47 protein-coding genes (1 of these 47 cut by a window edge) are annotated in these 57671 nt (G+C 69.1%); 27 read left to right on the forward strand and 20 right to left on the reverse strand.

Annotated features, from left to right (window positions below; genetic code table 11):
- Both NM961_RS07405 and NM961_RS07410 read right to left on the reverse strand, forming a co-directional pair.
- Positions 1-465, reverse strand: partial view of an HlyD family secretion protein gene (locus NM961_RS07405; protein ID WP_255913319.1) — the start only. The gene continues 528 nt to the left of window position 1, outside the view; only the first 465 of its 993 coding nucleotides appear in the window; its start codon is at positions 463-465; its stop codon lies beyond the left edge, outside the window.
- A gap of 41 nt (positions 466-506) precedes the next feature.
- Positions 507-1187, reverse strand: coding sequence for a TetR/AcrR family transcriptional regulator (locus NM961_RS07410; RefSeq protein ID WP_255913322.1), 681 nt, complete (start codon positions 1185-1187; stop codon positions 507-509).
- A gap of 609 nt (positions 1188-1796) precedes the next feature.
- On the opposite strand from NM961_RS07410, the gene NM961_RS07415 reads away from it, so the two are divergent.
- From NM961_RS07415 to NM961_RS07435, 5 genes are all read left to right on the forward strand, one after another.
- Positions 1797-2654: an alpha/beta fold hydrolase gene (locus tag NM961_RS07415; RefSeq protein WP_255913323.1), complete on the forward strand. Its 858-nt coding sequence runs from the start codon at positions 1797-1799 to the stop codon at positions 2652-2654.
- Positions 2655-2720: 66 nt separating this feature from the next.
- Positions 2721-3806: a GGDEF domain-containing protein gene (locus NM961_RS07420; RefSeq protein WP_305119071.1), complete on the forward strand. Its 1086-nt coding sequence runs from the start codon at positions 2721-2723 to the stop codon at positions 3804-3806.
- A 165-nt stretch (positions 3807-3971) separates the two neighbouring features.
- Positions 3972-5579, forward strand: a complete 1608-nt coding sequence (locus NM961_RS07425) for a hypothetical protein (protein WP_255913325.1) — start codon at positions 3972-3974, stop codon at positions 5577-5579.
- A complete protein-coding gene (locus tag NM961_RS07430) occupies positions 5566-6198 on the forward strand; it encodes a hypothetical protein (RefSeq protein ID WP_255913326.1) in 633 nt (210 codons plus the stop codon). Before NM961_RS07425 ends, NM961_RS07430 begins: the two co-directional genes overlap by 14 nt.
- Positions 6199-6241: 43 nt before the next feature.
- Positions 6242-6898: a DUF2959 family protein gene (locus tag NM961_RS07435; protein ID WP_255913331.1), complete on the forward strand. Its 657-nt coding sequence runs from the start codon at positions 6242-6244 to the stop codon at positions 6896-6898.
- A gap of 75 nt (positions 6899-6973) precedes the next feature.
- Here NM961_RS07435 and NM961_RS07440 read toward each other — a convergent pair whose 3' ends face one another.
- Positions 6974-8191, reverse strand: a complete 1218-nt coding sequence (locus tag NM961_RS07440) for an RtcB family protein (protein ID WP_255913333.1) — start codon at positions 8189-8191, stop codon at positions 6974-6976.
- Positions 8192-8628: 437 nt separating this feature from the next.
- Positions 8629-10173: a vWA domain-containing protein gene (locus NM961_RS07445; RefSeq protein WP_255913335.1), complete on the reverse strand. Its 1545-nt coding sequence runs from the start codon at positions 10171-10173 to the stop codon at positions 8629-8631.
- A gap of 285 nt (positions 10174-10458) precedes the next feature.
- Here NM961_RS07445 and NM961_RS07450 point away from each other — a divergent pair, with 285 nt between their 5' ends.
- The 3 genes from NM961_RS07450 (at position 10459) to NM961_RS07460 (ending at position 14297) form a co-directional block, all read left to right on the forward strand.
- Complete coding sequence (locus tag NM961_RS07450; RefSeq protein WP_255913337.1) at positions 10459-11808, forward strand: hypothetical protein; 1350 nt, start codon at positions 10459-10461, stop codon at positions 11806-11808.
- 6 nt (positions 11809-11814) lie between these two features.
- Complete coding sequence (locus NM961_RS07455; RefSeq protein ID WP_255913339.1) at positions 11815-13152, forward strand: hypothetical protein; 1338 nt, start codon at positions 11815-11817, stop codon at positions 13150-13152.
- A gap of 134 nt (positions 13153-13286) precedes the next feature.
- Positions 13287-14297, forward strand: coding sequence for a class I fructose-bisphosphate aldolase (locus NM961_RS07460; RefSeq protein WP_255913345.1), 1011 nt, complete (start codon positions 13287-13289; stop codon positions 14295-14297).
- A gap of 170 nt (positions 14298-14467) precedes the next feature.
- Here NM961_RS07460 and NM961_RS07465 read toward each other — a convergent pair whose 3' ends face one another.
- Together NM961_RS07465 and NM961_RS07470 are read right to left on the reverse strand one after the other, a co-directional pair.
- Positions 14468-16228: a peptide-N4-asparagine amidase gene (locus NM961_RS07465; RefSeq protein WP_255913347.1), complete on the reverse strand. Its 1761-nt coding sequence runs from the start codon at positions 16226-16228 to the stop codon at positions 14468-14470.
- A gap of 307 nt (positions 16229-16535) precedes the next feature.
- A complete protein-coding gene (locus tag NM961_RS07470; RefSeq protein WP_255913348.1) occupies positions 16536-17063 on the reverse strand; it encodes an O-acetyl-ADP-ribose deacetylase in 528 nt (175 codons plus the stop codon).
- A gap of 206 nt (positions 17064-17269) precedes the next feature.
- Here NM961_RS07470 and NM961_RS07475 point away from each other — a divergent pair, with 206 nt between their 5' ends.
- From NM961_RS07475 to NM961_RS07505, 7 genes are all read left to right on the forward strand, one after another.
- Positions 17270-17728: a MarR family winged helix-turn-helix transcriptional regulator gene (locus NM961_RS07475; RefSeq protein ID WP_255913349.1), complete on the forward strand. Its 459-nt coding sequence runs from the start codon at positions 17270-17272 to the stop codon at positions 17726-17728.
- 15 nt (positions 17729-17743) lie between these two features.
- A complete protein-coding gene (locus NM961_RS07480; RefSeq protein WP_255913351.1) occupies positions 17744-18844 on the forward strand; it encodes an HlyD family secretion protein in 1101 nt (366 codons plus the stop codon).
- A 10-nt stretch (positions 18845-18854) separates the two neighbouring features.
- A complete protein-coding gene (locus tag NM961_RS07485) occupies positions 18855-20393 on the forward strand; it encodes a DHA2 family efflux MFS transporter permease subunit (protein ID WP_255913352.1) in 1539 nt (512 codons plus the stop codon).
- Between the two features lie 138 nt (positions 20394-20531).
- Complete coding sequence (locus tag NM961_RS07490; RefSeq protein ID WP_255913353.1) at positions 20532-21599, forward strand: efflux RND transporter periplasmic adaptor subunit; 1068 nt, start codon at positions 20532-20534, stop codon at positions 21597-21599.
- Positions 21600-21610: 11 nt separating this feature from the next.
- Entirely contained in the window at positions 21611-24727 is a 3117-nt protein-coding gene (locus tag NM961_RS07495; RefSeq protein WP_255913355.1) for an efflux RND transporter permease subunit, read from the forward strand.
- Between the two features lie 61 nt (positions 24728-24788).
- On the forward strand, positions 24789-25790 hold the full coding sequence (locus NM961_RS07500; protein ID WP_255913356.1) for a TrmH family RNA methyltransferase: 1002 nt from the start codon (positions 24789-24791) through the stop codon (positions 25788-25790).
- Positions 25787-26176, forward strand: a complete 390-nt coding sequence (locus tag NM961_RS07505; RefSeq protein WP_255913357.1) for a VOC family protein — start codon at positions 25787-25789, stop codon at positions 26174-26176. Before NM961_RS07500 ends, NM961_RS07505 begins: the two co-directional genes overlap by 4 nt.
- A gap of 3 nt (positions 26177-26179) precedes the next feature.
- On the opposite strand, the gene NM961_RS07510 is transcribed toward NM961_RS07505, so the two are convergent.
- Positions 26180-26878 (reverse strand): DUF4386 family protein, encoded by a 699-nt coding sequence (locus NM961_RS07510; RefSeq protein ID WP_255913358.1) that lies wholly within the window; start codon positions 26876-26878, stop codon positions 26180-26182.
- A gap of 266 nt (positions 26879-27144) precedes the next feature.
- Between NM961_RS07510 and NM961_RS07515 the strand changes: the two genes are divergently transcribed.
- Entirely contained in the window at positions 27145-27429 is a 285-nt protein-coding gene (locus NM961_RS07515; protein WP_255913359.1) for a hypothetical protein, read from the forward strand.
- 157 nt (positions 27430-27586) lie between these two features.
- On the opposite strand, the gene NM961_RS07520 is transcribed toward NM961_RS07515, so the two are convergent.
- Positions 27587-28273 (reverse strand): Hpt domain-containing protein, encoded by a 687-nt coding sequence (locus tag NM961_RS07520; RefSeq protein ID WP_255913361.1) that lies wholly within the window; start codon positions 28271-28273, stop codon positions 27587-27589.
- Between the two features lie 235 nt (positions 28274-28508).
- Between NM961_RS07520 and NM961_RS07525 the strand changes: the two genes are divergently transcribed.
- Together NM961_RS07525 and NM961_RS07530 are read left to right on the forward strand one after the other, a co-directional pair.
- The gene (locus NM961_RS07525; protein ID WP_255913362.1) at positions 28509-28952 is read left to right on the forward strand and encodes a hypothetical protein; all 444 of its coding nucleotides are present in this window, start codon (positions 28509-28511) and stop codon (positions 28950-28952) included.
- A 152-nt stretch (positions 28953-29104) separates the two neighbouring features.
- The gene (locus NM961_RS07530) at positions 29105-30586 is read left to right on the forward strand and encodes a tyrosinase family protein (RefSeq protein ID WP_255913365.1); all 1482 of its coding nucleotides are present in this window, start codon (positions 29105-29107) and stop codon (positions 30584-30586) included.
- A gap of 89 nt (positions 30587-30675) precedes the next feature.
- On the opposite strand, the gene NM961_RS07535 is transcribed toward NM961_RS07530, so the two are convergent.
- Positions 30676-31260: a Yip1 family protein gene (locus NM961_RS07535; protein WP_255913367.1), complete on the reverse strand. Its 585-nt coding sequence runs from the start codon at positions 31258-31260 to the stop codon at positions 30676-30678.
- 200 nt (positions 31261-31460) lie between these two features.
- Here NM961_RS07535 and NM961_RS07540 point away from each other — a divergent pair, with 200 nt between their 5' ends.
- From NM961_RS07540 to NM961_RS07555, 4 genes are all read left to right on the forward strand, one after another.
- Positions 31461-31670, forward strand: a complete 210-nt coding sequence (locus NM961_RS07540) for a zinc-finger domain-containing protein (protein ID WP_255913369.1) — start codon at positions 31461-31463, stop codon at positions 31668-31670.
- Positions 31671-31701: 31 nt separating this feature from the next.
- The gene (locus tag NM961_RS07545; RefSeq protein ID WP_255913370.1) at positions 31702-32826 is read left to right on the forward strand and encodes a glycosyltransferase; all 1125 of its coding nucleotides are present in this window, start codon (positions 31702-31704) and stop codon (positions 32824-32826) included.
- Positions 32827-32937: 111 nt separating this feature from the next.
- Positions 32938-34536, forward strand: coding sequence for an O-antigen ligase family protein (locus NM961_RS07550; RefSeq protein WP_255913372.1), 1599 nt, complete (start codon positions 32938-32940; stop codon positions 34534-34536).
- Positions 34529-35293, forward strand: a complete 765-nt coding sequence (locus NM961_RS07555) for a glycosyltransferase family 2 protein (protein WP_255913373.1) — start codon at positions 34529-34531, stop codon at positions 35291-35293. Before NM961_RS07550 ends, NM961_RS07555 begins: the two co-directional genes overlap by 8 nt.
- Positions 35294-35334: 41 nt before the next feature.
- Here the strand turns inward: NM961_RS07555 and NM961_RS07560 are convergent, their stop codons facing one another.
- The 5 genes from NM961_RS07560 to NM961_RS07580 form a co-directional block, all read right to left on the reverse strand.
- Positions 35335-36720, reverse strand: coding sequence for a DUF3999 domain-containing protein (locus tag NM961_RS07560; RefSeq protein WP_255913374.1), 1386 nt, complete (start codon positions 36718-36720; stop codon positions 35335-35337).
- Positions 36717-39752: a DUF2339 domain-containing protein gene (locus tag NM961_RS07565; RefSeq protein ID WP_255913376.1), complete on the reverse strand. Its 3036-nt coding sequence runs from the start codon at positions 39750-39752 to the stop codon at positions 36717-36719. Before NM961_RS07565 ends, NM961_RS07560 begins: the two co-directional genes overlap by 4 nt.
- A gap of 68 nt (positions 39753-39820) precedes the next feature.
- Positions 39821-40741: an LpxL/LpxP family Kdo(2)-lipid IV(A) lauroyl/palmitoleoyl acyltransferase gene (lpxL, locus tag NM961_RS07570; protein ID WP_255913377.1), complete on the reverse strand. Its 921-nt coding sequence runs from the start codon at positions 40739-40741 to the stop codon at positions 39821-39823.
- A 79-nt stretch (positions 40742-40820) separates the two neighbouring features.
- Positions 40821-41378: a hypothetical protein gene (locus NM961_RS07575; RefSeq protein WP_255913378.1), complete on the reverse strand. Its 558-nt coding sequence runs from the start codon at positions 41376-41378 to the stop codon at positions 40821-40823.
- Entirely contained in the window at positions 41365-41841 is a 477-nt protein-coding gene (locus NM961_RS07580) for an RNA polymerase sigma factor (RefSeq protein ID WP_255913379.1), read from the reverse strand. The genes NM961_RS07575 and NM961_RS07580 overlap by 14 nt, the downstream gene beginning before the upstream one ends.
- A gap of 186 nt (positions 41842-42027) precedes the next feature.
- On the opposite strand from NM961_RS07580, the gene NM961_RS07585 reads away from it, so the two are divergent.
- Positions 42028-42306 (forward strand): hypothetical protein, encoded by a 279-nt coding sequence (locus tag NM961_RS07585; protein ID WP_255913381.1) that lies wholly within the window; start codon positions 42028-42030, stop codon positions 42304-42306.
- A gap of 84 nt (positions 42307-42390) precedes the next feature.
- Here the strand turns inward: NM961_RS07585 and NM961_RS07590 are convergent, their stop codons facing one another.
- Positions 42391-43773, reverse strand: a complete 1383-nt coding sequence (locus NM961_RS07590) for a DUF2867 domain-containing protein (RefSeq protein ID WP_255913383.1) — start codon at positions 43771-43773, stop codon at positions 42391-42393.
- A gap of 26 nt (positions 43774-43799) precedes the next feature.
- Positions 43800-44108 carry a metalloregulator ArsR/SmtB family transcription factor gene (locus NM961_RS07595; protein WP_255913387.1) on the reverse strand — a complete coding sequence of 103 codons (309 nt, stop codon included), beginning with the start codon at positions 44106-44108 and terminating at the stop codon, positions 43800-43802.
- Positions 44109-44346: 238 nt separating this feature from the next.
- On the opposite strand from NM961_RS07595, the gene NM961_RS07600 reads away from it, so the two are divergent.
- A complete protein-coding gene (locus NM961_RS07600) occupies positions 44347-45507 on the forward strand; it encodes an alanine racemase (protein WP_255913388.1) in 1161 nt (386 codons plus the stop codon).
- A gap of 75 nt (positions 45508-45582) precedes the next feature.
- On the opposite strand, the gene NM961_RS07605 is transcribed toward NM961_RS07600, so the two are convergent.
- The 3 genes from NM961_RS07605 to NM961_RS07615 form a co-directional block, all read right to left on the reverse strand.
- The gene (locus NM961_RS07605; RefSeq protein WP_255913396.1) at positions 45583-46053 is read right to left on the reverse strand and encodes a DUF1203 domain-containing protein; all 471 of its coding nucleotides are present in this window, start codon (positions 46051-46053) and stop codon (positions 45583-45585) included.
- A gap of 81 nt (positions 46054-46134) precedes the next feature.
- Positions 46135-46368 carry a hypothetical protein gene (locus NM961_RS07610; RefSeq protein WP_255913398.1) on the reverse strand — a complete coding sequence of 78 codons (234 nt, stop codon included), beginning with the start codon at positions 46366-46368 and terminating at the stop codon, positions 46135-46137.
- A 310-nt stretch (positions 46369-46678) separates the two neighbouring features.
- Complete coding sequence (locus NM961_RS07615) at positions 46679-48283, reverse strand: GMC family oxidoreductase (RefSeq protein ID WP_255913407.1); 1605 nt, start codon at positions 48281-48283, stop codon at positions 46679-46681.
- Between the two features lie 425 nt (positions 48284-48708).
- Here NM961_RS07615 and NM961_RS07620 point away from each other — a divergent pair, with 425 nt between their 5' ends.
- Complete coding sequence (locus NM961_RS07620) at positions 48709-50979, forward strand: hypothetical protein (protein ID WP_255913409.1); 2271 nt, start codon at positions 48709-48711, stop codon at positions 50977-50979.
- A 195-nt stretch (positions 50980-51174) separates the two neighbouring features.
- Here the strand turns inward: NM961_RS07620 and NM961_RS07625 are convergent, their stop codons facing one another.
- Entirely contained in the window at positions 51175-51978 is an 804-nt protein-coding gene (locus tag NM961_RS07625; RefSeq protein ID WP_255913411.1) for an MOSC domain-containing protein, read from the reverse strand.
- A 137-nt stretch (positions 51979-52115) separates the two neighbouring features.
- Here NM961_RS07625 and NM961_RS07630 point away from each other — a divergent pair, with 137 nt between their 5' ends.
- Together NM961_RS07630 and NM961_RS07635 are read left to right on the forward strand one after the other, a co-directional pair.
- A complete protein-coding gene (locus tag NM961_RS07630) occupies positions 52116-53402 on the forward strand; it encodes an NTP/NDP exchange transporter (RefSeq protein WP_343231905.1) in 1287 nt (428 codons plus the stop codon).
- 83 nt (positions 53403-53485) lie between these two features.
- Positions 53486-57664 carry a hypothetical protein gene (locus tag NM961_RS07635; RefSeq protein WP_255913413.1) on the forward strand — a complete coding sequence of 1393 codons (4179 nt, stop codon included), beginning with the start codon at positions 53486-53488 and terminating at the stop codon, positions 57662-57664.
- Positions 57665-57671 lie beyond the last annotated feature (7 nt).

Genomic DNA, 57671 nt, shown 5'->3' on the forward strand with positions numbered 1-57671 from the left:
CGCGTTGACTTCGGCGCGGGCGGATTTCAGCGCGGTATCGCGCCGGTCGAGTTCGGCCTGGGCGACCAGACCCTGGCGGCGCAGTTCGGCGGCGCGTTCGCGTTCGCGCTGGGCGTCGTTGCGGCCGGCTTCGGCCCGGGCCAGTTCGGCGCGGGCCGCGGCCAGGGTTTCGCTGCGCGCGCCGTGCTGCAGTTCCGCCTGGCTGGCGCCGGCCCGTGCCAGTTCGGCCTGGGCCTGGGCCAACTGCGCATCGGCGCGGCGCGGATCCAGCTGCAACAGCAGCTGGCCGGCGGCGACGCTGTCGCCTTCCCTCACCGCGATGGCGACGATGGGTTCGGCGGCTTCGGCCTGGATGGCGATGCGGTCCCATTCCAGGGTGCCCAGCAGCGGCGGCGGTGCTTTGCCGGCGCAGGCGGCGAGCAATGCGGCAAAAGCGAGAATCACGAGGATGCGAGAAATGGACATGGCGGTGGGCCGGGTCGGAGTGGATGCGGGGCGATGGCGGTTCAGCCGGGCGGCACGGGCGGCGGTTCCAGGCCGTGCAGGAGCAGGGAGAGCACGTGCTGTTTCATCACGTCGGGAGTGATGTCCTCGGCCGGGAAGATGCTGCGCCACACCGGCTGGGCGGCGAACGGAAACACGCTGAGGCCGACCAGCGTGACCATGAACAGGCGGGGTTCCAGCTGCGGGTTGATCTCGCCGCGCGCCTGCGCGGCGGCAACCAGGTCGCGCACCTTGTGCGCCAGCACCGGCGCCAGGCGGCCGACCAGGTAATCGCGCAGCTGGCCGCCTTCCTGCAGCACTTCGCGCAGCCATAGCTGGGGAAACCACGGATTGGCGGCGAGCAGGTCCATCAGGTCGCCGACCAGGTGTTGCAGGGTTTCGCGCAGGTCCCGGGGTGAGGGCTTCAGGGTCTGGCCGAGTTGCCGGGTCAGGGGAAGCAGGCGTTCTTCGACCAGGGATTCGACGAGGTTTTCCTTGCTGCCGAAGTAGTAGTGGAGCAGGGCGGGAGTGACTTCGGCCTTGCGCGCGATCTGGGACAGCGGAGTGGCGGTTATGCCCTGGGTGGCGAAGAGGTGGAGGGCGGTATCGAGCAGGTGGAGGCGGATGTCGGCGGCTTCGCCCGGGATGGTTTTGGCGGGTGGGCGGCCGCGGCGGCGGGGGGCGGGTTTTCGAGGGATGCTCATGGCGGTGAAATTTAATTGTCGATCAATTTAATTTCAAGCTCGGGAGACTGGTCGGGCAGCGCCTGCTTGCGGTGGATGGGGTTGTGGGGGGCTTGTGTGTTGGGGTTTACGCTTAGATTTTTGATTTAGAAGCGGTTTCGTCCGCCTTTCGGTGCCGGCCCACTTTCTTTTGCTCGTGCAAAAGAAAGTGGGCAAAGAAAACACACCCCAGAAGCCACGGCCTACGGGCATCCTGCCCTTCGGCTTCGCAAGGCGGCTCTGGGTCCGCTGAAGGGCCATCCTGGCCCTTCAGCGGAGCCGCGCGGTGCGCGGGCTCATCCTGCGCCGCCTCGTCGCGGCTCATGGGGCCCCGGCAAGGCGGCGCACATCCGTGTGCGCAGAAGCAACAGCAACAGCAACGGCAACGGCAACAGCAGGAGCACTGCAAGAGCCGCGGCCACAGCCAAAGTCACTGCAGTGCAAGGGCCCGAGCCCAAGCACGAGCAACGGCAACAGCAACGGCAATGCCCTGGTGTGCTGGTTGCGATGGCGGAGGTGGTGGCGGTGTGTCTGGCTTGCGCTGGTGGTGTTGACCTGAGGACTCTGTGGGAGGAGCCAACGGAAAGATTCGTGGTGCAGCGCGGTTGCGTTTCAGGCGTTTTTGCGGGCAGGAATCGGCGGCGGGCAGCAGCCGTGTTGCCGGCGCGGTCTGCGGTGGGTCGTCGCAGTTTGCGCGCGGCGCGGCGGTGCGCGGCACAATCCGATGCAATTAATCGGGATCTGCCGATGCCGCGATTCCTGTTGTTGCCAGGCCTGGATGGCACGGGCGATCTGTTGCGCGATTTCGCCGCGCAACTGGAAGTGCTGGGGCCGGTCGAGGTGCTGTGTTATCCGGGCGCGGGGGCGCAGGACTACGCAACGCTGCTGCGCGGGCTGCAGGCGCGGGTGCGGATCGATGCGGATTGCGTGATTCTGGCGGAATCCTTTGCCGGGCCGCTGGGCATGGCGTTGGCCGCGCAGGCCGCAGTCGTGCCGCGGGCGTTGGTCCTGTGCGCCACGTTCGCTGCCTCGCCGCAGCCCTGGCTGCGGCCGCTGGCGCCGTTGCTGGACTGGCTGCCGCTGCAGGCTTTGCCCGACTGGGCCAAAGCGTTGCCCAACCTGGGCACCTGGATCACGCGCGCTCGTTCGCGGCAGCTGGGCGCGGCCTTGCGTCCGCTGCCGCAGCCTGTATTGCGCCAGCGTCTGCGCAGCGCGCTGCTGGCTGACGGGCAGGCTGCGCTCGCGGCCACGCGCTGTCCGCTGCTGTACCTGCAGGCCAGCGCCGATTGCGTGGTGCCGCCGTGGGCGCTGCGCCGCGTTGCCGCGCTGCGGCCGGACGTGCGCTGCGTGCGTATCCGCGCGCCGCACTTTCTGTTGCAGGCAGCGCCGGCCCAGGCCGTCGCGGCGATACGCACTTTTCTGGCGCAGCTGCCGCCGCCGGCCGGCTAGAACGGCAGGGACATTCCCGTCCCGGCGGCGATCTGCCAAGCTGCGCGTTCTCTGTCGACGTCGCCTATGACCTCGCTCTATTTCGCGCCCTTTCTCTGTGCACTGGTGCTGGCCCTGGCGCTGGCGTTCCGCCGCCATCGCGCGGCCATGCTGCTGGCGGCCATCGCCCTGGCGGTGGCGGCACTGTCGCTGCCGCCGGCGCAGACGGTCGGACTGCGCGCGAGCGCAGCCTGCGCCATGTTCCTGCCCTGGCTGTGGCTGCTGGCGCTGCTGCTGCCGGAGCCGCCGTTGCGTTCGCGCCGCATGCTGGTGTTCGCGGCTGCGCTGGGGCTGTCGGCCTGGCTGGTGGCCGCGGCGCCGGAGCATGTCTGGAATGGTCTGCAGGATCTGCTGCCGCTGGGCCTGTCCAGCGCGCGGCCTTCGCGTGTTGCGCTGACCCTGGCGCTGCTCGCGGCGGCGATCGCCGCCGGCTACTGGCTGTGGCAGCGGCGTCCGCTGGATGCGGCGCTGGCCTTCGCGCTGCTGGCCGGCGCCCTCGGCTGGATCCAGCTCGGCGGGCTGGAGCTGCGCAGCTGGCTGCTGGCCGCCGCGGCGGTGATCGGCCTGGGTGTGGTGTACGCATCCTGGCGCCTGGCCTTCCTCGATGCACTGACCGGGCTGCCCAACCGCCGTGCGCTGGATGAAACCCTGGCGCGCCTGTCCGGCGACTACGCACTCGCCATGGTCGACGTGGATCACTTCAAGCAGTTCAACGACAAGCACGGCCACGATGCCGGCGACCGCGTGCTGGCCGCGGTCGCGCGCAGCCTGGGCCGTACGCGCGCGGCGACGGCGTTCCGTTTCGGCGGCGAGGAATTCTGTCTGCTGTTCCGCCGGCCCGAGCTGGCCAGGGACGCCTGCGAGGAAGCACGCCAGGCCATAGAAGCCTTGCGCGTGGCCCTGCCGCGCAAGCCGGCGGCGAAGAGCGGCGCCAAGGGCGGCGGCAAATCCGCCGAGAAAAAACGCGAAGCCACCGTGCAAGTCACCGCGAGCATCGGCGTGGCCGCCCGCGGCGGCACGCGGCGCGCGGCGCCGGAGGTGCTCAAGGCCGCGGATCAGTGTCTGTACAAGGCCAAGGACAAGGGGCGCAACCAGGTGGTCGCGCTGGCCTGAGCCGCATCTTCCAGAATCCGGCTGTGAACATGCCGGCGAGAAGCAACCCGGCAGCCGCACCGGCATGGACCACGCGGCTGGCGCCGTCCTCGTGATCAGGCTTGCCGCGCCGCTGCGATTTGATAGCGAGGACCGCTGGGCTATCCTCGGTCAGCGACATTGATCGTGCTGGACGACCTGCGCCGCGGCGACGTGGTGCGCCTGCGCTACAGCGTGGCCGGGCGCAATCCCATCATGGCCGGGCTGGACGGCGAAGGTGCGGTGTTCGCCTGGTCCGGGCCGCTGCTGCGACGCCAGCTGCGTGTGCTGTTCGATTCCGATGTGCCAGTGCAGGAGCTGCGCGATCCGCGCGTGGCCGCGGCGCGCGTGCGGCGCCAGGGCGAATGGCAGGAGTGGCGTTACCTGGCCGAAAACGTGGCGCCGATTGTTGCAGAGGACCGCGAGCCAGCCGGCTTCCAGCGCTATCCGCAGGTTTATGTCAGCGAGAAACGCAGCTGGGCCCAGGTGGCCGACTGGGCGCGCACGCTGTATCCGCCGCCGGCGCCGCTGCCGGCGGATCTGCGCGAACGCATCGCGCAGTGGCGCCGGCTGCCGGATGCGGATGCCCGCATCGCTGCGGCCCTGCTCGCGGTGCAGGAAGACGTGCGCTATTTCGGCCTGGAAATCGGCGAGAACACACACAGGCCGGTCGAGCCGGCGCTGGTCTGGGAACAGCGCCGCGGCGACTGCAAGGACAAGACGCGCCTGCTGGTGACGATTCTCGCGGCGCTGGATATCGCGGCGAATCCTGCCCTGGTCAGCCTGGAAGACGGCAGGCACATCGCCGGCCTGCCGCCGTCGGCCAGCGCCTTCGACCACGTCATCGTGCAAGTGCGCCGCGACGGCGGATCGCTATGGCTGGACCCGACCAGCACCGGCCAGCGCGGCGCGGCCGCGGCGCAGGAGATCAGCGATTTCGGCTACGCCCTGCCGGTGGCGCCGGGCAGTGCCGATCTGGTCGCGGTGGCGCGCAATCCGGCCAGCCTGAACCGCATGCGCATTGTCGAGCGCTACGAGCCGCAGCAGCAGGGCGCCCAGCTCACGTTGCAGGTACGCGCGGAATATTCCGGCGACGCCGCCAACTTCATGCGGCGCAACCTGCGCTACCGCGGCGCCGAGGCGCTGAGCCGCAGCTACGCCGACTTCTACCGCCGCCGCCACGCCGAAGTGGAAGTGCTGCAGCCGCTGCAGGTGGAAGACGATGCCGCCGCCAACCGCCTTGTGCTGACCGAGCAGTACCGCCTGGACCGGCCCTGGGCGCAGGAAACGCCCGGCCAGCGCGCGCTGGATGTGTCGGCCGACAGCGTCGCCGGCATGCTCAGCCTGCCCGAAACGCTCAAGCGCAAGTCGCCGCTAGCGGTGCCCTTTCCCAGCGACGTGGAGCACCGCATCGAATTGCAGCTGCCCGCCGGCTGGAGCTGGAGCAACGGCGCCGCCCAGCGCGACCTGGACGACGCGGCGGCGAGCTACCGCTACCGTTCGGGCCTTGAAGACAACGTTGTATTTTCAGAGGAGCGCGTGGTTGCGCGGCAGGCCAGCGTCGAGCCTGCGCGTATGGGCGAACACCTGAACTGGCGCCGCAGTGCGCGGGAACAGAATCTGCAGCGCTGGGTGCTGGCCCTGCCGGCCGACAAGGCCGATCAGGTGCGCAAGCAGCGCCTGAACAACCTGCTGCGCGAAGTGATGGACGACAACCGCAAGGCTGCAACCGGGAAGAACAATGATGCGGACTGAAAACGGCCGGCGTCTGGGCTGGCTGGCCGCCTGCCTGCTTGCCGCTGCGCCGGCGGCCTGGGCTGGCGATGATGTCGCCGCGGACTGGAGCGAACTGCTCGGCAAGGGCGGCGTAAACGCGCTTGAGACGTACGCACTGGTGAATGCGCTGCGCACCGAAAATGGTGCGCTCGATACGGCGCTGTGCCATGAAAAGGCTGCCGAGATCGAAGCGGCGCTGCAGATCAATCGCGTCGGCCTGGGCTTGTGGCTGGTGGCGCAGGAATGCGCCAGCGCCGATGGCAACGAGGTCCTCGCCGAACAGCGCCGGCAGCGTTTCGAGGCATTGCTCGGGCACGCGCTGAAAAACCGTGCCGTACTGCAAGGGCAGGTGCCGATCAAGGTGCTGGCAGTGCAGGATGCCGAAGCCGTGGTGCTGGCAACCGGTCAGGAGCTTCTTTATCGCAGCTATGAGCCCTATGACGGCGGACGCTACCTGACCCTCACCCTGACCCTGTGGGACAAGGACGATCAGCGCGAGACCGTACTCGAATTCGACTATCTCGACGCGGCCTTCGGCGGCAACTTTTTGCAAGACCTTCTGCAGGAGGCCGCTCCGCCCGCTGCAGCCACACCCTGAGGCTGCTACTCTGGCCAGGTTCTCTCCATTGGAATCTGCGCGCATGAATCCTGGCCGCCGGCGCTGGCTTGCACTGCTGGGTGTCTTCGCTTTCGGTCTCACTGCCTGCCAGTCCGCCTACTACGGCGCACTGGAGAAAGTCGGCATCGCCAAGCGCGACCTGTTGCTGGATCGCGTCGACGCGGCGCGTAACTCCCAGGGCAAGGCCGAGCAGGCCTACGTCGATGCGCTGACCCAGTTCCGCGCCGTGGTCAGCGTGGATGCGGGCGAACTGGAATCGGTCTACGAACGTCTCAAGGCCAGCCACGACGAAGCCCAGGCCCGCGCGCAGGCCTTCGGCAAGCGCATCGCCGCCGTGGAGTCGGTGGCCGAGGCGCTGTTCAAGGAATGGGAAGGCGAGCTGGCCCAGTACAGCGACGCCGGCCTGCGCGCCAAGTCCAAGGCCCAGCTGGAGCGCACGCGCAGCCGCTATCGTACGCTGGACCAGGCCATGCGCCGGGCCGAGGCCAGCTTCACCCCGGCGCTGAAAGTGCTGGGCGACCAGGTGCTGTATCTCAAGCACAACCTCAACGCTGCGGCCATCGGCGCGATCAAGGACGAACTGCCGCGCATGCAGAGCGATGCGGCCAATCTGCAGCGCGATGTGCAGCGGGCCACGGCGGAGGCGGAGCGGTTCATCAAGGAGTTTCGCGGCGGATAACGCAGCGCTCAAGCGGCAACGGGGATAAAAAAGCGCGCCGGGAAATCCGGCGCGCTTTTTATTTTCAAGGGGTGGTCAGCCCTTCACGCAAACCACCTGCCGCAGCGTATGCACGATCTCCACCAGATCGGACTGCGCCGCCATCACCGCGTCTATGGGCTTGTACGCGGCCGGCGATTCGTCGACCACATCGGCGTCCTTGCGGCATTCCACGTGCGCGGTGGCCTTGCGGTGGTCTTCCAGGCTGATGCGGCGCTTGGCTTCGGTACGGCTCATCACGCGGCCGGCGCCGTGGCTGCAGGAATGGAAGCTTTCCGCATGGCCAAGGCCGCGCACGATGAAGCTCTTGGCGCCCATGCTGCCCGGGATGATGCCCATTTCGCCCTGGCGCGCGCTTACCGCGCCCTTGCGCGTCACCAGCACGTCCTTTCCGTAGTGGTGTTCGCGGTTGACGTAGTTGTGGTGGCAATTCACTGCTTCGGTCGCCACCTCGAACGGCTTGGCGATGACCTTGCGCGCCGCCTGTACCACGTGTTCCATCATGATGGCGCGGTTGGTGCGGGCGAACTGCTGCGCCCACTCGACCGCGTGCACGTAGTCGGCGAAGTGCTCGCTGCCTTCCGGCAGGTAGGCCAGGTCCTGGTCGGGCAGGTTGATCATCCAGCGGCGCATGTCCTGCTTGGCCAGCTCGATGAAGTGCGTACCTATGGCATTGCCGACGCCGCGCGAACCCGAGTGCAGCATGAACCACACGCGCTGTTCCTCGTCCAGGCAGACCTCGACGAAATGGTTGCCGGTTCCCAGCGTACCCAGATGGTTGAGGTTATTGCTGCGGGCGAGCTTGGGGTGTTTTTCCACGATGCGCCTGAAGCCCTCGGCCAGCGTGCTCCAGCCCTCGACGGCGCGCGTCGGCGGATTGGCCCAGGCGCCCTTGTCGCGCGGGCCTACGGTGCGGCCGTGCGGCACGGCCTTCTCGATGGCGCTGCGCAGCGGGGCCAGGTCGTCGGGCAGGTCGCTGGCGACCAGGCTGGTGCGCGCGGCGATCATGCCGCAGCCGATGTCCACGCCGACCGCGGCCGGCACGATGGCGCCTACGGTGGGCACTACCGAGCCCACGGTCGCGCCCTTGCCGAGATGCACGTCCGGCATTACCGATATCCACTTGTGGATGAACGGCAGCTTGGACATGTTGATCAGCTGCTGGCGTGCCTCGTCTTCCAGCGGCACGCCGCGGGTCCACGCCTTGATCGGCACGCCGCCTTCCTGGATCACGTTGTAGTTGCTGCTTGCCATGAGGCTTCCTTGAAAAAAAATGGCGACAAGTTTGGTGCGAAACATCCTGCGCTTTTACTGCAGGCCGGGACTCGAACCCGAGGGCTTGCGCCCTTCAACCGTGTAGTTCCGCCGGCATTCGCCGAAAATCGTTTGCGGTGCGGCTTGCGCCGCGTGGTGCGATGAATGAATGCAGCGACAAGTAGGGGTGAAACGTTTTTCCCGCTCTGGCCTCTGAGCTACGGCCCCGCAGTGGTGGAGCCGGCGGGATTCGAACCCGCGACCTGGACCGTGGAAGGGTGTAGTTCCACCAGGCATTCGCTGCGAAGAAAACCCGGCGGCGCAAACGGGCGCCGCTCCGTCAGGGGCCGCGGCGGGGACACCGCCGCGGCCGGTTGTCATTGGATGTGCAGCTTACTTCCAGTCGGAAATACGGTCGTCTGCCCGTATTTCAAAACCTAGAGTTCGATGGCTGCAATCTGCTGCAGCCAGTCGCGCTCGCCGTTGGCCGCGCCGGCCAGCAGATCGAACACTGCGTCGCTGAAGCCGCCGACATGCAGGACATCCGCGCCGGCCACGGTCTGGCTGGTCGCGTAGGGCTGCAGGTCGATACAGACCAGCCTGGCCTTGGGGCAGCGCACCTTCAGCGCCGCCCACTCCGTCATCGTCGCCGTGCTGCGGTTGCGCGTATCGGCCCAGGACTCGTTGTCGGAAATGATGATCAGCGTATCCACCCGCGCCGACTCCTGGTTCAGCTTCTTCAGCGGCGCGCTGACCGCGGTTCCGCCGCCGCACAGCGCGGCCAGTTGCCTGGCCTGGGTGATGACGCTGTCGCGCGGGTTGATCACCGTGTTGCGCACCGCGGTGTCGAACGGCATCACCCGTGCGGACGGATTCTTGCGCTTGACACAGGCGGCCACCAGCGCAGCGACGTCGACACAGCGCAGTGCCGTGGTCGAACCCTTGCGGTGTCCCGTGACCGGCGAATGCATGGAACCCGACACGTCGACCGCGACCACGACATTGCCCTGCAGCAGCGGCGTGTTGTCGGTCGCAATTTCCATGGCGTCCTGCAGCGCGTCGCGGATCGCCTGCGGCATTTCCGTGCTGGCCGCATTCCATGCACCGAGCAACTGGTACGGGAAAGCGCGTGCCTTGCGGATCTGGCCGGCGTCGGCCAGGGCCGCGGCGATCTGCCTGGTCAGCGCGGCGTCCTTGAACACGCCGTGGCGCAGGAACGTGTTGAGGTTCATGCGCTTGGTCTGCCATGACGCACGCCGGGCGATGGACTGCCACTGCGCCTGCGACAGCGGCAGCGCGGTCAGGTACTGGAAATTCAGCTCCGGCACCTCGCCCGCGCCCTCGCCACGCTTGAACGCCTCGTAGCGCTGCACCAGGGCCGGCAGCTTCTCTGCCTGATACGGCTTGCCGATCAGCCAGGCGTACAGCGCCTCGCGCTCCGCGTCAGCCGGCTTGGGATGGACCATGCGCACGATGTCGGCGAGCGAGGGCTGCTGGCCTATGGCCGCGTTCAGTATCTCGGCTACATCGGCGCGCTCCAGCCACTGGCGTACCAGGCGCTTGGGCCGCGTACCCAGCGACTTGCGGCCGACCACGCCGCTGCGCAGTACCTGCACGAAGTTGCGCAGCATGCGGCCGTTGTCGATCACACGCTCGAATACCTTGGCGCACAGCGCACCGTCGTGCTGTGCCAGCCAGGCCAGCAACAGCGCCGGCATGTCCTTCATCTGGCCGCGCTGGCGGGCGTAGACGGCGGTCCTGGCGATCAGCTCGGCCGGCACCTTGGCGCAGAGCTGCAGCACCTGGTCCAGCTGTGTCTGCGCATCGGCGTAGTAGGTGCCGTTGAGGCAGCCGGTGGCGGCGTACAGGGCCAGCGCCGCTTCCGGCGAACGCTGGTAGGCCAGGCCGCCGGCCTCGTTGCGGGCGTCCGCGGCGGGTACCTGCGTGCCGCGCTGGCTGTTGAAGAGCTGATGGTTTGCCATTGTTGGTCTCCGTTCGTGTGGCGGACTCCGTATGGCAAGCGCTGTGCCAGCTCGGCGGTCATTCTATAAATTGATTATTAATCATACAGTTGGGATTATTTTTCGTGCTTTCGTCATTGCCGTGTGTCGCCGATCCTGATTCCTTTCTATCGCTTAAATATCCATTCATATCGCTGCGATGCGACATCCGGCGCTGCGGGCGCCACCTGGCGGCATTGGTTGGGGGACTCGTCGATCTGCGTCGTCCTGTAGAGACGTGCAGCGCGCACCTCAGGGGATGGGTGAATGTATACAAAGTTTCTTTCTTGCAAGGGATTGCTCGCTGCCGCTTTGCTTTTCAGCGCAGGCGCCCAGGCGGTGATGCGGCCGGATCCCAGTTTCGGCAGCGGCGGCACGGCCGTAGCGGATACGGCGCCGACGTACTACGCCGTCACACCGCGGCTGGTCGAGCTTGCCGACCGGCGCCTGCTCGTCGGCAGTCTGCTGGACACGCCAGTCCCTACGCTGGTCGTCGCGCGCCGTCTCGCCGACGGCGCAGCGGATCCGGCCTTCGGCAGCGCCGGCGTCAGCAGCGTTGTGCTGGGCGCCGGCAGCTGGAATTTCGGCCAGCTGGTCGACCTGCTGCCGCAGGCCGATGGCGGCGTGCTGGCGCTGGTGTCGTGGGCGAACAACGTGCCGAACGGCGCGTCCACAGCCTCGACTGCGCTGATAAGGCTGGGACCGGACGGCAATCCGGTGCCGGGCTTCAACGGCGGCGCGCCGCTGCTGCTGGCTGGTCTGCAGACAATCGCGACGCGCCTGCTGACCTATGGCGGCGACGTGCTGGTTTTCGCGCCCGTCGCGACCGAAAGTTCGCCGGCAGTCGGTTTCCGCGCCATGCGCGTACGCGCCGATGGCACGCCGGATCCGGCGTTCGGCAGCGGCGGTGTGCTCAGCGTGGAGCGTGCCGGAGCCCAGGCCAGCGACTGGATGATCCTGCCGGGCGGCGGGTTCCAGGTGCTGTATTCGGTGCTCGGATCGTCCGGTCTGTCGGCCGTATCCAATCTGTGGCAACGCCATCGCGCCGATGGTTCGCTGGACACCGCGTTCGGCAGCGGCGGCGAACAGGCCTCGCCCTGGCCGTACAGCCAGCTGATCGACCGCTTGAATGCGCTTCCCGGCGGCTTGCAGCTGGGCGTGCGGGGTGACTGCATCAAGACGGTGCTGAACAGCTATGGACAGCCGGTGCGCGAACTGCGCTTCTGCGCCGAAGGCTGGAATTTCCGCGCACAGCCCCTGGGCGACAGGCTGCTGGTCAGCGGCGAGCAGCGTACGTTCACCCTGCCGCCGCCCAGCGACGGCACCTATCTGTGGCTGGTCGACTGGTCCGCTGCCGCCGACGTCGGCTTCGGCAATCAGCCGGATCGCAGCTGGCGCCCGCCGGACCAGCCCCATGACAGCTTCGCCGTGACGGCCGACCGCGATGGGCGCATCCTGCTGGCACGCCGGGACGCAGCGGGCCTGCGCCTGTTCCGCTATCTGGATGTGCGCGGCGTTCCTTCCGCCGCGCCGGTGCCGGCGCTGGGCCCGGCAGGTGTGGGGCTGGTGCTGCTGGGACTGTTGCTGCTGGCACGCCGCCGCCTGATGCCGGTCTGAGGGCGCATGCGCGAAAACATCTTCCTGCGGCTGCTTGTCCTGTTGCTGCTCAGCGGCGCGGCCCAGGCGGAACTGCGGCTGGATCCGGGGTTCGGCAGCGGCGGCTCGCTCGTGGTGGCGGCGTCTGGCTCGCGTGACGACAGGCCTTTGCTGGCCGGGCTGGCCGATGGCCGTTTCGTCGTGGCCAACATGGCTGTGGCCGATGTTCCGACCGTGCGCGTCGCACGCTATCTGGCGGATGGCAGGTTGGACAGCGGCTTCGGCAACCATGGCGTCAGTCAGGTCGTCGTGGCCGCCGAGCATTGGGACACCAGTCTGGTGGCCAGTCTGAAAGTCCGGAGTGACGGTGGGCTATGGCTGGCGGTGACGCGGAAGTCCTTTTTGGGTTCGCCGCCGGCTTATTCCCATACGCTGGTGCGACTTGGGCCGGACGGAAATCCGGTTCCCGGGTTCAACGGCGGCGCGGCATTGCCGCTGCCGGCGCTGGGCAGCCCGGACAATGGTCCGCTGGAGGAAATGCTGCTGCAGGACGACGCCGTGCTGCTGTTGGCGAGCATCTACACGGCGCCGCCGCAGGGTCGCTTCAAGGCCCTGCGCATCCGCGCCGACGGTACGCCCGACCCGGGCTTCGGCGTGGCCGGCTTGTTGATCGCGGAGCGGGCCGGCGCTTTTAGCTACAGCTGGATGAGCGTGCCGGGCGGCGGCTTCCAGGCGCTGTACACAATCTTCAACCCGCCAGAGCTGCCGCGGCAGAGCTTCTGGCGCCGCTACCGGGGCGATGGCTCGCTCGATCTGACCTTCGGCAGCGCCGGGGAGCAGGCCGTCGCGCCGGGAGCGGGCCGCTACGTGGCCAACCTGTTTGCGCTGCCCGGCGGCCATCACCTCGGCCAGGGCCTGGGCTGCCACCTGTTCCTGTTCGACAGCCAGGGACAGCTGCTGCGTGAATTCGAGTCCTGCCCAGGACGGGAACTGATCGCGGCGCAGCCGCTGGGCGACAAGCTGCTGCTCGTGGGGCAGGACTTCTTCGGCGGCACGCCGCCGCCGGGCAGCCCGCTTTCGCTGCGCCTGGTCGACGGGTCCGGCAATCCCGTGCCGGGCTTCAGCGGCGAGGTAGAAGGCGGCCTGCCGGGCTTGTACGACGACCGCTTTGCGGCGATCACCGACCGCGCCGGGCGCATCCTGATCGGGCACGCAGATAACGATGCGATACGCCTGTATCGCTACCAGGAAGTCGGTGCGGTTGCGTCGTCCGCAGTGCCGGTGCCGGCGCTGGGGGCGGCCGGCCTGATCCTGCTGCTGCTGGGCCTGCTGTTGCCGGTGCGGCGGCGCCTGCGGCCGGGCTGAGTCCGCACCTGCCCACCGGGCTGCCGCGGCGGGCAGGCGCCCGACTTCTGGCCTATAATCCGCGGCCCGCGACCGCCCGGCGGTCGCCCCGCGACATGCGTCGCGGCCCGGATTCAATCCCCACGGAGTCATCCATGAGCATCGAACAGCTGGAAAGCATTGCCCAGGCAATGGTCGCCCCGGGCAAGGGCATCATCGCGATCGACGAGTCCAACGCCACGATCAAGAAGCGTTTCGACGGTGTCGGCATCGAATGCACGGAAGAGAACCGCCGCGCCTACCGCGAACTGCTGCTGACCACGCCGAACCTGTCCGATCACATCTCGGGCGCGATCCTGTACGACGAAACCCTGCGCCAGTCCAGCCGCGGCGGCGTGCCGTTCACCAAGATCATGCTGGACAACGGCATCCTGCCGGGCATCAAGGTGGACAAGGGCCCGCATGCGCTGGCCGGCTTCCCGGGCGAGCTGGTCACCGAAGGCCTGGACGGCCTGCGCGACCGCCTCAAGGAATACGCCGCCCTCGGCGCCAAGTTCGCCAAGTGGCGCGCCGTCATCACCATCGGCGACGACATGCCCAGCTCCACCTGCATCGAAGCCAACTGCCACGCGCTGGCGCGCTACGCCGCGCTGTGCCAGGAAGCCGGCATCGTGCCGATGGTGGAACCCGAAGTGCTGATGGACGGCGCGCATGACCTGGACGTCTGCTACGACGTGACCGAAGTCACCCTGCGTTCGCTGTTCGCCTCGCTGTACGAGCAGAACGTCATGCTCGAAGGCACCATCCTCAAGGCCAGCATGGTCGTTTCCGGCAAGGACTGCCCGGAACAGGCCAGCATCGACGAAGTCGCCGAAGCCACCGTGCGCTGCCTCAAGGCCAGCGTGCCGGCCTCGCTGCCGGGCATCGTATTCCTCTCCGGCGGCCAGTCCGACGAAGCGGCCACGGCCCACCTGAATGCGATGAACCAGATGGGCCCGCACCCGTGGCCGCTGAGCTTCTCCTACGGCCGCGCCATGCAGTCGGCCGCGCTGAAGCTGTGGTCCAAGGATATGAACGCGAACTTCGCCGACGCGCAGAAGACCGTTGCGCAGCGTGCGCGCGAGAACGGCCTGGCGGCGCTGGGCCAGTGGAAGAAGTCGGCCTGAGTGCCGCATGACAGCTGCCGGCGCCCGGCGCCGGTGGCTGCAGCAGAAAAGCCGCCTGCGGGCGGCTTTTCTGTTTCCGGATCCGGCGGTCGCTGTCGAAATCAGATCCTGATATTCAGCGAAAAGGGCCAGTCCGCCGCCGGCCCGCATGCACCGCACCGGCGCATCGCTCATGGCTGCAGCCGCACCGTCGCGCCGAGCAGGCTGGAGGCGAAATTGGCAAAGGCGTCGAAGGCGTAGAGACGGTTGCTGTCGCCGGGGCAGCCCGATCCGTCCGCGACGCTGGTGATGGCGCCGGCGCCCGCCACCAGGCGGCGGTTGTAGCAGGCGCCGAAATCGTCGCGGTAATCGTAGGCCTGCTCGCCGTACTGCGCCGTGCGCAGGGCGAGCGAGCCGTCGCTGGCGAAACGCAGCTCGCCGCCGTTGTGGATGGCGTTGCTCAGGCTGGCGCGGCGCATAGTGAAGCCTGCCGTGCCTACGTCCAGGGTGCGCTCGAACTGCTGGCGTACTTCCAGTTTCTGTTCTGCGCCCTCGTCCAGCTCCGCATAGCTGTACACCAGGTTCAGCGGCAGCCGGCGCGTGTCGATCAGCACGTGGTTGCGGCCCTTGTGCTCGATGCGCGTCTCGGTGCGCACGCGCGTGTCCTGTTCTATGGCCTGCACGTAGTCGCTGTCGGAGATGCGGAAACGCTGCACATTGGAAAATTCCAGGTCCTGCAGCACCGTGGTGGTGACGCGCCCGCGCGAGGTTTCCACGTAGCCGGAGATGAAATAGGCGCGCCGCGAGGTGACGCCGAGATCGGTCACGACGGCGCCTTGTTCCTCGGCCGAATCGTGCGTGATCTGCATCGGCGGATCGCGGTCCAGGGTGTTGTCAGTCAGCGCGCCGGTGACGATGGCGCGGCCGGCGTCGCGGTAGATCAGCAGGTTCGCCGCGACCGAGAAACGCTCGCCCGCATTGAACACGCTGAGCGAGACCGTATGCGGCTGGCCATCGTTGAGCAGGGCCGCGAACGGCGACAGGTCCACGCGCCAGGGCTCGAAGGCCAGGGTCTGCACCGCGGGTATCGGCCGCCAGGCGCCGGGGTCGATGGCGCCGGTATACAGCCAGGGCATCACCGCCGCGACGCCGGCCGGGCGGCCGTCGATGCGCACCTGGGTCTGGCGGAAGGCAGTATTGCCGCAGGATTGCAGTGCGTCGGCGTATTCGCTGGGCACGCAGGTCATCCAGAATTCGTCGCCGGCCTGGCTCTGCGCGATCACGTCGAGAAAAACGCGCTCGCTGTTGCGCGGCAGGTTGAGGCTGCGGCTGAACTCGGCCGTGCCGGTCACGTCGGTGCTGCCGCCCAGCGGTCCGCTGGCCAGAGGCAGGATCAGGTCCGGCCGCCGCGGCGGCGCCGGCCAGTTCGCTGCCACCGGATAGAACAGGATCTCGGCGCTGCCGTGGAGAATGCCGGTATAGGTCTCGTTGACCACGTTGCCCAGGTCGATCTTGCCGCCCTGGGGCGTGGCCAGCAGGCTCTGGTAGTCGCTGATGTCGCGCTCTATGCGCCAGCGCGGCGCCACCGTCGCGGACGGTTCCTGTGTGGTGCCGAAATACAGGTTCACCGCGCCCAGCCAGATATTCGCGGTGCGGTCGAACTGGCGCCCGGTGGTGACCGAGAAATCCGCGCGCAGCACGATTTTCGCGAACGGGCCGGGGCAGGCGGCCGGCGGCGCGTAGCTGAAATCGTGCAGCGAGAAATCGTCGAACACTTCGTCCTGATACAGGCGCACCACGCAGGGTTCGACAGCGGGCGCGGCCAGCGGCGGATCGGCGACGACGGCGCCGCGGCTGCCGACCACAGGCGGGTCGGCCTGTACTGCGGCGGCAAGCAGCAACAGGATGGACAGGAATCCCCGGCGCAACGCGCGGGCAGCGGGCTGGCTCATGACGCTTCCTCGAAGTGGCGGATCCCCTGAGGCGGCAGAACTTAGCATGCGCGCTTGGGCGCGTAGTCGAATAATGGAAAAGTAATCGTTTGTTTCAGAGCGGGCGCAGCAGTGCGTCGACGGCGGCGGCTACGCCCGGCCCGCGCTGCTCATCCGCCGGGTTGCCGTACTCGGCTTGCCCGGGCGGCGGAGAAGCCGCCGCAGGCAAAGAGCCGGGCGAGGACCTGCGCCGGTTCGCGCTGCAAGCCCGCCGCATCCGTCAGCGTGCGGGGCAGGATGGGACCGGCGCTTTCTTCTGGCGCGTCATTCAGCCGGCGAGGATGGTGCGATACACCCGCAGGGCCTTGTCGTTGTAGCAGCAGAAGATGACGCGCGCGACCGGGCCGGGATCCAGGGTGAGTTCGTGGACGGCCTCGATCGCGATGGCCGCAGCCTGGTCCAGCGGATAGCCGAACACGCCGCAGCTGATGGACGGGAAGGCGATGCTGGCCAGGCCGTGCTGGCGCGCCAGCGCCAGACTGTTGCGATAGCACGCGCCGAGCAGGGCCGGCTCGCCCTTGGCGCCGCCGTACCAGACCGGGCCTACCGTGTGGATCACATGCCGCGCCGGCAGCGCGTGCCCGCCGGTGATCACTGCCTCGCCGGTGGGGCAGCGCACGTAGGGCCGCACCCAGGGCAGGGTGGCGCACTCGGCTGCCAGTCCCGGGCCGGCGGCGCGGTGGATGGCGCCGTCGACGCCGCCGCCGCCGCTGAGGCTTTCGTTGGCGGCATTGACGATGGCATCCAGGGGCAACTGGGTGATATCGGCTTGAATGGCTTCCACAACGACCTGCATGGCGCGCGCCCTCCGTGTCCAGCGTCCCCTGGCCGCGGCGCTATGGTGCATCGGATGGCCCGCGCAAACCTAGGTGGGCAACCCGGCCTGGCCGTACGGACTAGCCCTCATCCGGCCTGGGTCCTAGGACCGACTTTGGTCGGGTGGTTTAGTGAACTCGCCGGTATTGAAAGATACTTGCCTAGGCAATAATGTCTGCGGCAGCCATGAACCGACCCGACCTCCGCTCGAATTTCGCCTACCCGCTGCTGGACGTGACGCGGCTGCTGCGCAAGCACTTCGACCGCCGCGCCGAGCCGCTGGGCCTGACCCGCGCCCAGTGGCGCGCGATCAAGGTCATCCACCGCCAGCCCGGCATCAGCCAGAAAGCCCTGGCCGAACTGCTGGAAATGGAACCGATCCCGGTGGGCCGGGTGATAGACCGCCTGCAGCAGGCCGGCTTCGTCGAGCGCCGCGCCGATCCCGCCGACCGCCGCGTCTGGCGCCTGCACACCCTGGACAAGGCCCACGGCGTGCTCGACGACATGGAAGTGATCGCCGCCGGCCTGCGCGACGACGCCCTGGCCGGCGTCAACGATGCCGAGCTGGCCGCCTGTATCGATGTCCTGGAGCGCATGAAGCAGAACCTGCTCGCGCTTGAGGAAACCCCTTCCAAGAACAGCTGAAACCGCGAGTACGCCATGACCGCCACCACCGAAACCGCGGCGCCCGCCGCCGCCCCGCGCAAGCGCGCCAACACCCTGCTGTGGATCGTCGGCCCGGCCCTGGTGCTGGGCCTGGCGGGTTATTTCTATCTCACCGGCGGCCGCTACGTGGATACCGACAACGCCTACGTGCAGGCTGACCAGATCACCATTGCGCCGCAGATCGGCGGCCGCGTCAGCGAGGTGCTGGTGCGCGAGAACCAGCCGGTCAAGGCCGGCGACCTGCTGTTCCGCCTGGATCAGGAGCCGCTGCAGATCGCTGTGCAGCGCCTGGAAGCACAGCTGGAATCCGTGCGCAGCATGCTCGACGGCGCGCGCAACGGCTACCGCGGCGCCGAGGCCGACTTGCGTTCGGCCGAATCCGACCTGCAGCATGCCCAGCAGCAGTTCGCCCGGGTGCAGGACCTGCGCACGCGCGGCCTCGTTGCGCAGCAGGCGCTGGACGACGCGGCCAACGCCGTCGCCAGCGCCCGCGGCAAGCGCGATTCCAACTCCGCTGCGGTGGCCAAGGCGCAGAACCTGCTCGGCGGCCTGCCCGGTGCGAACAACGAATCCCTGCCGGGCTACAAGCTGGCCCTGGCCCAGCTGGCCCAGGCCCGGCTGGACCTGAGCCACGCGGAAGTGCGCGCGCCGGTCGACGGCGTGATCGGCAAGACCGACCTGCAGGCCGGCGAATTCCTCAGCGTGGGCCAGCCGGCCATGCCGCTGGTGGCCACCGGCAACCTGTGGGTGGAAGCCAACTTCAAGGAAACCGACCTGACCAACGTCAGCGTGGGCCAGTCCGCCGAAGTGGCTATCGACACCTATCCCGGCCGCCACTGGAAGGCGCGCGTGGCCTCGATCAGCCCGGCCTCGGGCGCCGAGTTCGCCGTGCTGCCGGCGCAGAACGCCACCGGCAACTGGGTCAAGATCGTGCAGCGCATTCCGGTGCGCCTGCTGCTGGAACCAGAAAACGGCGCACCGCAGCTGCGCGCCGGCATGAGCGCCGAAGTGCAGATCGACACCGGCCGCGAACGCGCCCGCTACAGCCATTTCTTCGGCGCGGCGCCGGCGCAGGAACCGGTCGCGAGCCGCTGAGGACATCGCCATGAGCGCCGCCGCGGCACAGGGCCATCGCCAGGTCGCCAACCTGCCTTTGCTGGTCGTCTCCATCATGCTGGCGACGCTGATGCAGGTGATCGACACCACCATCGCCAACGTCGCCCTGCCGGATATGCAGGGCGCGCTGTCGGCCACCCAGGATCAGGTGTCGTGGGTGCTGACTTCCTACATCGTCGCCGCGGCAATCGCCACGCCGGCCACCGGCTGGCTGGCCTCGACCCTGGGGCGGCGCCGCCTGCTCGCTATCGCCATCAGCGGCTTCACCCTCGCCTCGGTGCTCTGCGCCGTCGCCACCGACATCGGCCAGATGGTCGCGTTCCGCGTGCTGCAAGGCCTGTTCGGCGCGGCCCTGGTGCCGATTTCCCAGTCCACCCTGCTCGATGTGTTCCCGCGCGAAAAGCACGGCGCGGCCATGGCCATGTGGGGCATGGGCGTGATGATAGGTCCCATCCTCGGCCCGCCGCTGGGCGGCTGGCTGACCGATCACTACAGCTGGCACTGGGTATTCCTGATCAACGTGCCCATAGGCGCGGCGGCCCTGATCGGCGTGCTCGCCAGCGTGCCGCCGGACGATGCGCACGATTACCGCTTCGACTGGCGCGGCTTCCTGCTGCTCGCCGCCGGCATCGGCGGATTGCAGCTGATGCTGGACCGCGGCGAGCAGAAGGACTGGTTTGCCGCGCTGGAAATCCAGGTCGAGGCGGCCGTCGCTTTCCTCGGCTTCTATCTCTACTGGGTGCACTGGCGCACGGCGGAGCGGCCCTTCCTGGACCTGGGCCTGCTGCGCGACCGCAGTTTCCTGTCCGGCAATGTCTTCATCTTCGTCATCGGCATCGTGCTGTTCGCCACCATGGCTTTGCTGCCGCCGTATCTGCAAAGCCTGATGGGCTATCCGGTGGTGACCACGGGCCTGCTGATGGCGCCGCGCGGCGTGGGCACCCTGGTGGCGATGCTGCTGGTCGGCCGTCTGCTCGCCGCCGGGACGGATGCGCGCGCGCTGATCTTCGCCGGCCTGGCGCTGACGGTTGTATCTTTGTGGCAAATGGCGCATTTCAGTGCGGACATGCCCGCGGCGCCGGTGATCTGGGCCGGCGTGATCCAGGGCCTGGGGCTGGGCCTGGTGTTTGTGCCGGTCTCGACCATGGCCTACGCCACCCTGCCTATGCAGCGCCGCACCGAGGCGGCCGGCATGTTCAGCCTGACCCGCAATATGGGGTCGAGCATCGGCATCTCGCTGGTCATGACCGTGCTTTCGCGCGGCACCCAGACCAACCACGCCGAACTGGCCAGCCGCATCACGCCCTACGGCCATACCCCGCTGCCGGCGGGCCTGGATATGGCCAGCGGCGCCGGCCTGGCCGCACTGAATGGCGAAGTTTCGCGTCAGGCTGCCGCAATTGCCTTCCTCAATGACTTCTGGCTGATGATGATTCTGACCATAGCTGCGATACCGCTGCTGCTGCTGTTCCGCCGGCCGCAACGCGGTGCCGCTGCGGCACCTGCCGCCGCCGCGGTCGATCATTGAGCTTCACCCGCCCGCCACGTACCGGGCGTAGGATGGTCCACCGCGGCGGCTGACAACGCCACCGATCAGGCACCGGCGCGCCGCGCGCGCCGGTGCACCGTCCCCGCCGCGGCGGCGGACGGCCCAAGGAAAGACCACATGCTCAAGCGTCACCTGCTGTATCCGTTCGTTTTCGCCTGTATCGCCCTGGCCGCGTGCAAGAGCCCGCAGGCGCCGGCCACCGGCGCGGCCCAGCCGCCGGCCAAGGTCACCGCCCAGATCGTGCAGCTCAAGCCTTGGTCGGACGTGATCGAAGCCCTGGGCACGGCCCAGGCGAACGAATCCACGGTGCTCACCGCCAAGATCACCGAGACCGTGCGCAAGGTGAATTTCGCCGATGGCCAGGCGGTCAGCGCAGGCGACGTGCTGGTCGAACTCACCTCCAGCCAGCAGGCGGCCCAGCTCAAGGACGCCCAGGCCATGGCGCGCGATGCCGAGCGCCAGTACGCGCGCCAGCAGGACCTGGTCAAGCAGGGCACGGTATCCAAGGCCCTGTTCGACACCGCCACGGCCACGCGCGATTCCAGCAGCGCCAAGGTCGATGCGATCCGCGCCCAGCTCGCCGACCGCGTCATCACCGCACCCTTCAGCGGCGTGCTCGGCCTGCGCCGGGTCAGCCCGGGCACCCTGGTGACGCCGGGCACGGTAATCACCACGCTGGATGACGTGGACCTGATCAAGCTGGATTTCTCGGTGCCGGAAACCCTGCTCGGCGCCCTTGCCGTGGGCCAGCAGGTGCAGGCCATGACCGCGGCCTGGCCCGAGCGCCGCTGGGAAGGCCGCATCACCTCGATCGACTCGCGCGTGGATACGTCCTCGCGCTCGGTGCTGGTGCGCGCGGAGATCGACAACCCCGAGCGCGTGCTGCGCCCGGGCATGCTGCTGTCGGTGCAGGTGTTCCGCGCGCCGCGCGAGGTGCTGGTGGTGCCGGAGATCGCGCTGGTGCAGGTCGGCACCGATTCCTACGTGTTCCGCATCAAGCCCGACAGCAGCGTGGAGCAGGTGCGCGTCGTCGCCGGCGCGCGCCGGCGCGGCGAGCTGGAAGTGCGCGAAGGGCTGCAGCCCGGCGACCGCATCGTGCTCGACGGCACGGTGAAGCTGCGCAGCGGCAGCCGCGTCGCGGTACAGGAAAGCACGGCCGCCAACGGCGCCACCGCCAGCCACTGAGGAGGCGCCCCATGCTGCTGTCGGATGTCTCGGTCAAGCGCCCGGTCTTCGCCACCGTCCTTTCGCTGATCCTGCTGGTGCTGGGTCTGATCGCGTTCACGCGGCTGCCGCTGCGCGAGCTGCCGAATATCGATCCGCCCATCGTATCCATTGATACAACGTATACAGGTGCCTCGGCCGGCGTGGTCGAGACCCGCGTCACCCAGGTGCTGGAAGACGCCATCGCCGGCATCGAAGGCGTGGAGACGGTGCAGTCCTCCAGCCGCAACGGCCGCTCCAGCATCACCCTGGAATTCACGCTCAACCGCGACATCGAAGGCGCTGCCAACGACGTGCGCGACGCGGTCGCGCGCGCCGCCGACCGCCTGCCCGAGGAAATCGACCCGCCCCAGGTGGCCAAGGTGGAAGGCGACGCGGACGTGATCGTCTGGCTCAACCTGAGTTCCACCACGCTGGACACGCTGGCGCTCACCGACTATGCCGACCGCTACGTGATTGATCGGCTGTCCTCCATCGACGGCGTGGCCCAGGTCAATTTCGCCGGCGGCCAGCGCTACGCCATGCGCATCTGGCTGGACCGCAAGGCCCTGGCCGCGCGCAACCTCACGCCCAACGACATCGAGAACGCACTGCGCCGCGAGAACGTGGAGCTGCCGGCCGGGCGCATCGAATCCGACACGCGCGATTTCACCCTGCGCGTATCGCGCGACTACCGCCGGCCGGAGGACTTCGCCGAGCTGGCCATCGCCAAGTCCGAGGACGGCCATGTCACGCGCCTGGCCGAAGTGGCCAAGGTCGAGCGCGGTGCGGAAGACCGCCGCGCCTATTTCCGCGGCAACGGCAAGCCCATGGTCGGCCTGGGCATCGTCAAGACTTCCACCGCCAACAGCCTGGACGTGGCCGACCGCGTGAAGGCCGAGATCGCGCGCATCCAGAGTTCGCTGCCCGAAGGCACGACCATGGGCGTGAGCTACGACTCCACCATTTTCATCGCTGCCTCGGTGGACCAGGTCTACAAGACGCTGGGCGAGGCCGTGCTGCTGGTGCTGGTGGTGATCTTCCTGTTCCTGGGCAGCGTGCGTGCGGCGCTGATTCCGGCGGTGACCGTGCCGGTGTGCGTGATCGCGGCTTTCCTCGGCCTGTACATCTTCGGCTTCTCCATCAACCTGCTGACCCTGCTCGCCCTGGTGCTGTCCATCGGCCTGGTGGTGGACGACGCCATCGTGGTGCTGGAGAACTGCCAGCGCCGCGTCGACCTGGGCGAGCCGCCGCTGGTCGCCGCGTATCGCGGCTCGCGCCAGGTCGCCTTCGCCGTGATCGCGACCACGGCGGTGCTGATCGCGGTGTTCCTGCCCATCGCCTTCATGGAAGGCAACAACGGCCGCCTGTTCCGCGAGCTGGCCGTGGCCGTTGCCGGCGCGGTGGCGATCTCCGCCTTCGTCGCGCTCACGCTGACGCCGATGATGTGTTCGCGCCTGCTGCGCGCGCACAATCATCAGCGCGGCTTCGTCGCCTGGACCGAGCGCCAGCTCGGCCGCCTCAGCCAGGGCTACCGCCGCGCGCTGGACCGCAGCGTAGGCCATCCGCTGCTGGTCGGCGGCGTGCTGCTGCTGGCCCTGGTCGCGATCGGCCTGCTGTTCGTGCGCGTGCCCAAGGAACTGGCGCCGCCGGAAGACCGCGGCGCGTTCTTCACCCTGGTGCAGGGCCCGGAAGGCGCCGGCTACGACTACACCGTGCAGCAGATGCAGGAAGTGGAAAAGCGCCTGATGACGCTGGCCGGCGACGACAGCCCGATCTACCGCATCAACTCGCGCGTGCCCGGCGGCTGGGGCCGCAGCGAGGAAATGCATACCGGCCAGTCCACCGTGCTGCTCAAGCCCTGGGACCAGCGCGACAAGACCACGGTGCAGGTGGTCGACCAGGCCCGCGCCCTGCTCGCCGACATTCCCGGCGTGCGCGCCATCCCGCAGATCCGCCAGGGCCTGGTGCGTGGCGGCGGCCAGCCCATGCAGATGGTGCTGGGCGGGCCCAGCTACGAGGAACTGGTGCAGTGGCGCGACCGCATGCTCGCGCGCATGGAGCAGAACCCGCAGATGTTCGCGGTGGATTCGGACTACAAGGAAACCCGGCCGCAGCTGCGCGTAAGCATCGACCGCTCGCGCGCGGCGGACCTGGGGGTCTCTGTGGACGAGATCGGCCGCACCCTGGAAACCATGATGGGCTCGCGCCGCGTGACCACCTTCGTCGACGGCGGCGAGGAATACGACGTCATCATGCAGGCCCAGGACAGCGACCGGCGCAGCCCGACCGACCTGACCAACCTCTACGTACGCGCCCGCAGCGGCCAGCTGATCCCGCTGGCCAACCTGGTCAGCCTGAGCGAGCTGGCCGAGCCGGGCACGCTGAACCGTTTCAACCGCCTGCGCGCGGTGACGCTTTCCGCCGGCCTGGTGCCGGGCTATCCGCTGGGCGATGCGCTGGACTGGATGCGCAAGGTTGCCGCCGAAGAGCTGCCGGATACCGCGCAGATCGATTACAAGGGCGAATCGCGCGAATTCCAGAAGGCCGGCGGCGCCGTCGCCTTCACCTTCGCCATGGCGCTGCTGATCGTATTCCTGGTGCTGGCGGCGCAGTTCGAGAGCTTCGTGCATCCGCTGGTCATCATGCTGACCGTGCCGCTGGCGGTGCTGGGCGCCTTGCTCGGGCTGTGGCTGTGGGGCTCCAGCCTCAATCTGTTCAGCCAGATCGGCATTGTGATGCTGGTGGGGCTGGCGGCCAAGAACGGCATCCTCATCGTCGAATTCGCCAACCAGCTGCGCGACCAGGGCCGCGGCATACGCGAGGCGATCCTGGAAGCTTCGGCGGTGCGCCTGCGTCCCATCCTGATGACATCGATCGCCACGGTCACCGGCGCCGTGCCGCTGGTGCTGGCCAGCGGCGCCGGCGCGGCCAGCCGCGTCACCATCGGCGTGGTGGTGGTGTTCGGCGTGACCTTGTCCACCTTCCTGTCGCTGTTCGTGGTGCCGGTGTTCTACCTGCTGCTGGCACGCTTCACGCGCTCGCCGGAAGCGGTGGCGCGCGAGCTGGAAGAACAGGAAACCGCTCATCCGGACGCGGAAACGGCCTGATCCACGCGCCACCGGCGGCGCGCGGACTTGCTACCGCGCGCCGCCCGCTTCAAGCTGGGGCATGAATTCCCATGACGACGACAGTCCGCGCCGCGGCCCGCCCGACAGTCCCTGGAGCAGCGCGCGCCCGCGCAGCGGCCAGGCCCGCCCCGACAAGCGCGAACGCGAGCGGCTGAAGGCCGCCGGCCAGGGCCGCCCGCCGCGCGACGCGGCGTATGCGCCGCGCGCGCCGCAATCCTACGCGCCGCGTTCCGGCACTGGCGCACGGCGCAGCGACGAACAGGCCGCCGAAACCGCGCCGCGGCCCGAGCTGCAGCAGCGCCACGAGGAACTGCGCCTGTTCGGCATCAATGCCTGCAAGGCCGCGTTCGCGGCGCGGCCGCAGGATCTGCGCAAGGCTTATCTCACCGAGCAGCGCATCGCCGAATTCAAGCCACTGCTGGCCTGGTGCGTGAAGCACCGCCTGGGCTACCGCGTGGTGGAAGAGGCCGATCTGGCCCGCCTCAGCGCCAGCCAGCACCACGAAGGCATCTGCCTGGAAATGCGCCGCCAGAACCCGCTGGGCCTGGCCGAGCTGCTGACGCAGCAGCCGCCGGCACCGCAGCCCAGCCTGCTGGTCGTGCTCGACGGCGTGGGCAATCCGCACAATTTCGGCGCCGTGCTGCGCAGCGCGGCGAATTTCGCCGTCGGCGGCATCGTCGTGCCGGCCGATTCCAGTCTCGGTCTTTCCGGCGCCGCCTGCCGCGTCGCCGAGGGCGGCGCCGAGGCCGTGGCGCTGGCGCGGCCGCAGCCCGGCGAAGACCTGCTCGCGCTGCTGCGCGCGTCCGGCTACGCCGTTGCCGCCACCGTGCCGCGCGACGGCGTAGCGCTGTACCGGCAGCCGCTGCCGGCGCGCCTGGCGCTGATCTTCGGCGCAGAGAACGAAGGCATGAGCGCGGCGCTGATCCAGGCCGCCGATCTGCGCCTGCAGATTCCCGGTAGTGGAAAGGTGGAAAGTCTGAACATTGCGGCGAGTGCCGCCGTGCTGTTCGCCGAACACTACCGCCAGCACCTCGTGTCATGAGCAGCAACAGCCTGGGCCTGGTCGCCCTGCTGGTGCACGACTACGACGAGGCCATCCGCTTCTACACCCAGGCCCTGCGCTTCCGCCTGCGCGAAGACAGCGACCGCGGCGGCGGCAGGCGCTGGGTGGTGGTAGCGCCGGGCGAGGGCGGCGCCGGCCTGGTGCTGGTCCGCGCCGAGGACGCCGCCCGGCAGGCCCTGGTCGGCCGGCAGTGCGGCGACAGCGTGTTCCTGTTCCTGGACAGCGCGGATTTCTGGTCCGACTACGCGCATATGCGCGCCCACGGCGTGCGTTTCGCCGAGGAACCGCGCGAGGAAGCCTACGGCACGGTCGTGGTGTTCCACGATCTGTACGGCACCAAATGGGATCTGCTGCAGCGCAAGTAGCGTTCAGCGCGTGGCGGCGCCCAGTGCCGCACCGTCGCGCAGTGCGCCGGCCGGAAAGCCGCGCCAGACCAGCCAGAGGATGGCGGCCAGATAGACCAGGGCCAGCGGCGCCAGCAGGGGATAGATGACGCTGCCGCCGAACAGCGCCGGCGCCACCGCAAGTATCTGCGTGCCGGTGGCGACGATACCGGCCCAGCCCAGCGCCGCCGGCAGCAGGCGTTCCAGCCGCAGCAGGCAGAAGAACAGCAGCATGCTCAGCCCGCCCAGGCTCACGTCCAGGAAGTGGATGCCGTTGCGCAGGCCACCCAGCAGTTTCTTCAGCGCCAGGTACAGGCTGGCCGGCTCCGGCCCGGCTGTCTGGTAGTGCTCGCCCAGGGTGCGGAACGCGATCAGGGTGGCGTATTCCACGGCTGAGACTGCGAGCCCCGCCACGACCAGGGCGAAATACGCCGTCGCCAGCAGCGGCCGTGCCCGGCCCAGGCTGCGCAGCAACAGCGCCGCCAGCCAGACCGAGATAAGGCTGGTCGCCATGCCCAGCACGGTGATCAGGCCGATCTGCCGCGGATGCGCCGCCGCGTTCACCAGCAGCCCTTCGCCGCCGAACAGCTGCGGCTGCAGGGCGAAATTGGAATAGATGCCCATGACGAATGTGGCGAGCAGGCCGGCGCCTAGCCAGCGGCCGAGATTGCCGGGGTTTTCCATGATGTCCTCCCATTGGTGGTGCCGCAGCGATCTGCGCCGACCTTGCCCGGGCACGGCGACAGCGGCCAAGACCGCGTGCGACCGCCGACGGATCGGGGCGGACGAATGACGGCCGGACGCGACGGCCCGATCGGCCGCGGCGTCGCCCGGCTGGTATGTGGGCGGGTCAGGTCGTGCCGTCGCATTGCAGCCGCGGGGCGTTGCTTACACACTGGCCGGCCTGTGCCCGTTGCGGAATCGGCTGAGCCATGGATGCGTATGAGCCGGTGATTACCCTGCTGCGCAAACGCCTCGCGGCGTCGGGCTTTGCTGTCACGCGGCGCCGGGGCAACTGCTGGATGACTTTCCCGGACGGCGGCGCCAGCGAAATCGCGGCGCTCGATCAACTGCCGCCGGCCGACGCCATCGATGCCTATGCCGCACGGCTGGAACACCTCGCCGCGCAGCGGCAGCAGGTGCTGGCGTCTCTGCAAGCAGACCGCAGCGCCGGGCCGGCCGGCGCGAGCCGCCGGGGCTGGAGACCGGCGCCCTGCTGGAACTCAGCCGGCTGATGCCCGGCGCGGCCTGCGGGAATCTGGTCAGGCTGGCCTGCGCGCAGCGGCGCGTGCTGCACCATTCCCGGCGCAAGGACGACGAGCTGACGCTGCAACTCGCGATTGCCTGGCGGCGCTGCCGGCCGGCGCTGCGCCGGCCGGGGGCGGTGCCGCCCTAGCTGTTGGCGTTGTTCGCGTCGCCGGAGCCGTCGTAAGGGTCGTTCATGCCGGCCGGTTCGGCGGCTCGCGCCGCGGCGGAACCGTAGCCGGCCGATGTGGCGTCGGCGTCCGTCGCATACGACGCGGCGATGCCATCCCGGTTCGGCGGCGGCGGCGTGGTCCGCTGCAGCGGCCGGCTGGTATTGCGCTCGGATTTGATCAGCCGGTCGGCGGTCTTCATGATCGCGGCGATGTCGGCGCGCGGCGTGCGCAGGCCCTCGAACTGGGCCAGCAGCTCCGGCAGGGCGGCGACGGCCTGTTCGACCACCGCGACCACGGGCGGGTCGGGGTACAGGGATTTGTCGATCACGCGATCGAGCAGGCGTTCGAAGCGGGCGTTGAAATCGCCCAGGGCCGGCACGCCGACCATGCGGCTGCTGCCTTTCAGCGTGTGGAAGGAGCGGCGCAGCGGCATGACCCGGTTGAGGTTGGACGGGGCGGCGCGCCACAGCAGCAGGTTGCGGCGCAGGTTGCCGATCTCCGACTTGACCTCGGCGATGAACACGCCGCGCAGCTCGTCGTCGACCTCGTCCGGATTGCCGCGCGCGCCGGCCGCCGTCGCCGGGCGGGACTGGCGCTGGACCAGCCAGATGCCTACGCCCAGCAGTACCACGATCAGCGACGCGACCAGCAGATAGATCATTGCCCCGGCTCCCGCGCGGACCGCTGCCGCGATGCCGCCTTTTTACCGATGCGGCTGCGCGGTGTCCACGAGCAGAACGGCAGAGCGGGGATGACCGGGCCGGGAATTTGTCCGACCATGGCGCGGTCCAGGCAGGTGTCGTCGGCACAGCGAGGCGGACATGCGAAGCGGGCGGTGGATACGTGGCCTGATGGCGCTGGCGCTGCTGCTCCGGCCCGGCCCGGCGGGAGGCAGCATGAGCGAGGACGGGGCGGCGCAGCCGCAGGTGCTGGTCCGCGCCGCGGCGCCGCTGCAGCTGGGGCCGGCGGCGGTCGAGCGCGAACTGGCCGGCGCGGTGCAGGCCGCCGCGCTGGTGCGGCAGCTGCAAGATGCGGCGCCGGGCCGCGAGGTCTATCTGGTGCTGGACGGACTGCGCGTGGAGGCCGATCCGGGCGTGCTCTACCAGGTCGAGCTGGTCTCACTGGCCGCACCCGGGGCGGCGCCCGAAGCGGCCGGCAGCTTCAGCCTGTACGGCGTGGCCCATGCCTCCGGTGCCAGCGCGCGGCGCAGCTTCGCCGTCACCGCCGCCGTGCGCCGCCTGGCCGCCCGCGGCGGCTTCGCCCTGCGCCTGCGCCCGTCCGGCGCGGCGGCGCCCGGCGCGAAAGTGGAGATAGGCCAGATTTGCCTTGTGCTGCAATGAGCTGCGCGCCGCGCGGCGGCGCGGATGGATTGCTGCAACAGTGGCCATGTATACGAGTGGCGTTTTGGCGTAATGTGGCGATCCGCCTGCTCCGCCCGGGGCGGCGGCTTACGTTGCGTCTCACCCACCACCAGGCCAAGGGGAGCAAGACCATGACTTCGATTTCCCGCCGCGATTTCGTCCGCGGCGCCGCCAGCATTCCGTTGTCACTGTGGCTGATGAAGCGGCTCGGCGCGCAGCCGGCGCGGGTGCGCTACGACGCGCGCAGCAGCAAGGGCGTGGAGATGCTCAGGATCTACGCCGGCGCGGTGAAGGCCATGCAGGGGCTGCCGGAGACCGATCCGAGCAACTGGACCTTCCAGTGGTATACCCACTTCGTCAAGAATTCCACCAGCAAGAGCGCCGAAGTACAGCGCGTGTTCGGCAGCGGTTCCAGCCCGCACAAGGCCCTGGCCGAAGCCATGTGGAACACCTGCCAGGCCCATTCCGGCCAGAACGAGAACCTGTTCCTGCCCTGGCACCGCATGTACGTCCTGTACTTCGAGGACATCATCCGCGCGGTCAGCAAGCGCGATGACTTCACCCTGCCGTACTGGAACTATTCCGCCAGCGGCCCCACCCACGGCGTGTTGCCGCCGCAGTTCCTCGATCCGGCCGATCCGGTGTTCGGCCCGCTCTACGTGGCCGAGCGCAATCCTCTGGCCAACAACGGCAAGCCCATCGACGAGGGCCAGCCCAATGATCCGCTGGGCCTGCAGGCGCTGAGCCAGGCGCAGTATTCGCCGCAGGGCGCGGTGCAGGGCTTCTGCCTGGCGCTGGACTCGGGCCTGCACGGCAATATCCACGTGCTGACCGGCAACACCGTCAACATGGGCCGGGTGCCCTGGGCGGCGCGCGATCCGATCTTCTGGCTGCATCACTGCAACATCGACCGGCTGTGGGCGAGCTGGAACGCCAACGGCGGCGTCAATCCGCAGGAAGCCTGGGGCGATGACACCTTCGTCTTCGCCGATGCCAAGGGCGAAAAAGTCACAGCGAAGGTGTCGGACTATTTCGACATTGCCAAGCTGGGCTACAGCTATGAGCGGCTGGAACCCAAGCCCAGGACCATGCTCTCGGCCAAGGCCGCGGCGCGCAAGCCGCGGCGCCTGTCGCGCGTCACCGCGGCCACCGGGGTCGCACTGGGCGCCAAGCCGGTACGGGTGCAGCTGGAGGCCGCCGCGCCGGCCGTACCGGCACAGAATTCCGAATCGCTGCCGCTGATCCGCGCCGTCTCGGCATTGCAGCCGGATCAGCGCCTGCTGCTGGTGCTGAGCAAGCTGAGCACCCAGGGCCAGCCGGCGGTGCTCTACCACGTCTATCTGGAATTGCCGGAGAAGGAAAATCCCAAGGGCGGCGAATACCACGTCGGCACGATCAGCTTCTTCGACGCCGAGCACCTGGACCACGGCAGCGGCGGCGCCCATGTCATGCCCGAGGACAAGTTCTACAGCTTCGACGTGACCGACCTGCTCGGCCGTCTGAGCAAGAGCAGGACCCTGAGCGAAAAGCCCAGCGTCACCCTGGTGCCGGCGGGCGAGGCGGCCGGCGATGCCAGGCCGGTCGTCGGCAGCATAGAGCTGCTGCAGCAGTAAGCCGGCTGGCGCGCAGCCGGGCAAAGAAAAAGGCCGCCCGGGCGGGCGGCCTTTCCGGTTCTTGCGTCGGCTCTTTGGTCAGCGCCGCATCAGCGCAGCGCGGCGGTGCCGGCCACGGCCATGAAGGCGATGGCGCCGAGAATTCCCATTACGAGCAGGGAGAGCAGGATGGCCACGACGACGATGACCACGGTATAGCCCACGGCCTTTTCCTGCGGCACCTTCATCGTGTGCGGCAGGGCGAAATACAGCTGGAACAGGCCGTAGATGCCCGCGGCGAGCATGATCAGCGCACCCAGGACCGGGATGATCTGGAACACGCCGGCGACCCAGCCGGGGGTGCCGTAGTAGGCGGCCGTCTTCATCGCCTGCATCTGGTTCTTCTGCGCGCCGAAGGACGGCGCCAGCGCGTCGATGATCAGGCCCATGACGAAGACCATGCCCAGCGCCAGCGCGTAGGAGAGCAGCATGGTGATGAACGAGAACACGATGCCCAGCGGCGAAAAGATGACATTGGCGAGCAGGCCGAAGACGGCGGGAATCGCCGCCATGATCATGACGTAGCCGGTGTACAGGCCGGCGATGTCGGTCTGCTCCTGCGCGATGACCGGCCATTCCGTTTTCGGCGTCAGGATGATGTTCTTCGCACGAGTGATCAGCTTGTTGATATCCATGGCTCTCCCAGCAACGGTCTAAGGGGCGGATGCAGGATTACACCCGCCGGCGCAGCTGCCGATTCTAGCCGCGGAACTGAACCTGCGCGCGACAAGGCGGTCGCAAAGATGCTGTGCGCTGGTGCCGGCACAAACCGTGCATTCGTTCACGGTCCAAACTGGTAGACTCGCCTGCTCCTTTGCGTTTGTCCGGAACCCCCATGGCCAGAACCAATCCCGCGGCGGCGAAGACCATCCCTGCCAACGCCGAGAACCGTTACGAAGTGACGCGCACTGACCTGCCGCTGTCCTGCCCGATGCCGGGCATGAGCCTGTGGAATTCGCATCCGAAGGTCTATCTGCCGATCGAGGACGAGGGCGGCGAGTCGGTCTGCGCCTACTGCGGCGCGCGCTACGTGCTCAAAGACTGACCGGGGCGCTGTGCAGGAGCGTCGGCTCACGGTGGTGCAGCTCGTACCCGCCCTGGAGACAGGCGGGGTGGAGCGTTCCACGCTGGAAGTCGGCGCCGCACTGGCGGCCGCCGGGCACCGCTCCGTCGTCGTTTCCGCCGGCGGCCGCCTGGTGCCGCGGCTGATCGCCGAGGGCAGCGAACATGTGCAGCGCAACATCGGCGCCAAGTCGCTGCTGAGCCTGCGTCATATCGCCGGCCTGCGCAGCCTGTTCAACGAGCTTAAGCCCGACATCGTCCACGCGCGCTCGCGCCTGCCGGCCTGGCTGGCCCATTTCGCGCTGAAGAACGCGCCGCGCTCCATGCATTTCGTGACCACGGCGCACGGGCTGAACTCGCCGGGGCGCTACAGCGCGATCATGACCCGCGGCGAGCGGGTGATCGCCGTCTCGCATACGGTGCGGGATTTTCTCATCAGCCATTACGAGATCGATCCCGAACGCATCGTCGTCATCCCGCGCGGTATCGACCTGGACGAATTTCCCTACGGCCACCGCCCGGACGAGGACTGGCTGAACGCCTTCTTCGCCGAATACCCGCGCCTGCGCGGCGCGCCGCTGCTGACCCTGCCGGGCCGCGGCACGCGCATCAAGGGTCATGCGGACGCGATCGAACTCACCGCCGCGCTGAAGACCCGCGGCATCGCCACGCGCCTGCTGCTGCTGGGCGTGGTCGAGCCCAGCCGCATGAGCTACGTGGCCGAACTGCAGCGCCTGGCCGAGGAACGCGGCGTCGCCGACGATGTGGTCTTCGCCGCGGCGCGGCCGGATGTGCGCGATGTCTACGCGGCCAGCGCGCTGGTGCTGCAGCTGTCGAACAAGCCCGAGGCCTTCGGCCGCACCGTAATCGAGGCGCTGGCCCTGTGCCGGCCCGTGGTCGGCTATGCCCACGGCGGCGTGGGCGAGCTGCTCAGCGAACTCTACCCCTCCGGCCGCGTGCCCTTCGCCGATTTCGGCCGCCTGGTCGAGCGCGTGGCCGAACTGCTGCGCGTGGCCCCGGCGATACCGCCACTGCGCCGCTATCAGCTGGCCGACATGCAGCGCGCCACCCTGGCCCTGTACAAGTCCCTGGCCTATGACGACCCGGGCAGCCTGCGCTCCACCTATGCGATGAGCTGAGCGGCGGCCGGTGGCGCGCCGGGCTGCATCGGCTGCGATGGCACCTGCGCCCAGGCCCTGCGGCTGTGCCCCGGCCGTACGCCACGGCCCTGGGCTATGATCGCGCCCCGCATGAGCACACCGCCGCTGCGCGAACGTTTCGCGTCCCTGTTTTCCCTGGCCCTGCTGCCGCTGCTGCTCGTGGCGGTGCTGCTGCCGTTCGGGCGTAGCGCCGAACTGGGTGTGGTGGCGGCCCTGGTCGGCTGCGTCGTGCTGCTCTGGCGCGAACCCGGCCGCTGGCGCGCGAACCGGCGCTGGCGGCTGTTCCTGCTGCTGTGGGCCTGCTACACCGGCGCGGCGGCGCTGTCGGCGCTGGATGCGGTCAAGCCGGACAAGAGCTGGGGTACGGTGCTGGCCGCGCTGCGCCTGCTGCCGCTGGGCCTGTATGCCGCGCTGGCGTTGCCGCGGGCCCGGCCGCAGGCGCTGCAATGGGGCGTGGCCGTGGTGCTGACGCTATGGCTGGCCGATGCCTGGGTGCAGGCGCTGACCGGCTACAGCCTGGGCGGCGCGCCCGAAGCCGAGCGCCTCAGCGGCCTGTTCGGCAATGACAACCTGAAACTGGGCCCGGTGCTGGCGACCCTGTCGCCGTTCCTGCTGCACATGGCGCGGCAGCAATGGGGCCGGCGCGGCCTGCTGCTGGCCTTCCTCGCCGTGCTGGGACCGGTGCTGCTGGCCGGTTCGCGTGCGAGCTGGTTCGCCCTGGCCCTGGTCGCCGCGGTGTTCCTCTGGCGCGAGACGCGCCGCCCGCTGGCCTTCCTCGCGGGCACGGCCGCGCTGGGCCTGGCCGCGGCGCTGGCTGTCGCGGTGGCCTGGCGTCATTCCGAAGCCTTCGACGCGCGCATGGACCGCACCCTGCTGGCGCTGCAGGGTTCCTCCGGACAGATCGATTTCGCCCTGGCCGGCCGGGCGCAGATCTGGCACACGGCCGTGCACATGATCCGGGCGCATCCGTTCAACGGCGTCGGCGTGCGCGGTTTCCGCTACGCCTATGCCGCGTACGCCGCTCCCGGCGACAGCTTCGTCCAACCCGACGGCAGCGGCGCGGCGCATGCGCACCAGCTGGTGCTGGAAGTGCTCAGCGAAACCGGTTTCGCCGGGCTGGCGCTGTGGCTGGCAGGCCTGGCCGCGGCGGTGCGCGCCTGGCGCCGCGCCGCACCCGCGGCGCGCGAGGCGGCGTTTGCGCCCGGCCTGTCCCTGGTCGCGATGGCGTTTCCGCTGAATACGCATTTGGCGTTCTATTCGGCCTGGTGGGGACTGCTGTTCTGGTGGCTGCTGGCGCAGTTCTGTGCGGCCCTGCCGGTGCAGCGGGCGGTGGGAGCTGCACCGGCCGGCGATGACGCCGGCGATGACGCGGCGGAAGACGACGGCCTGGCCGGCGACAGCGGCGCGGCGGAAAGCGCCACGATGGGGAGCCCTGCATCGACAGGCTTCAGCGGCCACCCGACTGCGCCGGACAGCCCCTGGTCCAGCGCCGCGGCTCCGGGCGCCACAGCCGAATGCGCCGCACCGGACGATCGCGCGGCGGACCATCGCCCGGCGGCGTGCTTCGCCGCGGACAGCCCTTCCAGCTACAGCAGCGACAGCAGCTCCAGTTCGGACAGCAGTTCCGGCAGCGACAGCAGTTCCTCCTCCGACAGCGGCAGCAGCTATTCCGGAGGCAGCGATGCGTGAGCCGCTGAGCCTGGTCGTCACCACCCTGAACAACGCCGCGACCCTGGAGCAATGCCTGGCCAGCGCCGCCTGGGCCGACGAGATCCTGCTGCTGGATTCCGGCTCCACCGATGCCACGCTGGAGATTGCGCGGCGCCATGGCGCACAGATCCACAGCGAGCCGTTCAAGGGCTATGCCGCGCAGAAGCAGAGCGCCATCGACAAGGCCGCGCACCGCTGGGTGCTGCTGCTGGATGCCGACGAAGCCCTGGCCGCCGGCGCGCGCGATGCGATCGAACAGGCGCTGCAGGCGCCGGCGGTGGCCGGCTTCCGCCTGCCGCGGCGCGAGCTGGTGTTCTGGGCCTTTAACCACCGCGGCGTACGCCTGAACACTCACCTGCGCCTGTTCGACCGCAGCCGCGTGCGCATGAATCAGGTGCCGGTACATGCGGCGCCGGAGACACGCGAGCCGGTCGCAACCCTGGCCGGCGCCGAATTCCTGCACTACGGCGAGCCGGACATCCACACCAAGGTCGCCAAGATCAACGCCTATTCCACCGGCCTGGTCGGACACAAGCGCACGCGCGGGACACGGCTGCTGGGCCTGCGCCTGGTGCTGTATCCGTGGTGGTTCTTTCTGCGCCAGTACCTCGGCAAGCGCTGGTTCCTCGACGGCTGGGCCGGCTTCATCAACGCGGTCAGTGCGGCGTATTACGTTTTTCTCAAATACGCCAAGGTCTACGAGGCACAGCGCCGGCGCGACGGTGCGGCGGATTGAGCGCCGCCCGCGCCACGTTCATCCGCAATGCCAATCCCGTTTCATCGCTCCGGTGCGTTCAACAGGCGCAGCGCGATTCCGGCGATGAAGGCAGCCCCGCCGACCAGCAGCACCCACAGCAGCACCGAGGTCCATTCGACCGGCGGCCGCGGCGGTGCGGGTGGCGTGGCCAGGGCCCGCTCGCCGCTGAGCACGCGGCCGGGGCCGGGCACGGCGGGATAGGGTTTCCAGTCGGGGCCGTGGTGGCGGCGCAGGGCGTCGAGCAGGGTGGCCAGCGGGGCGTCCTGGCGCTGCGCGCGGCGGCTGCCGGCGGCTACGGCGTAAGGCCCCTGGCCCTGGGCCAGGAATACCAGCACTTCGGGGCGGTAGCCCAGGCTCAGGGTTGGCACGGCGTTCACGCGCTGGGCGGCGTCCACGCGCCAGAGACGGTCGCGGGTGGCCGCGCCCAGTCGCTGCGGCGCGGAGGCTTCGACGCTGCTCGCCGCAGCGACGCGGTAGCCGGTCCAGGGGCCGGCGCGGCGGTTCCAGGACAGGTCTTCCTGCTCGCGGCTGTGCACCAGCCAGTCGACCGCGCTGTTGCTGGTGTTGGCGAGCACGTCCAGCTGCTGCACCGGAATGCGTGCCTCCAGCCGGTAGTCGTAGTGGATCTGTGCGCCGTCGCGCTGTTCCTTGCCCTGCAGGCTGAGCCAGCGCCATTCGGGTTCCGGCGGCGGCGGCGCGGATTCGGCGGCGATGCCGCGCAGCGGCGGCAGGGGCGCGGTCGCCGCCGCGCTGAGGCGCAGGTAGCGGAAGTGCGCCTCGGGGCGCAGTTCCAGGCGATTGCGGCGCAGCTGTTCGCCGGCGTTGCGCAGCTCGGCGAGCAGGCCGTCGGACAGGCGGTTCCAGTGCTGCAGGTCGTCGCTGCCGTACAGCACGACCTGGCTCTGGAACGGCGCGCTGTCTGCCGGCCATTCCAGCAGCAGGGCCTGCAGCGGCGTGCTGTTCTGGCTCAGGTCGACCAGGAATTCGCGCGGCGCGGCCGGTGCCGCGCCGGTGCTGTCGCCGATGCGCGTGTCCACGCGCACGATGCGGCCCTGTGCGTTGCGTTCGGCCTGCACGCTCCAGTCCGCCGTTTCCGCGCCGGTGCCGGCGGGCGGCAGCGGAAACCAGGGCAGTGGCACGGTCTGGCGCGGCCATTCCTGCGCCCCGGCAGCCTCGGGGCCGAGCAGGGCCACGGGCAGTGATTCGCCGGCGGCATTGAACACTTCGATATCGGCCAGGGCCGGGTGCTGTGCGCTGCGGTAGATCTCCTCGCTGAGCACGACGCGGAAGGCGCCGCCGTCCTCGCGCGCCAGGCGCAGCGGCCATTCGCGCGCGTAGTCGTCGCGCTGGCCGGCCTGGGCGGCGCCGGCGAGCAGCAACAGGGCGAGGGCGCGGCAGGTTTTCATGACGGCTCCTGCGCTTCGGCCCGCGGCGGATTCGGCGCGAACCAGCCCACCACCATCAGCAGGCTGCCGACGGCGAGCACGCCGAGAATGGCGTAGAGATCCTTCAGGTGCGTGCGGTCGACCAGGATCAGCTTGACGATGACCAGGCCGACCAGGGCCGCGCCGCCTATCCAGACCGGACGCGAGGCGCGCCGCGCGCCCAGCAGCATGGCGCCCAGGCCGGCCAGGCACCAGACCACGGACAGGCAGGCCTGGGTCAGGGCCGACTGGAACAGGCCCATGCCCCAGGGCACGCCGCCGAGGAAATGCACGCTGCGCAGGGTGATGCTGGTGAGCAGGGCGAAGCCCACGCCGGCCAGCAGCTGGGCGCGGAACTGGGCGTCGAGCGCGGCGTCGCCGTCGCGGCCGGCCTGGCGGTACCAGGCCAGCAGGGCGACGACGAAGCCGATCTGGGCCAGCTCCAGCGGATTGAGCAGCGGCAGGTAGGGCAACGGCGCCGGATCGCCCGCGGCGGCCAGGCCTATCGCCCAGCACGAACCCAGCAGCACGCCCAGGGTGACCAGCAGGGCCGGGCGGGCTTTCTCCGCCGCCTCGTCCAGCGGGAAGCGCAGCGGCTGCCAGCGCGCCAGCGTGGCGACGAAGGCGAGCGCGAACGGAACCAGCGCAGCCAGCACCTGCCACACTGCGCCCAGCTGCCAGCGCCGGTCGGTGAAATCGATGATCTGCAGGCAGAGCAGCGTGGCCCAGGTCCAGGTGTGGATGAAGTGCGCGGCGGCCAGGCCCGGCAGTTCCTGCGCGGCGAGATTGCGCTGGGCGCGCAGGCTGGCGGCGAACCAGAAGATCCACGCGGCGATGCCCGCGCCGCTGATCGGCCCGGCCGGATTCAGCGCCGCGGTGGCGCCGACGAACAGCGGCGCGACGGCGATGGCGATGAAGGCCGGCCAGCCCAGGTCGGACCAGTCCAGGCGGCGTGCGGCTTCGCTGGCCAGCAGCGCGGTCAGCGCGGCAAAGCCCAGCAGCCAGTTGGCGACGGCGCCGGGGCTGGCTTCCGCCGACGGCACGAAGCGCAGGATCTCGTGCACGCCCAGCACCAGCCACCAGCCCAGCGCCCATACCAGCAGCAGGCGCGACAGCGCGGTCTCCGCCGTGTGCCGGCGCAGCAGCTGGGCGCAAATGAAGCCGGCGCCGCTGACCAGGGCGATGGCAAGGAAGTCGCCGTTGAAGATCGCACGCTGGCCCTCGCTGCTGCCGCTGTCGGCCAGGTTGATCAGCAGCGAGGCGCCGGCGGCCAGTTGCAACAGATAGCCGATCACGCGCGGCAGCTGGCGCTGCTGGCGCAGGCCCAGCCAGACCAGGGCCGCACCTTCCACCGCCCAGGCGCAAGCGGTGGCGCGCGCCGACAGGGCCAGCGGCACGGCCAGGGTGGCAAAGCCCAGCGCGAGCAGGGCGTGCGACTGGCCGAGCAGGTTCAGTTGCAGGCGGCGCAGCGCGACCACGGCTACGCCCAGGTGGGTCAGCGCGAGCACGAAAGCCGACAGCGCCAGCGCCTTGGTATCGCCCTGCAGCAGCCCGGCCTGCAGCGGGAAGGCCAGCAGCGGCGTGCCGAACACCAGGCTGCCGTCGACCAGGCCGCGGTGTTCGTCCGGCTGGCGCAGGGCGTACAGCAGCGGGATGGCGAGGTAGAAGGCGTAGAACAGGATCAGGAAGGGCTCGGTGCTGGCGAACAGCTCCGGCCGGTACTTGAGCACACCCCAGAATGTGCCGACGACGAAGGTGAAGCCGAAGCCGAGCAGGTTGAGGCCGCGCCAGGGCCTGACCCAGGCGATGCCGAGGATGGCGGCGTTGAGCACGGCGTAGTACGTGAACAGGGCGACATGGTTGCCGCTGTCGCTGGCGGTGAGTATCGGCGCGAGAAAGCCGCCGGCGATCGCAAGCACAGCCAGGGCCAGCGCATCCTGCGCCACCGCCATCACGCCGGCCGAGGCAACGATCACCACCAGCAGGGCGAAGGCCGCGCCGGCGGGAATCAGGCCGAACTGCTTGAAGCTGCTGAACACCACCAGCAGCAGAATGCCGATCATGCCGCCCTGCAGCGACAGGGCGAAGGCGCGGTGGCTTTCGCGCTTGCGCCAGCCGAACACCAGCCCGGCCAGGGCCGCCGCGGCGATGCCGGCCATGCGCAGTTCCATCGGCACGCGCAGCCAGCCCTGGTCGGCGGCGTATTTCATCAGCGCGCCGACGCCCAGGAACAGCACCAGCACGCCGATCTTCACCGGCACATTGCCCTGGGTAAACCAGCGCTTGACCGCGTCGAAGGCGGTTTCCAGCGGCGAAGGCGGATAAACGTCCGTCTTGCGCGCGGTTTCACGCACCGGCGCGCTGCGCGGCATGCGCGGCGGTGTGACGGGCTTGGGCGGCAGCTTCGACGGGGCCGGGCCGATATCGAACACGGCACGGCCCGACGTGGGCGCGGGCGGTGGTTCGGGCAGCAGCAGTGAATCGAAGTCGGCGGGGCCGGGCGGCGGCGTTGCCGGCGCGTCTGTGCCGGCCGTGCCGGCGGCGGCGGCGGCGATGGTTGCGGCGCTGGTCTTCGCGGCGGCGGCCTGGGCCGCCGTGGCGGGAGGTGTGGAGATGGACGGCGGTGCCGCGGCGGCTGTGCTGTCCGCGGCAAAGGCCGGCGCGGCAGCCGGCCGTGCCTGGGGCGCTTCGGCCGGCCATACCGGCGGCACGTCGTGGCGATCGGCGTGTGCGGCCGCCTGGTTGCGTGCGGCACTGGCCTGGCGTGCTTCCTGCGCTGCGGCCTGGACGCTCCGGGCCTGGCTCAGGACATCCAGATCGTGCTGCAGACGCTGTACGCGCTGGCCCAGTGTCTGCAGCCGGCCGAACAGCGCACCCAGTACGGCGCCGATGGCCGCGCTGGTCCAGCCCATCTCGTAGCGGAACACCACGCCGCCGAGAAAGGCGCCCAGGAACAAACCGATCAGACTGTACAGCCAGCCCATGTCCACTTCCCGTATGAACGCGACGTTCACACTCTAGCCGGCGCCGCGCCGGCCGTCGCGGCCGGCTGCGGCGGTATCGCGCCGTGATACCGGCTGGATCAGTAGATGGGCGGGCTGCCTTCGGGCCGGGTCTTGAAGCGCTTGTGCAGCCACAGGTATTGCGCCGGCGCCTCGCGCACCATGGCTTCGATGGCCAGATTCACCCGCGCGGTGTCGGCGACCGGATCCGCGCTGGGAAAATCGTCCAGCGGCGCTTCCAGGCGCAGGGAATAGCTGCCGTCGTCCTCGCGCCGGTGGAAGAACGGCAGCACCAGCGCGCCGGACAGTCGCGCCAGATGATGCGTCGCGGTGATGGTCGATGCGGCTACGCCGAAGAACGGTACGAACACCGTGTCCTTGCCGCGCATGTCCTGGTCCGGCGCGTACCAGACCGTGCCGCCGCGCTTGAGGTATTTCACCGTCGCGCGCAGCTCGTCCTTGGTGAACATGGCGTCGGCGTAGCGCAGGCGCGCGGCCAGCACGGCCTGTTCGAACACCGGATCGTCCATCACCCGATACATCCCGCTGATGCGCAGGCGGCGCGACACCAGCCGTGCACACAATTCCAGATGGGAAAAATGTCCGCCGACCAGCAGCACACCGCGGCCCTGTTCGCGCGCGCGCTGCAGATGTTCCAGGCCGTCCACGCGGCAGGGAATGCGCGCGATGGCGGCATCGCTGCCGAACCAGGCCAGGGCGAATTCGACCAGCATATGGCCGCTGTCGCGCAGATTGGCGGCGAGCAGCTGGCGGCGCCGGGCTTCGTCCAGCTCGGGAAAGCACAGCGCGAGATTGCGTTCCGCCACGCGCTTGCGCACCACCAGCAGCAGCGCGGCGATCCTTCCCAGCAGCGTGCCCAGCCGGCGCAGCCAGGGCAGGGGCAGGCGCGCCACGGCGCGCACCAGGGCCAGGCCCAGGCGGGAAGGCCAGTAGCGCGGCGAGGAAAGGGACGGGGCTGGCGTTGCGGAATCGTCGGACATCGGCGCGATTGTACGTAGGTTCGCCGGCGCGGTCGCCGTCCGCGCCGCGGCCGCTACGTCTGCAGTGGCGAGTGCTGGCTCAACGCAGCCGGCGCAGCGCGCGGTATTCGCGCCGGCAGCGCCGGCTCCAGTGGCGCGCGATCAGTTCGCAGCCCAGCAGCCAGACCACGGCGGTGATGGCCAGGCTCAGCGTCGCCCTGTGCCAGTCCGGCGTGCCGCGGAACAGGGCGAGCAGCAGCGCCGCCAGCGCATAGCCCAGCAACCATTGCGCGCTGCGCCGGACCAGCTGCAGTTCGCGCAGCCGCGCGCGCAGCTGCGCCAGGCGCAGGCCGGCATAGACCTGGGTGTTCTCCGCCACTGCCTGGCGGCGCGGCCTGTGGCGCAGGTTGAAGCTCCAGGCCACCACCAGGAACGTGCTGAAATATGGCAGCAGCAGCCATTCCACCGGTGCGAACGGCCGATGCAGGAAGATGGCGATGAACCAGGCCACGGCAATCAGGCTGATCGCGGCTTCGAGCACGCGCTGCAGCCGCAGGCGGCGCTGGTGGCGCTGTACCCGGGCCAGCAACTGCGCTGCCGGCATGGCGGGCAGGCGCTGCCCTTGCCACAGGGCGCGCAGGCGTTCATCCGCATCCATCGCTCATCTCCTGCAATTGCCGGCGCGCGCGGTGCGCGCGCACGCCGACGTTGTCCACGCTGATGCCGAGCATGCCGGCGATCTCGCGGTAGTCGAAACCTTCCAGCTGCAGCAGCAGGACCTGGCGCAGCGGCAGCGGCAGCCGGCGCACCGCGGCCAGGAGCCAGCGGCGTTCTTCCTCGGCCGGATCGGCAGCGGCTTCTTCCGGCGCCGCTTCCTCCAGCGACAGCCGCCGCGGCAGCCGCGCGGCGTCGCGCACATGGCTGGCGCCCAGGTTGTGGGCGATGCGCAGCACGAAGGGCAGCAGGCTGTCCTGCGTGCGCAGGCGCTCCAGGCTGCGCCAGATCGCCAGCAGCACTTCCTGCATCAGTTCTTCCTGCAGCGCGGGATTGGCCTCGTAGCCGCGCACGGTGCGCCACAGGTGCGGCAGGCAGCGTTCGACTTCGGGCCACAGGGCATGCATCAGGGGCGGGTGCTCGTCTGCCGCGGCGGATTTGCCAGCCCAGCATAGTCGCCGCCGCCGCGCGATTTCTTACAGGCGCGGCAAATCGCAGTGGGTTTGTAAGGAACAGCCGCCTGGCCCCGACTGACTGTGCTGACACCCATCGCCGACGAGACATCGGCGCCATCACCTGCAAAGGAGCGTTCCATGCAAACCCCCACTTCCGCCGAGATCGCCGTTTCCACGCCGCGCAGCAAGAAATGGTGGCTGATCGCACTGGCCGCCGGCCTGTGCCTGGCCAGCTGGATAGCACTGGCCGCCGGCCTGCTGCTGGGCGTCGGCTTCACGCCTCGGCTGGTGCTGGCCACTGCGGCCGCGCTGAGTACCGAAGCCCTGATGTGGGTTACCGCAGCGGTGCTGGGCCTGCGCCTGTTCGAGGCGCGGCGCAAGGTGTGGCAGCGGGTGCGTACGATGTTCGGCGCCTGAGCCGGTCGGCGGCCGGCCCGGTGCGAAGGCTGTCGCCGGCCGCGCCGCGGCTTCGCGGCGGTTGTCTGTTTCGCCCACCGTGACTCAGGCGCGCTGCTCCAGCGCCGCGGCCACTGCCAGCCGCAGCATGGACGGCGCCACGTAGCTGCGGTGCACGCGCGCGATGCAGGCCATGTAGAACCGGCCGAACAGATTGCGGCAGCGCACCCGCGTGGCCAGACTGAAGCAGACGGCGCCGTCGGGGTCTATCTCCACGGCGACGCTGGAGCGGAAGGCCAGGTGCCTGTCGTCCGCGCCCAGCAGCACTTCGGCGCGGCGGCCGTCCGCGGCGATTTGCTGCTCCAGCACCGGAAAGCGGCCGTCGAAGCGCGTGCCGCACTGCGGATTGAGCAGGGACGACACCGGGCAGCCCAGCGGCGATGTGCGCAGCCCCAGCGGCCGCACCAGCGCATTGCGCAGGTTCATCAGGCGGGAAACGCCCAGCGGCGGCCGGTCCAGAAAGCCCTGCAGCAGCGCGGACAGCCAGGCGCCGGCGGAATCCGCCGCCAGTTCGCCGGCGGCGCAGTGCAGGCGGAAGCAATCCTGGTGATCCACTTGTTCGTCGAACTGTTCGCGCAGCAGTGAGCGCGGATCGAGTTCGTCGCTGGCTTCGACACGGTGGCCGCTGCCGTTCGCACTGAGGAAACCACGCGCCGCCCGCCGCGGCAGCAGACTGCGCAGCCGCCCGGCCAGGCGGCGCAGACTGCTGCACAGCGCCGCCTGCGGCGAGGCCGCCGGCGCATGCAAGGCCAGCGCGATGGTCGGTACCTGGCGCGGATCGTAGTCGTTGCCGGCCAGCAGCGCCGTCACGCTGGGCGGCAGCAGTTCGGTCAGCGCCGGTATCGTCGCGTTGCCGGCGAGTATGCGGGCCTGCAGCGCCGGCGTCAGCGCGCCGCCGAGTTCGTTGGTATGGCAGGACAGGGCAAAGAACGCCGGATGCGCCGAGGCAGCGTCGCGCGGCGCAAACTGATGCCAGGTCTCGCCGCCGAAGCGCACCGTGAACAGGCTGTCCGGCGGGATGTCGATGTGGCGCAGCTGGCGCAGGAAATGACGCGGGTCCTGCGCAATCTGCTCGCTGCTTGCACTGGAGAAACGCAGCTGCGCGCCGGCGCTGCCGGAAACCGCGGTGAACACGCGGTGGCCGGCGTGACGATGGAACGGATGCCCCTTGGCGCCGACGGCAAAGGTATACAGCGAACTGGGATCGTTGTTGGCCAGGTCCATGCCGGCGAGGCGAGTGGAGGGTTCATCCAGCTCGTCGACAAAATGCTCGTGCCGGCGCTGGCGCGCGCAGGCATCGGCGATCAGGCGGTCGCCGGCACCGATGCCTAGCTGGGCGATCAGCGAAACTTCCACCGGCGGGCCGCCGTTGCGGCCGGCGATGCGCGCACTGGGGAAACTGGGCACTACCTGGGTCAGGGCAAGCATGGCGGCACTCCGTGCACGTAGCTGATTCAACCCGCCGGTTTGCGCCGGGCGCGCACTTCGCGCTTGAGCGGCCGCGCCACCGGGCAGAGTTCGGCGGCCCAGGCGAACACGGTATTGGCCAGGCGTTCCGGCACCAGCCGGAAAAAGACGAACTGGCCGCGCTTCTCGCGTGTGATGAGGCCGGCTTCCTCCAGTATGCGCAGGTGCGCCGACAGCGCCGGCTTGCTGAAGTCGAAGCGTTCGGCAATCTCGCCGGCGCTGAGTTCGCCCTGGTTGAGATAGGCCAGGATCTTGCGCCGTGCCGCGGAAGCCAGCGCTTCAAAGACCTTGTTCACGGCGTTCCATCAGTTAATCAGTTGATTAACTATTTATCGCGCGGCGGCCGCGGGTCAAGCCCAGTCCAGCCCGCTGCGGCGATGTGCCGCAGTGCGCGTGCTAGCCTTGCGCGGCCGGTCATGTGGACGTCTGCGACAAAGCGCCGCGGCCTCACGACGGCCGCGCAGGGCGACACTGTTCTTCGCTGCCGCAACCGCGTCACAGTCCCGGCCCCGCTCACTCCGGAGAGACCCGCGCTTGAACCTTCCGACCTCACAGATTCCCGCCGCGCTGGCAACGCTGGAAACACCGTGCCTGCTGCTGGACCAGCCGCGGCTGGAACGCAACATCGCGCGCATGAACGCCCGCATCGATTACCTGGACGTGCGCCTGCGCCCGCATGTGAAGACGGCCAAATGCACCGGGATCGCGCGGCGCATCTTCGGCGGCGCGACCGGGCCGATCACGGTTTCCACCTTGCGCGAGGCGGAATATTTCTTCGCCGATGGTTTCGACGACATGCTCTATGCGGTCAGCATGGCGCCGGCCAAGGTCGCCCGCGCCGCGCGCCTGGTGCGCGCCGGCGCGCGGCTGCGCCTGATCGTCGATGCGCTGGACGCGGCCGAAGCCATCGCCGTCCGCGCCGCGGCCGAGGACGTGCGCTTCGAGGTGCTGATCGAGATTGACGCGGATGGCCACCGCGCCGGCCTGCGTCCGCACGACGCGAACGTGATCGCCCTTGCGCGGCAGCTGCAGGCGTCCAGCCATCTGCAGTTCGGCGGCGTGATGACACACGCGGGCTCGTCCTACGGCTGCGTGGGCGCACCGGCGCTGCGCGCCCATGCGCGCATGGAGCGCGATGCGGTGGTGAGCGCGGCCGCGCGTCTGCACGCGGCGGGGCTGGAATGCGCGACGGTCAGCGTGGGTTCCACGCCCAGCATCAGCTTCGCCGAAGACCTTACCGGGGTGACCGAGGCCCGCGTCGGCGTCTACGTGTTCAACGATCTGGTGCAGAGCAATATCGGTGTCTGTCTGCTGGACGATATCGCCCTGTCGGTGCTGGCGACGGTGATCAGCCACAAGCCGGACACCGGCCGCCTGATCATCGACGCCGGCGGCCTGGCCCTGTCCAAGGATCACGGCACGGCAAGCCAGGCCGTCGATTACGGCTATGGCCAGGTCTGCGCGGCCGACGGCAGCGTACTGGCGGGACTGCGCGTGGTCGAGGTGAACCAGGAACATGGCCTGGTCGCGCCGGCGGATGCAGACGACGCGGCGGCGATGTTCGCGGCCCTGCCGATAGGCGCACGTGTGCGCGTGCTGCCGAATCATGCCTGCATGACGGCCGCGGCGTACGAGCACTACAACCTGCTCGATGGCGACGCGGTGCTGCAGTGGCCGCGCTGCAACGGCTGGTGACAGGTTGATGCGCGCCGCACCGGCAAGGCCGCGGACTTGCCGGCGCGGCGTGCGGTGCCTGGCCGCGATATTCGTCTACGCCGTACGCACTACGCGCGCCGCGTAGCAGCCGCGCAGCGCGTAGTGGGCTTGCAGATAGGCCACGGCCGGATCGGCCAGCAATTTGTCTATCGCCGCGGCGATGGCCGCGCCGGTCGCCAGTTCCGCGCCGGTCATGAGGTCGTCCGCGTCGAAGGCGCGCAGCGAGATCATGCGCCGCTGCAGCACTTCGGGAACCGTGTCCACCGCATCGTAGGTCTGCAGTGCGCCTTCGCGCACGAAGATCGCGTGGCTGGCGCGATACGGCGTATCCGCCGGCTGGTGCAGATAGTTGAGCAGCAGCAGGCTTTCGCCGGGGCTGGCATCGCGCAGCTCAATGCGGTCGGGAAAGCCGGGTGTGCAGTGGGCGATATGGCGGGTGACGCCGCGCTCCCGCAGCGCGGCGTCGGAAAGGCCGTAGAAAGGACGGAACGGTTCGGCGGAAAGGCCCTGGATACGGAAGGACATGGCGTGGCCTGTTCAAGGATCAGGCGTCCATGCTGCAGCGGCCTCCCTGCCGCTGCCATCCGTTTCTTGCGCCGGCATTCCTCAGCAGGCTTCGCCAGGTTTCCAGTCGCTGCCGGCGGCCGGGCGCAGCTGCTGGTGCAGGTCCAGCAGCAGGCTGCGGCCGCCTTCGTCGGGTACGTCGTTGGCGCAGGCTGCGGCGAGCAGGCGCCGCAGGCGGCGCCGGGCGCTGCTGGCTACGGGGGCGCGGCAGCGCCGCTCCGGCCAGGGCAGGTGTACATGGCTGATGGTGAACAATGGAAGTTCTTGCAGTGGCATCGATATTTCTCGCGAGCGTGTTGGGACCAGATTGGCCGGAACACGCGCAGCCGGGAGCCCCGTCAGGGGACGGGCGGTACAGGCGGGTCCGGTTTCGTCGCGGTCGTGGCGGCGCCGTCGCGGCGCCGGCTGAGCGACGCGGAAAGTGTGCGCGGCGGGTATCTCACGGGCTGCGATGGGAGGCAGTCCGGGATTCGGGATTGGAGATCCGGGATTTGCGCCGGTGCGGGAGGGCCGCAGCGGCGGTGCGGATTTCCTGCGCTGCAGCCGGACCTGATGGGGTGCTTCCGGATCAGGCCCGGCCGTGCCCTCAGGCCGCGCGCGCCTGGCTGCCGGCGTCGGCCAGCAGCAGGTCGCTGGCGCGCTCGGCGATCATCACCGTGGGCGCATTGGTATTGCCGCCGGGCAGCACCGGCATGACTGAGGCATCGACCACGCGCAGGGCCTCGACGCCGCGCACGCGCAGTTCGCTGTCGACCACGGCCTGGGCGTCATTGCCCATGCGGCAGGTGCCGACCGGGTGGTAGATCGATTCCGCCTTGCGCCGTATGAACTCGATCAGTCCGGCTTCGCTGTCGGTGCCCGGCGCGGGGAAGATGGATTCGCCGCGATACACGTCGAACGGCGCCTGCGCGAGGATCTCGCGCGACACGCGCACGGCTTCCAGCAGCATGCGCAGGTCGAAGCCTTCCGCGTCGCCGAGGTAGTTGGCGTGAATGGCGATCTTCTGCGCCGGATCGGCCGAGCGCAGCGCGAGGTGGCCGCGGCTGCGCGGCCGCAGCGCGCAGGCGTGCAAGGTATAGCCGAAGCCGGGCAGGCGGTTGCGGCCGTGGTCGTCGAGCAGCGCAGGCACGAAGTGGAATTGCAGGTCGCAGCGTTCGTCCGGCGCCAGGCGCGAGCGCACGAAGCCGCCGGCCTCGGCGATGTTGGATGTGCCTATGCCGCTGCGGCGCAGCAGGAATTCCAGCGCGATCGCGACATCGTTGGTCTTGTCGTAGGTGATCGGTCGCGTGCAGCGCGTGAGGGTGCAGATATCCAGATGGTCCTGCAGGTTCGCGCCGACCTGGGCGTTGTCGACTGCGACGTCGATGCCGTGCTGGCGCAGCTGCGCGGCCGGGCCTATACCTGACAGCATCAGCAACTGCGGCGAGTTCAGCGCGCCGCCGCTGAGGATCACCTGGCCGGCCTCGGCACGCTGCAGGCGGCCGCGGCGGCGGTATTCCACGCCGACGGCGCGGCCGTTGGCCAGCAGCACGCGCTCGCTGGCTGCGTGGGTCAGCACGGTGAGGTTGGGCCGCGCACGCGCCGGACGCAGATAGCCGGCGGCGGTGGAGCAGCGCGCACCGTTCTTCTGGGTCACCTGGTAGTAGCCGAAGCCGGCCTGGCTGGGGCCGTTGAAATCGCTGCTGACCGGATAGCCCAGCGCCGCGGCGGCGTCGATGGCCGCCTGCGACAGCGGATTGTGATGGCGCAGGTTCGACACGGCCAGCGGACCGTCCTTGCCATGGAGAGCGTCGGCGCCGCGTTCATTGCCTTCGCTGCGGCGGAAGTACGGCAGCACCGAATCCCAGGCCCAGCCCGCGTCGCCGCTGAGCTGCGCCCATTCGTCGTAGTCGCGCGCATCGCCGCGGATATAGCACATCGCATTGATGGAACTGGAACCGCCCAGCACCTTGCCGCGCGGCCACCACAGGCGGCGGCCGGCGAGATTCGGCTCGGGTTCGGTGGAGTAGTCCCAGTTCACGCCTTTCTTGCCAACCAGCTTGGCCAGGCCGGCGGGCATGTGGATGAAGGGATGCCAGTCGCTGCCGCCAGCTTCCAGCAGCAGTACGCGGGTGGCGGGATTCGCGCTGAGCCGGTTGGCCAGCACGCAGCCGGCCGAACCCGCGCCGACGATGATGTAGTCGTAAGTCATTGCTCACGCCCTGGGGAGGACCGGCCGAGTCTGTTGGGCCAGGCTAGAGCAGATGCTCCATCGCGCTGCAGCATCGACGCAATAGCGCGGTTGAAAATCACGGAAATTCCGCGTCTTAGGCGCTGAGATCGGAATGCGGTCCAATACTCGGACCGGGTTGCGCGAAACGCGCGCCGGTGCGCCGCAGTTGCGGCACCGCTGTCAGGCCAGGCGCGAGCGGCCGCCTTTTCCGCTGACCGATACAGGCTGATCACGATCCGCGCCCTTTGTCGGTCGAGCGGAGGACGGCGGCAAGACGAAGGCAACTTTTCTCTTGACGATAACCAGCGTTACTTCCGGACCAGGGCCCGTGTCCTGACCGCCGTCCTGCGAACCTGATCGGGCTCGTCCGGCCACGCACAGGCTATTCCGGTGCATTTCTCCTCATGAACAGCTGGCGCAGTGCCGGCGCGGGCTGTGCTGGCTTTCATTTGCAGACGGTGGAGATGAAAAAATGTAAAAGTTTCTGTGTCTCAAGAGTGGTTTTGCGTCCGGTGTCTCCGGACGTGTTTTTTGCCCCAAGAAAAGGAACTTTCATGAACATCGCATCACGGATCAAATGGCGTGCGCAGCGCGTCGCGCTGGCGGTTCCGCTGGGCCTGGCCGGCCTGGTGCATGCACAGCAGATACCGCTGGAAACGCCGGATGTGGCGCTGATCGACCTGGGTGAAATCCAGAGCATGGACTGGCAGCCGCATCACGGCCTGCTGCTGGCAGGCTCGTTCACGCAGTTTGAAGGCTTTTCGCGCAATGGACTTGCCCGCTTGAATGGCGCGGTGCTGGATACGGCCTGGGATCCTGCTCCCATCTGGCTGGGTCCCGTTCCGACGGTGCCGCGCCGGGTAAAGATGGCGCCGGACGGCGGCATTTTCGTCTCCGGCGATCTGGTGCAGATCAATGGGCAGGCGGTGGATTGCATCGTCAAGCTCAAGCCTGACGGCACGCTGGATACGGCTTGGACGGCGCCTACGACGAACTGCGACTTCGATCCGGTATTCGACCGCCGCGGCTGGATGTACTACATCGAGTCGAACGGCTCCGTGCGGCGCACCCGCCTCGACATCGGCGGCAGCGCCGACGCGAACTGGCAGCACCCGTCCATGCAAGGCTCCCCGGCGAAGAAGCTGTTGCTGGAATTCGGCGGTTCGCTTTACGCCGCTTCGCAAAACAATGGCTGGGAAAATAGTATCTCCAAGATCAGTACATCCGGCGACGGCCTGCAAAGCGTCTGGAGTAAACGGGACGAGGTCAACAGCGATGTAGTGGCGCTGCAGCAGAGCGAGAACGGTGTGCTCTACGTCGGCCACGCCAATGGCCTGATCCGGGGTTTCGATGTCACCAACGGCGGCACGCTATTCAGCTGGCAGACAGCCCCTGGCTTGCGGGATATGAAAATCGACTCCAGCGGCAGGTTCTACGTGGCAGCGGCCGGCGGTGTGAAGAAATATGCCAGTATGCATGGCTCGTTGCTGGAATCGTACGATCAGGCCCTGAGCGAGCGCGTCAATCAGCTGTGGCCCAACAACGGTGAACTGCTGATCGGCGGTAAATTCTCGGCCATCGGCGGATATTCCAGCCAGAGCTTCATTGTCGTCGCTCCCGGGCTTCCAGGCTTGCCGCACAGCTACGAAATCACCGGCAACGGCACCATCGACGGCGTCGCGCCGCAGCCCAACGGCGGCACTATCGTCTACGGAGATTTCATCAAGGCGGGCAAGTTGCCGCGGCAACATATGTTCCGCCTGACGCCGGCGGGAGACGTAGACCCAGACTGGTCGACCATTCTCGACGGAGCCGTCACCAACGTAGTCGTGGGCTCGGACAATTCGGTATACATCGGCGGTCCGTTCGCCTCCGTCTACACGGCTCCGACCAATTTCCTGGCCAAGCTCAACGGCAGCACGGGAGCACCGGATTTCTCCTGGATGCCGACCCTGAGCCTGGATGCGCCGCCGCCGGATCTGGCCATTGATACACAGGATCGTATCTATGTGCCGCAGGCGCCCTACGGCGTGCGGCGTGTGCTGCAGCCTTCCGGCGCGACGGATCCCAACTGGAATCTACCGATGAGCGTGGCTGAGGGCGTCGACGTCATCGGCGACTATCTGTACGTTCGCCACCGGATGCCGGGCGAGCAGTACCAGATTTCGCTGGATCGGTTCGCCCTGGCGGACGGCGAGTTTTCTCCGTTCACCTGGCGGGCGTTCGTCTATCGTGATCGAGGCGACGTCCAGATCAATTCCGTCACGGCGGATGCGGTCGGCGATATCCTGGTGGGCGGCCACTTCAACGGCATCTTCACCAACAGCGGCGAGGGCGGCGCCAACCTGGTTCGCCTGAGCGCAGCCTCGGCCACGCCCGATACCACCTGGCTGCCCGCGGTCAACGGTCCGGTCGATGCCATCGATGTCGACGCCGCCGGCGAGATCTACGTCGCCGGCCGCTTCAGCACGGTGAATGCGCAGCCCAGCCATGGCCTGGTCAAGCTGTCGCCGCTGGATGCTTCGTTGCGTACCGAGTGGGTGGCGCCCCACGGTGCCGAGGCGATCTGCGTGGCCGATGCGCAGCGCCTGTTCGTGGTGGGCCAGTACTGGCCAAACACGTTCGTCGCGCTGTCGCTGCTGCCCAGCGGTGTGACGGCGATAGAAGTGCCGTAGGCCGGTGACGCCGCCGGCGGCATTGCGGCAGCGTCTTCCATCGCGACGGCCGCGTCCTTTGCAGGGACGCGGCCGTTGTTTTTGCAGCTACAGCAGCGGGGGCGCGAATCGTTTCGTGCGGCGGTGCCGTCGCCGCGGCAGCGTCGCGTGCAGTCCGAATGCCGGATCGGCGCAGATTCTGTGCTGCTGCGTTGTTCAGGCCAGCACTTCCACGCGGTCGCCGACGCGGATCACGCCCTGGCCGCGCGCGATCAGGTTCTGTCCGAAGGTCACGCCCGCCGGCGTGCGGCGATAGCTGGTCAAGGTCTTCAGCGGCTCGCCGTCGTCGCGGCGTTCGCCGCGCAGCGGATCCACCGTGGTGAACACGCAGCGTGTGCAGGGTTTGACCAGGTCGAATTCGACTTCGCCGATGCGGATGCGCTTCCAGTCGTCCTCGGCATGCGGCGCGGTGCCGCTGACGACCAGGTTGGGCCGGAAATTCAGCATGCTCACCGGCGTGGACAGCCGGGTGTTGAGCTGGTCCAGCGCTGCCTGGCTGATCAGCAGGTGCGGGAAGCCGTCGGCAAAGCTGACTTCGTCGCCGGGCCGGCCGTAGTCGGCGCTGACGGCGCGCTGTGCGGCCTGATCCATGTGGACCAGGCGCAGGCCGGTGCCGAGCACGCGGCTGATCCAGGCATCTGCCGCCGCACCGGCGCAGACGGCGTCGACCCGGCTTTTCCAGACTTCCACCGCCAGGCGCGGCGCATCCGCGGCCGGGAAGGCGATTTCCAGCGCCGGCGCATCCGGTGCTTCCAGGCGCAGGCCGTGGGCCAGCGGCGTGGCGCGGATCAGCGGCATGCGCGCGTACAGGCGGCCGGTGACGAACTTGCCGGCGGGATCGACGATCATCCAGCGCCGGTCGCCGGCGAGGCCGCGGGGCTCGACCTGGACTTCGGCCGGCGACAGCGCGGCGCAGGATTTCACCGGGAAGATATGCAAGGCGGAAAGTGTAGGCGTCATGCGCCGATTATGCCGCGCTCGGCGGCGGCTGCGCCTGGGCGACGGACGCGGCACGTTCCCGTGCGCGGCATGCAACCGACTTGCCTGCATGCCTGCGTGCTAGGCTTGCGCCGCCTTACCGTGTCGCGGGGATCCGAGTGCCATCGCTGGGGAAGTTGCAGTCCTACCTGAAGGATCCGGTGAAGGAGCACGAATGGCCGGCGCTGGCTGTCGCCGCCGCGTATTTCTTTTTCGTGCTCGCGGCCTATTACATCATCCGGCCGGTGCGCGACCAGCTTTCGGCCGCGGTGGGTTCCACCCAGCTGCCGGTGTTTTACCTCGCCGTGTTCATCGCCACGCTGATCCTCACCCCGGTGTTCGGCGTGCTGGCCTCGCGCTTCAAGCGGCGCCAGTTCGTACCGGCGATCTACGCCTTCTTCCTGCTCTGCGCCATCGCCTTCATCCCGCTGTTCCAGATGCAGGAGGCCATAGGCGCGCGCCTGCTGGGTTCGGTGTTCTTCGTCTGGGTCAGCGTGTTCAACCTGCTCGTGGTCGCCCTGTTCTGGAGCTTCATGGCCGACCTGTTCGACCGCGAGCAGGCGCGCCGGCTGTTTCCGCTGATCGCGGTCGGCGGCGCGCTGGGGGCGATCTTCGGCCCCATCCTGACCAAGCTGCTGGTGTTCCGCGTGGGCGTGTCCGGGCTGCTGGTGATTTCCGCGCTGTTGCTGGGACTGTGCATAGGCTGCGTGTACTGGTTGCTGGGCTGGTCGCGGCGGCATCCGGTGGCGGGCGAGCCGGACCGGGACGAGCGCGTGATCGGCGGCGGCATCCTGGCCGGCGCGATCGAGACCCTGCGTTCGCCCTTCCTGCGCGGCGTGGCCCTGCTGATGGTGCTGGGCGACTGCGTAGGCACCGTGGTCTACGCCTTCCTGGTCGACTACAACCGCAGCGCCTTCGCCACCAGCGAGGCGCGCATCGATTTTTCCTCCAGCCTGGATCTGGCCACCAACATCCTGCAGATCCTGTTCCAGATCTTCCTCACGCGCGAACTGCTGACCCGCCTGGGGCCGGTATCCGCGGTGGTGCTCGACGGCGCGGTCAAGGCGGTGATGTTGCTGGGACTGGTCGTGGTCGGCGGCTGGTGGATCGTCGCGGTGGCGGTGATCACCCGCGCCAGCGCCTACGGCATCTTCAAGCCGGCGGCGGATTCGCTCTATACCGAAGTGGATGCGGAAACCCGCTACAAGGCGAAGAACTTCATCGATACGGCGGTCTGGCGCTTCGGCGACCTGGCCGTCACCAGCAGCCTGAACCTCTTGCGCAGTCTGGGCGTGGCCACCGCCGGGCTGGCCCTGATCACCGCCGGTGCCGGCGTGCTGTCGGCCTGGGTGGGATCGCGCCTCGGGCGCAGCCTGCCGTCGGCGCGCAAGAGCGAAACCGGCTGAAGGCCGCACCGCCGGGGCCGCCAACCCCTTAGACTCGCGCCTGCCGTTGCAGCAGTCCCTTCGCCGCGATCATGGAGCCGGTCATGCGTCGAGTCTTGCGTGTGCTTTTGCTGCTTTGCCTGGCCTGTGCCGCCCAGGCGCAGACCCCGGCCGTTACGGCCGATCCGATTCCGCCGCTGCTGCGCGACTGGCGCGGCTGGGTGCTCAAGGACCTGGAATACCGCGCCTGCCCACTGTTGTCGGGCAGCGCCGCGGAGGACGCGGATGATTTCGTCTGCGCCTGGCCGGGCCGTCTCAACCTCGACGCCGATACCGGCGGCCTGCGCTTCAGCCAGCAATGGCGCGTGGATGCGCCCAGCTGGGTGGCGCTGCCCGGCGATGCGCAGAACTGGCCGCAGGATGTGCAGCTCAACGGCCAGGCCGCGCCCGTGCTGGACCACGAAGGCGCGCCGGCGCTGCGCCTGGGACCGGGCAGCTACCGCCTTGAGGGCCGCATAGGCTGGGTGCGCCGGCCGCAGCAATTGCGCGTGCCGCAGCAGATCGCCCTGGTCGACCTGCGTGTGGACGGCAAGGCGGTGCTGCCGCTGGAGCGCAGCGGCGAGCAGCTCACCCTGGGCCGCGGCGAAGCGGCCGAGCCGGAGGCGGACGAAATCTCCATCGAAGTGTTCCGCCTGCTGGTCGACGATGTGCCCGCGCGGCTGGAAACCCGCCTGCGCCTGCATGTCTCCGGCCAGGCGCGCGAGGAAAGCGTAGGCCCGGTGCTGCCCGAAGGCTTCCTGCCGCTGGCCCTGAGCGGCGGCCTCACCGCGCGCCTGGGCAACGACGGCCGCCTGCATATCCAGGTGCAGCCGGGCGACTGGGATCTGGCCGTGCATGCGCGCGCGACCGCGCCGCTGGCCACGGTCGCCGCACCGGCCATAGAGGAACCCTGGCCGGAACAGGAAATCTGGAGCTTCCAGGCGCGGCCCTGGCTGCGCGTGAGCGGCGCCAGCGCCGATACGCCCATAGACCCGGCCCAGGCCGGCGTGCCGCAGGAATGGCGCGCGCTGCCGGCGTTCGCCGTAGCCGCCGCCGGTGTCCTGACGGTGGAGGAACGTTCGCGCGGCCTGTCCGGTGAAGACGGCAACCGGCTCAATCTGCAGCGCGAGGTGTGGCTGCAGTTCGACGGCAGCGGGCTGTACGCCAAGGACACCATCGCCGGCACCATGCACCGCGACTGGCGCCTGGACGTGGTCGCGCCCTACGTGCTGGAGCGCGCGCAAAGCCGCGGCGAAGGCCTGCTGGTGACCCGCTCCGGCGAAGGCCGCACCGGCGTGGAGCTGCGCGAGGCCGCCGTCTCGCTCAGTGCCGGCGTGCGCGTGGGCACACGCGGCGGTGCCTTGCTCATCGCTGGCTGGCAGCAGTCGTTCGATGCCATAGGCTGGAACCTGCACCTGCCCTACAGCTACCGCCTGCTCGCCGCACCCGGCGCCGACCGCGCCGACGGCAGCTGGATCTCGCGCTGGACCCTGCTCGATGTATTCCTGGTCGCCGTCACCGCGCTGCTGGCCGCGCGCCTGCTCGGCTGGCTTGGCGGAGCGCTGGCCCTGGGCTATCTGGTGCTGGGCTATCACGAGCCGAATGCGCCGTTGTGGACATTGTTGCTGGTCCTGGCGCTGGGCCTGATCGCCCGGGCCCTGCCTGCAGGCAAATTGCGCAGCGTGGCGGGCGTGGGCGCGCTGGCGCTGGGTGTGCTGCTGGTCGTGCTCAGCCTGCCGTTCCTGGCGCAGCAGGTGCGCTATGCGCTGTATCCGCAACTGGAAGGACAAAGCGGCTGGGGGCCGAACGTGCAATACGAGGCCAAGCAGATGGAACCGCAGGCCGAAGGCGGAGCCGTCGCCTACGAGGCGGCGCCGGCTCCGGCGGCTCCGCCGCCGCCCGAGCCCAACCAGGCGACCGATAACCTGGAGCAGGTCGAAGTGACCGGTTCGCGCATCAGCAAGGTCGATACGCAGACGGCCAGCCCGGCCTATCAGAAGAGCAAGGAACTTTCGCGCAGCCTGAGCAACCGCTTGCAGAACAACGCCGTGCAGCGCTATGCGCAGAACACCGTGATCCAGGCCGGCCGCGGCGAGCCGTCGTGGAGCTACGGCCGGGTCTACCAGCTGGCCTGGAGCGGCCCGGTGCTGGCCGACCAGACCGTGCGCCTGGTGATCTCGCCGCCGTGGATGACGCGCCTGTTGCGCGTGCTGATGCTGGGCCTGCTGCTGGCCACCATCGCCGGCCTTGCGCGGCGCCTGTTCCAGGGCCGTTCGCCGCCGTCGGCCGCACGCGCGGCGGCGGCTTCCGTGCTGCTGCTGGGACTGGCCGTGCTGCCCACGGCGCCGGTACTGGCGCAGGATGCGGTGCGCGCGGGCATTCCCGATGCCGCGCTGCTCACGCAATTGCGCGAACACCTGACCAAGACGCCCGAGTGCGCGCCGGACTGCGCCCGCGCCGCCCGTGTCGAGGTGAAGCTGGCCGGCGACGCGCTGGATCTGGCCCTGGAAGTCCATGCCGGCGAGCGCATCGCCGTGCCGCTGCCCGAGGTCGACGGCAGCGTCGCGCTGCAGGAAGTGCGCATCGACGGCGTCGCCGCCGAGACCGTGCTGCGCCACGAGGAGCAGGACTGGCTGGCGCTTCCGCGCGGCGTGCATCGCCTGGCGCTGGCCTACCGCGTGGTGGATTCCGACCACGTGGCGCTGAAATTCCCGCTGGCCCCGGCCGAGACCCAGCTGCTGCTGACTGGCTGGCAGGCCAGCGGCGTCAGCGAGAACCGCCTGCTCGGCGACACCGTCACCCTGAGCCGCGAACGTACCGCCAGCGCCGGCCCGGTCCGCGGCGGCGCACAGCAGTTCCCGCCCTATGTACAGATCGAACGCAACCTCGCCTTCGACCTGGAATGGCGCGTGCTGACCACCGTGCGCCGTCTTGCGCCGGCCGAGGGCGGCTTCTCGGTGCGCGTGCCGCTGCTGGAAGGCGAGCAGGTGATGAGTCCCGACACAAAGGTCGAAGCCGGCCAGGTGCTGCTGTCCTTCGGCGCCGACGCGGACGAAGTCAGCTGGAACAGCACGCTGGCGCGGCGCGACACGATCGAACTCGGCGCGCCGTCGCTGGCCGACCGCGCCGAAGTCTGGAGCGTGGTGCTGAGCCCGACCTGGCATGCGGATTTCTCCGGCGTACCCGAGGCCCGCGCGCAGGCGCCGGCGCAGCAGTGGATCCACGAATTCCATCCGCTGCCCGGGGAAAAGCTGAGCATCGCGCTGTCGCGGCCCGAGGCCGAAGTCGGCAAGAGCATCGCCATCGACGATGTGCAGGTCACTACGACGGTGAGCAAGCGCGCCACCGATACCTTGCTGGAACTGGCCCTGCGCAGCACCCAGGGCGGCGAGCACAGCATCCTGTTGCCGGCCGGCGCCGAGGTGATCTCGGTGGAGCAGGACGGCGTCGCGATCAACCTGCGTCCGCGCGAGGGCAAGCTCAGCCTGCCGGTGGTGCCGGGCAGCAAACGCTACAAAGTGCAATTGCGCCAGGCGCAGGAGCTGGGCATCAGCGCGAAGACGCCGGCGTTCGACCTGGGGCTGGCCTCGGCCAATCTGCAGCTCACCATGAACCTGCCGCAGGACCGCTGGGTGCTGTTCACCTACGGTCCCGCGGTGGGCCCGGCGGTGCTCTACTGGGGCGAACTGGTGGTGATGATCCTGGTCGCCTGGGGCCTGAGCCGGCTGCGGCGCACGCCGCTGAAGCTGTGGCACTGGCTGCTGCTGGGCTTCGGCTTTTCCACGGCTTCGTGGATGGCCCTGGTCGTGGTGGCGGTCTGGCTGTTCCTGTTCGACTGGCGCGAGCGCTGGAATCCGGCCTCGGACGCCGCGTTCAACCTGTACCAGATCGGCATTGCCCTGTTCACCCTGCCGGCCATGCTGTGCCTGGTCGGTGCGGTGTATGCGGGCCTGCTCGGCGATCCGGACATGAGCGTCACGGGCAATTGGTCGTCGGCGCGCAACCTGCGCTGGTTTGCCGACCAGAGCGCCGCCGCGCTGCCCCAGGCCGGCGCCCTGACCCTGCCGCTGTGGCTGCACAAGCTGGCCATGCTGGCCTGGGCGCTGTGGCTGGCCTCGGCCCTGGTCGGCTGGCTGCGCTGGGCGTTCAGCGCCTGGAGCCGCGGCGGTTACTGGCGCCGCACCCTGAAGCCGCGCATCAGCATGCCGCCGGAACCGCCGGCGCCGCCGCCGGGCACGGCATGAGCGCCAC

The sequence above is a fragment of the Tahibacter harae genome, from assembly GCF_024437735.1.
In the GTDB taxonomy this organism is placed as follows: domain Bacteria; phylum Pseudomonadota; class Gammaproteobacteria; order Xanthomonadales; family Rhodanobacteraceae; genus Tahibacter; species Tahibacter harae.

Coding starts and splice junctions, on each gene's coding strand:
- NM961_RS07410 (WP_255913322.1), bottom strand. CDS start 1,187: ATGAGCATCCCTCGAAAACCCGCCCCCCGCCGCCGCGGCCGCCCACCC.
- NM961_RS07420 (WP_305119071.1), top strand. CDS start 2,721: ATGACCTCGCTCTATTTCGCGCCCTTTCTCTGTGCACTGGTGCTGGCC.
- NM961_RS07430 (WP_255913326.1), top strand. CDS start 5,566: ATGATGCGGACTGAAAACGGCCGGCGTCTGGGCTGGCTGGCCGCCTGC.
- NM961_RS07435 (WP_255913331.1), top strand. CDS start 6,242: ATGAATCCTGGCCGCCGGCGCTGGCTTGCACTGCTGGGTGTCTTCGCT.
- NM961_RS07440 (WP_255913333.1), bottom strand. CDS start 8,191: ATGGCAAGCAGCAACTACAACGTGATCCAGGAAGGCGGCGTGCCGATC.
- NM961_RS07445 (WP_255913335.1), bottom strand. CDS start 10,173: ATGGCAAACCATCAGCTCTTCAACAGCCAGCGCGGCACGCAGGTACCC.
- NM961_RS07450 (WP_255913337.1), top strand. CDS start 10,459: ATGTATACAAAGTTTCTTTCTTGCAAGGGATTGCTCGCTGCCGCTTTG.
- NM961_RS07455 (WP_255913339.1), top strand. CDS start 11,815: ATGCGCGAAAACATCTTCCTGCGGCTGCTTGTCCTGTTGCTGCTCAGC.
- NM961_RS07460 (WP_255913345.1), top strand. CDS start 13,287: ATGAGCATCGAACAGCTGGAAAGCATTGCCCAGGCAATGGTCGCCCCG.
- NM961_RS07465 (WP_255913347.1), bottom strand. CDS start 16,228: ATGAGCCAGCCCGCTGCCCGCGCGTTGCGCCGGGGATTCCTGTCCATC.
- NM961_RS07470 (WP_255913348.1), bottom strand. CDS start 17,063: ATGCAGGTCGTTGTGGAAGCCATTCAAGCCGATATCACCCAGTTGCCC.
- NM961_RS07475 (WP_255913349.1), top strand. CDS start 17,270: ATGAACCGACCCGACCTCCGCTCGAATTTCGCCTACCCGCTGCTGGAC.
- NM961_RS07480 (WP_255913351.1), top strand. CDS start 17,744: ATGACCGCCACCACCGAAACCGCGGCGCCCGCCGCCGCCCCGCGCAAG.
- NM961_RS07485 (WP_255913352.1), top strand. CDS start 18,855: ATGAGCGCCGCCGCGGCACAGGGCCATCGCCAGGTCGCCAACCTGCCT.
- NM961_RS07490 (WP_255913353.1), top strand. CDS start 20,532: ATGCTCAAGCGTCACCTGCTGTATCCGTTCGTTTTCGCCTGTATCGCC.
- NM961_RS07495 (WP_255913355.1), top strand. CDS start 21,611: ATGCTGCTGTCGGATGTCTCGGTCAAGCGCCCGGTCTTCGCCACCGTC.
- NM961_RS07500 (WP_255913356.1), top strand. CDS start 24,789: ATGAATTCCCATGACGACGACAGTCCGCGCCGCGGCCCGCCCGACAGT.
- NM961_RS07505 (WP_255913357.1), top strand. CDS start 25,787: ATGAGCAGCAACAGCCTGGGCCTGGTCGCCCTGCTGGTGCACGACTAC.
- NM961_RS07510 (WP_255913358.1), bottom strand. CDS start 26,878: ATGGAAAACCCCGGCAATCTCGGCCGCTGGCTAGGCGCCGGCCTGCTC.
- NM961_RS07520 (WP_255913361.1), bottom strand. CDS start 28,273: ATGATCTATCTGCTGGTCGCGTCGCTGATCGTGGTACTGCTGGGCGTA.
- NM961_RS07525 (WP_255913362.1), top strand. CDS start 28,509: ATGAGCGAGGACGGGGCGGCGCAGCCGCAGGTGCTGGTCCGCGCCGCG.
- NM961_RS07530 (WP_255913365.1), top strand. CDS start 29,105: ATGACTTCGATTTCCCGCCGCGATTTCGTCCGCGGCGCCGCCAGCATT.
- NM961_RS07535 (WP_255913367.1), bottom strand. CDS start 31,260: ATGGATATCAACAAGCTGATCACTCGTGCGAAGAACATCATCCTGACG.
- NM961_RS07540 (WP_255913369.1), top strand. CDS start 31,461: ATGGCCAGAACCAATCCCGCGGCGGCGAAGACCATCCCTGCCAACGCC.
- NM961_RS07550 (WP_255913372.1), top strand. CDS start 32,938: ATGAGCACACCGCCGCTGCGCGAACGTTTCGCGTCCCTGTTTTCCCTG.
- NM961_RS07555 (WP_255913373.1), top strand. CDS start 34,529: ATGCGTGAGCCGCTGAGCCTGGTCGTCACCACCCTGAACAACGCCGCG.
- NM961_RS07560 (WP_255913374.1), bottom strand. CDS start 36,720: ATGAAAACCTGCCGCGCCCTCGCCCTGTTGCTGCTCGCCGGCGCCGCC.
- lpxL (WP_255913377.1), bottom strand. CDS start 40,741: ATGTCCGACGATTCCGCAACGCCAGCCCCGTCCCTTTCCTCGCCGCGC.
- NM961_RS07575 (WP_255913378.1), bottom strand. CDS start 41,378: ATGGATGCGGATGAACGCCTGCGCGCCCTGTGGCAAGGGCAGCGCCTG.
- NM961_RS07580 (WP_255913379.1), bottom strand. CDS start 41,841: ATGCATGCCCTGTGGCCCGAAGTCGAACGCTGCCTGCCGCACCTGTGG.
- NM961_RS07585 (WP_255913381.1), top strand. CDS start 42,028: ATGCAAACCCCCACTTCCGCCGAGATCGCCGTTTCCACGCCGCGCAGC.
- NM961_RS07590 (WP_255913383.1), bottom strand. CDS start 43,773: ATGCTTGCCCTGACCCAGGTAGTGCCCAGTTTCCCCAGTGCGCGCATC.
- NM961_RS07605 (WP_255913396.1), bottom strand. CDS start 46,053: ATGTCCTTCCGTATCCAGGGCCTTTCCGCCGAACCGTTCCGTCCTTTC.
- NM961_RS07610 (WP_255913398.1), bottom strand. CDS start 46,368: ATGCCACTGCAAGAACTTCCATTGTTCACCATCAGCCATGTACACCTG.
- NM961_RS07615 (WP_255913407.1), bottom strand. CDS start 48,283: ATGACTTACGACTACATCATCGTCGGCGCGGGTTCGGCCGGCTGCGTG.
- NM961_RS07620 (WP_255913409.1), top strand. CDS start 48,709: ATGAACAGCTGGCGCAGTGCCGGCGCGGGCTGTGCTGGCTTTCATTTG.
- NM961_RS07625 (WP_255913411.1), bottom strand. CDS start 51,978: ATGACGCCTACACTTTCCGCCTTGCATATCTTCCCGGTGAAATCCTGC.
- NM961_RS07635 (WP_255913413.1), top strand. CDS start 53,486: ATGCGTCGAGTCTTGCGTGTGCTTTTGCTGCTTTGCCTGGCCTGTGCC.